Here is a 57,671-nt window from a genome sequence, read left to right as displayed (position 1 = left end):
AAAACCGTAATTTCAATTGTAATTTCATTTATTTTCATCTCAAATTTAACTTTGAGTCAAAAAATGACTTACATTTCTACTTCAAAAGCAATTGAGGATATTGAATTTTTAATCAAAAACATTGAAGAAATTCATTACAATCCTTACTTCATGACTAGCAAGGAGTATTTTAATAGAAATAAAAAAGATTTAATAAATAAATTCGCACCTGACTCTATTCCCTACCGGCAATTTATTCCCGTAGCAATGAAATTAGTGGCACTCATGAGCGGAGGACACACTTCGATGAGTTGGAAGAATGAAAGCATTATTCCCGAATTAAAAAACTTTATTTATATTCCATTCACTGGAAAACTAACTGATAATTTAGAAAGTTTTATCGTAACTAAATCAGCGACATCTGAAATAAAAATAGGAGAGAAAATAGAATCGATTAACGGAATTTCCATTGTAGATTTATACAACGAATGCATGTCATATATTGGAGGAATACCAACATACAAAAATGCAAATACAGAAATAATCTTTCCTTTGCTTCTATTTTATAACCAAAAGATTTCAGCTCCTTATGCTATAGATTTTGTTGATTCAGAAAGAAAGTACATATCCCCTGGACTAGCAATTTCTGAACTTTTGGAGCTTATAAATGAAGGGTCAATTATCGAGAACTATACTTTTGAAATTTTAGGAAACGATATTGGATTAATCACTTACAATAAATGTCAAGACTACAAAGCATTTGAAAAATTCACAAAATCAACTTTCAAAGCATTAAAAGAGAAAAACATCAACAAGCTCATTATTGACATTCGTCAAAATGGTGGAGGAAATTCGGATTTAAATGATCTTTTATTGTCTTACATTACCGAAAAACAATATAGACAATCAAGCGGAAGATATTGGAAAGTAAGTGAACAATCTAAGAAAGCGTACAAAGAAAACAATTACGAAAAATTTCTTGGAGAGGAATTCATGTCAGCGTATTATGCCCTAGAAAACCAATCTATTTTGAACGATTTTTCCGATGAAATGGTTCATCCAGAAAAACCAAAAAACTACTTTTCCGGAAAAACGTGTTTCTTAATTGGTCCCAGTACCTTTTCAAGTGCAAATTTCCTAGCTGATGCCGTAAAAACATATAAGCTAAGTACTTTGGTTGGGACGTCAACAGGAGAATATACAAATGATTTTGGCGAACAATTAACTTTTATTTTACCTCATTCTGGTTCGTCAATTTATGTTAGTTCTACCTACGATATTGGGGCAAATGGAAATCCAGATATTTTTGAACCAGTATCTCCAAATATTGAAGTGAAAGAAAATGTTTTAGAGTATGCCGTTAAATGGTTCGGGAAATAGTTGTTAAACACTGATAAAATCAACTTCTGTTTTCTCACAATCACATTCTTTTTACCTACTTTCAACCACTTCAATATAGGCATGAGCAGAGTAATAGAAAAATATAAGAAAAGCCGCTTTCGAAAGTTCGTTCGAAGGAATAGTAAATATGCACCAGTAATTTTCTTTGTCGGTGGTTTTATTTTTGACACCCTGACTCTCGGAAGAATTGATCGATTGTACGACATAACGGTGTTAAGTTTATATATGTTCTTACTAACCATCTCGCTATATCTCTATAACAGAGTTGGTGACAGAAGATGGAGAAATACCTTTTTCGAACCTTATCAACTTTACTTGCCTTTAGCAATTCAATTTTTCTTTGGAGGACTATCTAGCGCTTATGTAATTTACTTTTCACGGAGCGTTTCTTTGTCGAAAACCATAGCATTCTTTGTTATTCTATTGGTTTTACTTTTCGCCAATGAGTTACTAAAAAAACGTATTTCAAATAAATACCTGCAGTTTAGCGTCTATTTTTTTGTCAGCTTCACCTTTTTCACTTTTATGATTCCCGTTTTCATAAAACAGATGAATACAACTGTTTTTCTAATTTCTGGGTTGGTGAGTTTGATCACTACTTTAACCCTAATCACCATAATTTATAGGAAAAGTCCGAGCACAAGATTGGAAATTCGTATCAGGAAATTGATCACCATAATTCTTGTAATGTATGGAACCATCAATTTGTTTTATTTCACCAACCTCATCCCTCCTGTTCCATTAGCATTAGAAGCGGGTATCGTTGCTCATAATGTAGAACGTAAAAACGGCGATTTTTTGGTGACTTACGAACGAGATGATTGGTTTGTATTTTGGAGAGATCACAGAATAAAATACATCCATCAAGAAAATGAAAGTGTATTTGTATTTACTTCAATTTTTGCACCCACCAAAATATCGAAAGCAATTTTTCACCGTTGGCAATGGTTTAACGAAACTTCTAAGGAATGGGAAGTTGTAGATAACATAAGTTACAGAATAACTGGTGGTCGTGATGATGGTTTCCGAGGTTACACATACAAGAACAATATAAAACCAGGTTTTTGGAGAGTAGATGTGGTCACTAAAGAAAATTTGGTTTTAGGGATCATTGACTTCGAAATCATTATGGATGTAGAAAAGGAACCCAAAAGAATGGTTGAAAGAAGTTTTTAAGCGAACTCTAAAACATTTAATTCTGTTAAAAATTACTTCTATTTAAGATTATCTACATTGTTTAAGTCCTTGCTTTCATAGATTTTGTATTTTTAGATTATTCTAAACTATTAAACAAAAGAAACTCGAATTTCAACATGGTAGCATTATTTGTCTATTTATTCATTGCTTTATTCATTTCATTTTTGTGTTCAATCATGGAATCGGTATTGCTCTCCACTCCTCAATCATTCCTTATTGTGAAACAAAATGAGGGAAAAGTTTGGGCAAAATCTTTTATCGATCTAAAAATGAATATCGACAAACCATTGTCGGCTATTTTGACCCTAAATACTGTAGCACATACTGTAGGTGCAGCAGGTGTTGGAGCCGAGGCGGGAAAAGTATTTGGGGAAGCAGCATTTGGTGTTATCTCTGCAGTCTTAACTTTATTGATTTTGTTTTTAACGGAAATTATTCCAAAAACTGTTGGGGCTCAATATTGGAATAAATTGACAAAACCAGTTTACAAAGTCATTAAAGTAACAATTTTCATTACCTACCCATTTGTGATTATCTCTGCATTAATTACAAAATTATTTTCTAAAAAGGAAATTGAGGGCACTACAAGTAGAGCAGAAATAGCTGCTTTAGCGAGTATTGGAACTGAAGAAGGTTTGTTTTCTAAGAAAGAGAATAAAATAATTCAGAATATCTTAAGGTTGAAAAATATAAAAGTTAAAGAAATTATGACTCCAAGAGTTGTAGTGGCTTTTGCCGATGAAAAAATGAATTTGAAAGAGTTTCTGAAAGACAAGGAATATCTAAAATTCTCAAGAATTCCTGTTTATTCTGAAAACACTGAGGACATCACAGGTTATGTCATGAGACAGGAAGTTTTTGAACATTTGGCTGAAGGAAAGCAAAACTTAAGGCTAAAAGAATTAAAACACCCGATTCTACAAGTTCCAAATTCAACTGTTCTCTTTTCACTTTGGGAAAGTTTGTTGGAGAAAAAAGACCATATCGCACTAATAGTTGATGACTATGGAGGTGTGGATGGTATTGTTTCTATGGAAGATATAATTGAAACTTTGCTCGGTTTGGAAATTATGGACGAAAAAGATACCGTTCCCGATATGCAGAAATATGCACGTGACCGCTGGCAAAACAGGCAAGTAAAATATGAGAAAATTGATGACTTACGCAATGAAGACAATTCAAATGAAAGTCAAGATTGATGTTTTCAATGCCTTTAATTTAGCAACTAATTTTCGGAAATGATCTCTAATACTTTCGATCGATTTCCTAACTTTGTTATACAATAACATAAATTCTACAAATGAAATTTTCCATAGCAATTCACGGAGGTGCTGGTACACTCGTAAAAGGTATGATGACTCCAGAATTAGAGTTAAGATATAAAGCGGATCTAGAAAAGGCACTTGACGCGGGATACTCCGCACTTGAAAACGGAAAATCATCTGTTGATGCTGTAGAAACCGCTGTCAATATTTTAGAAGACTCTCCTCTTTTTAATGCCGGAAAAGGAAGTGTATTCACTGCCGATGAAACACATGAAATGGACGCGTCTATTATGGAAGGTAAAGATTTAAATGCAGGTGCAGTTTCTTTAATTTCTGGAATTAAAAATCCCATTAGCCTTGCGCGTGACATAATGGAAAAAAGCGAACACGTTTTCTTGGCAGGCAATGGAGCTATGACATTTGCCAAAATGAACGGCTACACAACAGAACTTGACTCCTACTTTTATGACGAACTCCGTCACAAACAATGGCTAGAAATAAAAGACACAGATGATTTTCAATTGGATCATTCAAAATCTAAAGATTCAAAATTTGGAACTGTGGGGGCAGTAGCCTGTGATAAAAATGGAAATATCGCTGCTGCCACTAGCACTGGTGGAATGACCAACAAGAAATTTGGTAGAATTGGTGATAGTCCAATGGTGGGTGCCGGAAACTATGCCAACAACGCAACTTGCGCAATTTCCTGCACTGGTAGTGGTGAATTCTTCATTCGTGGAGTTGTTGCGTATGATGTCGCATGTTTAATTGAACACAAGAACTACTCTTTAGAAAAAGCAGCCAACGAAGTCATCAACAATAGAATCCTCAAGATTGGTGGAGATGGTGGATTAATTGCTGTAAATGCAAAAGGCGATATCGCAATGCCTTTCAACACTGAAGGAATGTACAGAGGATGTAGAGATTCAGATGGCAGAAAAGAGGTATTGATTTATGGGTAAGGTTTTGTTTTAGAATTATTTAATTGTTAATGGGATGATATATTTAAGATTCGATGATTTAAATAGTAAAACATAAATCGAAGATATAATGTAGGGACGATTTGCAAATCGTCCTTTCCATTATTAAAGTATTATTTGATTCGTTGATTAATCTCGCCGAAGGCACAAGGTAAAAATCCGAAAACATTACAAAATTACACCAGCTCTAAACAAAAGCTTCATTCATCGGCAAAACCTTAATCGTTCTTGTATCAATTTCGAATCTATCACCGTTAGATAATACATGAGTTTTCATTCCTACAACAGTCATTGGTGTATTAAATTCTAAAATTTCATGGTAATTGTGGGTTGCTTCTCTTAAGTCAAAAACTATTGCCATACCCGAACCAATAACTTGAAATTCGCGTTTATTTCTAATAATAATCCCGGTATCTTCAGCTAAACCAACACCAATTAAATCTGGGAATTTTGCCACCGCTTCAGTCAATCTTCCAAATCTACCGCGACGAATAAAATGGGAGTCAATAATCAATTCAGGAATGAAACCTAATCCTTTCCCCATATCCACTACCCCTTTTCTAAAAGAATCTTTATTTGTTCCACCAGCGATCATTTGATGCGACATAACCATTGCTCCGGCACTTGTCCCAGCGATTACAAATGGCTCATTTATAAATTTATCCAGCATCACACGGTGAATTGTTGTTCCCAACATCTTTTTGGTAATCTTAGATTGATTACCACCAGAAAACATCACTGCGTTGGCAGATTGAATTAACTCAATGTTTATAGGATTCTCAGAATCTTCTTTCTTTAAAATGTGAAGAATATGAATGTTAGTACATCCTAATTTTTCGAAAGCATCAATATAATTCTGAGCAACTTCCTCAGGAATGCTTGATGCAGCGGGAATAACAACTATTTTAGCCTCTAATCCTCCTGCTTGTTTAACAACGTGAGAAAGTATTCCATCACCCACAAAATCAAAACTATAAGCCTCTTCTAGTTCATTTCTACTGCCTTTATCTTCATTTCCACCAATTGGAATAAGAATACCCTTAACGCAACTATCGTCCATTCAAAAAAATATTTTACAAAAGGTCAAAAATAGATGTATTTATTCAATCAAAACCATATATTTAAGAAATACTTAACAAATCTTCGATAAAATACTAAAATTACACTTATGAATATACGCAGTATAAATGCTATGCGCGGACCAAATTATTGGTCAATTCGTCGTCATAAATTAATAGTTATGGTTCTCGACCTAGAAGATATGGAACAAAAACCTACCAACAAAGTAGAAGGTTTTCGTGAAAGGTTAGAATCCATGTTTCCTGACATGTATAGTCATCGTTGTTCTATAGGAACTGCAGGAGGATTCTTTCAACGTGTTGACGAAGGGACTTGGATGGGACACGTTATTGAACATATCGCCCTTGAAATTCAAACTCTTGCAGGGATGAATGTAGGCTTTGGAAGAACACGTGGTTATGGTGAAGAAGGGGTATATAATGTGGTTTTTAATTACATGGAAGAGGAAGTTGGGCGTTTCGCTGCCAAAAGTTCTGTTGCGATTTGCGAAGCATTAATAAGTGGTGAAGCGTATGATTTAGAAGCTGATATTCAAGAAATGCGCGAATTGCGCGAAGCTGTGAGACTTGGACCAAGCACAGGGTCTATTATCGAAGAAGCCGAAGCAAGAAATATTCCTTGGATCAGATTGAACAAATATTCTCTTTGTCAATTGGGTTATGGCGCTAATCAGAAACGAATTCAAGCAACGGTTACCAGCGAAACAAGTAGTATTGGAGTTGAATTGGCTTGCGATAAAGAAGACACAAAGTATATTCTCGAACAAGCTGAAGTTCCCGTTCCAAGAGGTGAAATCATTAGGAAGGAATCATCATTAAAAGAAACATGTGATTATGTAAGGTTTCCTTTAGTAATTAAACCTATTGATGGAAATCATGGAAGAGGAATTACAGTAAATATCCAAAATTATGAAGAAGCTTTAGTAGCCTTTAATGCGGCCAAAGAAGTATCACGGTCAGTAATTGTTGAAAAATTCATTACTGGCGTTGATTATCGTATTCTAGTAATAAATAACAAACTTGTTGCCGCAGCATTGCGTTCACCTGCTCATGTTATCGGAGATGGAAAACAAAACGTACAACAATTAATTGATGAAGTTAATGCTGATCCCCGAAGAGGTTATGGACATGAAAATGTTCTGACCAAAATCACCACAAATGAACTTACAAAAACAATTATAAAAGCAGCAGGTTACACATTAGAAAGTGTAATTCCTGAAGGCGAAATGTTAATTTTAAAGGATACTGCAAACCTTTCGACTGGAGGAACTTCAGAAGATGTAACAGATATTGTTCATCCTGCAAATATTTCAATGTGCGAAAGAATATCTAAATTGATTGATTTAGATATTTGTGGAATTGATATCATGACAACTGATATTTCTCAACCACTTGATGCTACGGGTGGAGCGGTATTAGAAGTAAATGCAGGTCCTGGCTTCAGAATGCACCTAGCTCCTTCCAAAGGTTTAGCACGAAATGTAGCAGCTCCAGTAATCGACAAGTTATTTCCACAAGGAGCAACAGGTCGAATTCCAATTATTGCTATTACAGGAACAAATGGAAAAACAACCACAACCCGTTTAATTGCGCATATTGCAAAAATGAACGGAAAACGTGTAGGATACTCAACCAGTGACGGAGTTTATATTCAAAACAGACTTTTAATGACGGGTGACTGTACTGGTCCTTCCAGCGCAGAATTCGTTCTCAAAGATCCAACCGTAAACTTCGCTGTATTAGAATGTGCACGTGGTGGTTTACTTCGTGCTGGTCTAGGATTCAAGAAGTGTGACATCGGAATTGTAACGAATGTTGCTGCTGACCACCTTGGTTTGAAAGGTATTCATACAATTGAACAATTGGCGAAAGTGAAAGGAGTTATTCCGGAAACTGTCTTACCATCTGGCTACGCTATTTTGAATGCCGATGATCCTTTGGTGTATGATATGCGTAAAAATATCACTTGTAATTTGGCTTTGTTTTCAATGAACGAAAACAATAGTCACATTAAAGCCCTTCAAAAACGTGGTGGAATTACAGCCATTTATGAAAACGGTTATGTTACACTTTGTAGAGGAGAATGGAAAATGCGTATCATGAAGGCTGAAAATATTCCTTTGACTTACGGAGGAAAAGCAGAATTTATGATCATGAATGTTTTACCTGCAATTTTAGCTGCGAATATTCAAGGGTTTAGCATTGAAGATACAAAAGCAGCCTTGGAAACTTTCATTCCTTCGCCAACTCAAACACCAGGTAGATTAAACCTTTTCGAATTTAAGAAATTCAATGTTCTACTTGATTACGCTCACAATCCAGCCGGAATGCGTGCATTAAAACAATTCGTAGATTCATTTGATTCAAGTGAAAAAGTGGGTATTATATCTGGAATTGGTGACAGACGTTTGGAGGACAACAGAGAAATTGGGAGCGTTGCTGCAACGATGTTTGATAAAATCATTATTCGACAAGACAAAAATCTACGTGGAAAAACTGAAAATCAAATTATCGAAATGGTTCTTGAAGGAATTAACCAAGAAAATTCAAATATGGAAACAGCAATTATTCCATCAGAAAAAGATGCTATTATTCACGCTGTGGAAAACGCAAAAGATGGTTCATTAATTGTCATTAGCAGTGATGTGATTCCAGAAGCATTAGAACTTGTTGCGCAGTTGAGAGACAGCGAACTGAAAGGCTAAAATTAATAAGATTATATGCTCAGAATGATATGCGGCAATACTTAATAAGTGTTGCCGTTTTAATGTAGAATTAATTTTTTAAATGCTATTGTAAAACCAAGACTTGATTACTAAAATGAAAACATCAGCACTCACTCTTTTTTTATTCATTTTCTTTTATAATCAATTTTACGCCCAATCATATACTGGTCCATTTTCAGGTACCATTACAAGCAAGGAAAATGCACCATTTCCAAATGTAAAAGTCGTTATCTATGAAAATGATATAGCCATTGACTCAACTTTTACGGATTCATTAGGGAATTATAGTTTCAAAATTGAATTTAAACCTAAATTAGAATATTCCTCCAGTTACCATCACAATGACTTTCACGAAGCTACCTTGGATATATTTCGAGAAGCTACTGATACTACAATTAATGTTGAATACTTCATAGATATTCAACTGACTAGTTATAGATATGATAAATTCGACAATAGCGCCTACTATGAAATGAATGTCATTGATAGCTTTTCGAATATTGAAATAGGATGGTTTAAAGATTTAATGGATGAATATCCTTTAATGTGTTTAAAGTTTACTCAGTCAATTCATCCTAATGAAAGGATAAAAACAGCTGAAGAAAGAATGAAGTTTTTTGAAAATAAACTAAAAGAATTCGGATGTGATATGAATAGAATCTGTTTTTCTTCTGAAATTTTTAAATTAGAATCGCATCAATTAGAATTAAACAATAAATCCCGAATTCAAGGGGAAATCACTAGTATGGATGGGAGTTGTAAGTAAATTAAATGAAAGAAAAAAATATATCCAAAAACTATCCATTTAATGCATGGTCACTTACTGTATGTACTGGACCTTTATTATGGTTAATTTATCATATATTATTCAATGAAGGTTTTGGATGGGTTGATTTCCAATATTTGCCAGTATTCATTTTCTTTGGTGTGCTTTTTTCCCTCCCTTGGCTTGTACTTTACGTTTTGCTTTTTAAATTCTTGACAAAGAAAATAATGTCTTCATATCTTACCAAAGGCATTTTATCAATTGCAGGTGTTCTAGGGATCTTAATAACATTCAAATTAATAAATGGAGCTCTTGCAAACGAATTTACAATGTTTTATTGTTCATCATTCTTAATTTCTACTTGGATTGTTAATTTCACTAAAGGTGAAAAAGAATTTGAAATCAACACATAAGCTAATAACACTCACAAATGTTAAATCAAATATTATCCTTTGTAAGTCAATTGAAAAATTGTAATTTTCTATCCTTCAAACTTGACAATTAAAGCTTTAAATACAAAACATGAAACAGTTTCTAATTATATTCTTATCCGCTTCACTACTGGCTATGACATCTGCTTGCAAGAAAATCTCAACACCAAATGAAGAATCACGCGAATTGTTTGGTTCATGGGAGTATGAATATGATTCTGGAGGTTTTTCCGGTGCCGGAGGAAGTACAAAATACAACAGTGACAGTTGGATAGAATTTACCGAAAGAGGATTCTTCAAAGTTTATGAAGGTTCAAACAAAGAAAGTCAAAAGAAGTATCGCATAAAAATGAAAGAGTCTATTTACTCTAGCGAAGAAAAACCAGCTATCGTTTACTTAAATGGTGATTATGAAATGTTTACGATAGAAGATGATAAACTCTACATAAGCGACAATCACTACGACGGATTTACTTATACCTTTTCGCGTAAATAGTTGAAATTTATGGCAACTTAGGTTTTTTTAAGATTTCTGAAATCTCTTATTCACAAAATCACTTCAATATTAAACAAATCCTAGTTATCTTTATGAATATGGAAATCGACAAGATGAACCCAAAAGAGGTACTCAATAAAATTAATAAAGACTTAGAAAGCTACAAAAATGCTAAAATCAAATGCGGAATCATTGGACGAAGTGGAACGGGTAAATCTTCCTTAATTAATGCCATTGCTGGTGAAGAAATCGCAGAGGTTGGTGAAATAGAAACTACGGTTAACCTCGAAGATCCAATTGAAAGCAATGGACTTTTATTTTATGACCTACCTGGCTGTTCAACATCAAACTTTCCGAAAGAAGATTACATTAAAGAATTCAAAATTGATGAATTTGATTGCGTAATTTTAGTCACCGCAGATCGCTTCTTTGAAGATGATTTGTACTTAATCAAAGAACTCCTTGCCATAAAAAAACCTGTCTTCATAGTGAGAACGAAAATCGACTTTTCCATAGAAAGAGGATTAAAAAGAGGTGTTTTGGGCAGTGCAACCTACAAAAAGATTTTCGAAAATATTGAAGAAAACATCAAAGGATTGGAGGTCAATGGGATTTATTTGACTTCTGCCGACCATCCGAAAAAATTCGATTTCAGTAGATTATTGGAGGATATTTTTTTTTCTCTAAATAGCTTTAAAAAAGAACGATTTATTGCGGACATCAACATTACGAGTCAAAAAATTCTAGACGAAAAAAAAAGAATCGCTGAAAAAACAGTGATGAGACATTCAGCTCTGGCGGCGGCCAACGGATTAAATCCAATTCCAGGACTCGATATTAGTGTTGATTTAGCACTAGTTGTAAAAATGTCAAAAGAAGTTCAATCCATTTACGGTCTTGGCAAAGAACAACAAGCTTTCAATATTCAATTTTTAGATAAGAAAAGCGCCAAGTTTATCGCTTCGATCGTTCTTCAATATTCTACAAAATACGGAGGAAAAGAGGCAATTATGATTTTACTAAAGAAAGTAGGTTCCACATTGGCAACAAAATCTGCATCAAAATGGGTTCCATTTGTTGGTCAGGTCATTGCAGCAGGAATTGGTTTCAAAATGACATCATGGTTAGGAAAAGACATGGTGAAAGATGCTGAGGTGATAGCAATTGAGACTTTTGAGGCGATAAAGGAATCTGTTGATTGACAAGAAGATATTCTTTAGAGACTTCCACAAAACCGCAATACAATAAGAGTCAAACAAAAAATCCGTGAATATCCGCGTTGCCTGCAGTTCTACTGAGCCCGCCGTAGTATCCGTGTCGTCCGCGTCCCATTATGCAAACATAACTACACTACTCCCAATCACTATCCTCCAAAACAAAAATTTCACTTATTTCCACTTCGAAAATTTGTGCTAATCTTAACGCCAAAACTGTCGATGGAACATATTTCCCCAACTCCATTGCATTGATCGTTTGTCGACTTACTTTGGCCAGCTTCGCTAATTCGGCTTGCGTAATATTCTTTTTGGCTCTTTCTACTTTTATACTATTCTTCATAACTAGCCGATTTTTTAAGTTTTAAAAGTTGCCAATTGAAACGAATTACAAAGAAAAGTAAAATCGTAAACATGTTGAAAATCATGACATTTAAAAAGGCCAAATCATAAATAAACAAAATGGACAATAATAGAATTCCATAATTTACATAAACAGCCCAAACCAAAGACTCTAGTCGGATTTTAGCAATGAATTCATCTTCTGTCTTTTCTTTAGAAAATGCTACCATTAGAGAACTTACAATAACGAGAATTAATAAAATTTCGTCCAAAATATTGTTCTTTACCAAACTAAAAAACTTCATTTCTGAAAATAATTCCGATGAAATTATTGAAGGAACGCTAATCGTTAAAAATTCTGGTGCAAATCCTCCATTGATAAAAGAGATTAGACCAAAAATGAATGATGGAATTAGAATAATCCATCCAATCTTCTTGTATTTACTGGGAAACAGGTATTTAACTTTCATAATTATTAATTTAATTCTCGACGAAAGTAAAACAATTATTACAATATGTCAAACAAACTTTACATATGATTCAGTTTTTATCTTTTTTAGTGTAACCAAACCCTTATATTTGGGTTATTGACTACAAAACTACTTTTATGAGATATTTACTCCTGGCCTGCATTTTTTCATTTTCACATTTCGCTTATTCACAATCACAAGGCAAACCACTTGACTTTAAAATTGACTCAAAAGTTTTCGATAAAGAAAGAACCATTTCTATTTTTCATCCAAATGCCTATTTTGAAGAAAAGTCAACCGAGAAATTTTCTGTAGCTTATATTTTCGATGGTCAATTTGAACCTTACTTCACAATGGTGAGTTCAATCATGAGTTATTATGAACAAACAGACGAAGGTGTTCCAATGATTATCGTTGGAATTCACTCAGAAAATCGCTGGGGTGAATTTGTTCCTACGGAAAAAGAATCACGGTCTGATAAAATTGAAAATGCCGACCAACTATCATTGTTTTTAGCATCAGAGGTAATGCCAATGGTCGATTCAATGTACCGAACGAAAGACCTCAATATCGGTATCGGTCATTCCCTTGGTGGCACATTTGTAATCAATGAAGTCATAAAGCAAAACTCAATTTTTGATGCAGTGATAGCGGTTAGTCCAAATTTAAGAATGGAAAATGAGCGAATTCTTAAAGATGCACAGGTGTTTTTTGATGAAAACCCGGAAAATAATCGCTTTATTTATACATCTGTTGGAACTGAAGGAGAAATGGAGCAAAGTTTTCAACACAGTTTAGCCAACCTCAATACTATCGTTGAAAAGGCGAATTTACAAAACATGTATTGGAAATATGATTTACTACAGAAGGCCAATCACATGACGACCTTTGTTCAAACATTTGATGCAGGTTACCTCGCTGTGTCATCCAAATTGGCTTTATTGGATGATAAACTCATAGAATTAGCATCTGACACAAATGTTAATATTGTTGAGAATTTAAATAATTATTACAGGGAATTAGAAGCTTTCACTAAGGAAAAACAAAACATTAACGCAGGATTAATTTTAAATCACGCTTCGACTTTGAGTCGTTATGGAAAATACCAAAGCAGCAATGAATTAAGTAAAAACGCCCTTGAATTGTTAGAAACTGAAGAACTTTCAAAAGGAGAAAAGAAAAAATTAACTGAGAGAATTGAAGATCAAATTTTACGCTCAAAATTTAACGGATTAGCCAACGAAGCAAAAGAATTAGCTAACGAGAAACGTTTTAAAGAAGCCAACGAACTTTATTTAAAAGCCTTTGATTTAGGTTTAATTAGAGCCACTCATAACATTAGAATGAGGTCTGTTCCTATTTTAGTACAAGCAGGAAACAATGAAGAAGCCTTCAAGCAATTAGATTTATTGGCCAATAAATTTAAACTAGGTGGAAATGGTTCTTTTATCAATGACGAAAGGTTAAAACCTTTGCATAGCGACAAAAGATGGGAGGAATATATGTCGAAATTAGAAAAAAACGCAGGGAAATATAGATAGGTCAATTATGATTTACGAATTGTAAATAATTACCAATGTAGGGACGATTTGCAAATCGTCCTTCATCATTGTTAAAAAAGTAATTTAAATATTCTCAAAACTATCCTCCTACTTTTTCATTATCTTCGCTCAGTTAAAATCAATATTCCAAAACAAATCGTTTTATGCACAAAATTGATATTCGCACAGTTGATGTCGTCCAATATATAAGTCCTTTACGAGAAGGTGGTTCAATGCCTGGACTCGTAAAGGCCGATGATGAATTCACTTACATCATTAAATTTCGAGGTGCAGGACAAGGTAAAAAAGCACTAATTGCCGAGTTTCTTGGAGGAGAATTGGCAAGAGCAATTGGTTTAAAAATGCCGGAATTGGTTTTTATGAACCTCGATGATTCATTTTCGATAATGGAACCAGATGAAGAAGTTCAAGATTTACTGAAATTCAGTGTTGGATTAAATCTGGGAATGCATTTCTTACCTGCTGCCATCACTTACGATCCTTTAGCTTCGATAGTTGACGCAATGACTTGTTCTAAAATCGTGATGCTGGACAGTTTGATTTCAAACATTGACAGAACAACTAAAAATCCAAATATATTGATTTGGAAGAAAGAATTATGGGTTATAGATAATGGTGCTAGTTTTTATTTCCACCACAATTGGGAAAATTGGCGAAACCATCTTACCCGCAGTTTCCCAATGATAAAAGACCATGTTTTATTGGAAAAAGCAAGCAAACTTGATGAAGCTGCGAAGGAAATTCTAAAATATTTGAGTGAAGAAAGGATTAAAGAAATTATTCAAGCTATTCCGGAAGAATGGTTAGAAGATGAACAAGACACCTTGAATCCAGATGAAAAACGTGCAGCTTATTTGGAATATATGATGGCAAAATTGGGATTAATTGATGTACTCGTAAAAGAAGCTCAAGATGCAAGATAAATTTATATACGAATATGCCATCATCCGCTTTTCACCACTCGTTGAACGTGGAGAATTCTTCAATATTGGAGCTATTCTTTATTCTAAACCAAAGAAATTTCTTGAACTTCGTTTTCATATAGACGAAGATAAGTTGGCAGCATATAAAAGTGAATATAGTAAAAATGAACTCGAAGAATACTTAAAAGCTTGGGTAGATATTTGCAATGCGAATCCGAAAAAGAATGCCATTGCACAAATGGAAATGCCCGATCGTTTTCGATGGTTAGTTGCCACAAGAAGTACGATTATTCACAGTTCTCCTACTCATACTGGTGTTTGTGTAGATCCTAAAAAAGAATTGGAGGATATTTTTGAAAGGTTTGTTTTGTAAGGTTATCCCCTGAGGAAACAAAGAATTCACTAAGTTTGCTGAGTTCTTTGGTGGTATATAAATCGCTAAGAAAAAACTATAAAAACAATTGATGTTTATTCCCATTGAGTATGAGAACGTTTCGCTAAGATTGTAAAATCTACCGATATCATTTTTGTAGGTAAAATTAAAGATTCAAGAATAAATCAAATTAAAACTAGAGAGCTAAATTTATAAATTGAACTATCATGAAAACATTCCTCAAAATATCATTCATTCTTTTCAACTTTACTACGTACAGCTTCTTTTCTAATTCTCAAACGAAATCAATTTACATTCAAATTGATACTATTGTGACTTTTGATAAGTATGAAACATCTCTAAAATTCAAAGTCGAAGAACTTAATGAATCTCATGATAATTCAACTTCTTCTTACAAGATAAATGACTTTCCAAATTTCACGGGGAATTTATACATTGATTCAGATTCATCACAAGTTAAAATACCTGTTGATAATAAAGGGAGTTATATTGTTCTTGAAAACGTTTATAAGATTGATACGCTCCTTATTCAAAAATTCGAATATTTCAACACTCAACCACCCGATTCAACTTTTGAAACCCGATTATCCTACAAATTGAAAAATGATAAACGAGATTCCATACCGAATAGAATTGAAAGAAAATTGAAAACTAAAAAAATAAAATCTCCACCTAAGAATATTACTTTAACTATCAATAATGAGGAGTATAAATTTAATCTAAAGCTCATTGAGGTTCCTCATTCTATCATTATAAATGGTCATGGTTATAATCGAAACAATCCTTATAAGCGAAATGGCAAATACAAAAATAGACTTACCAGCTTTGATTTAACTGCAAATCAATTGAAATATTACTGGGTCGGCAGAATTCTCCTCGAATAATCCAAACATGATTTATCAATTCCAAATCACCATTATCAATTAACATTCACTATTTTAGAACCACAATAAATTTATCACAAACAAAAATTCAGCTCCTATGAGAACATTTTCATTTCTATTTGTATTCCTTTCATTTTTAAGCGTTAACGCACAAGAAGGATTAACCTATCAAAAGCCATCTAAAGAAATTTTAGATTTAGTCGATGTGTCACTTGCGCCAAGCGTTTTAATGGACGAATCAAAAACATTCATGATTTTAATTTCTCGAAACATGTACGGTTCTATTGAAGAACTTTCTCAAGAGGAATTACGATTGGGAGGTTTACGTATCGACCCAAAAACGAACATTGGAAGTCGTGTAAATTATTACAATAATCTTCAAGTAAAAAAACTAAAGGATAAAAACAGTGAAATCATTCAGGTGAAAAACTTACCTGAGAATGCTAAACTCACAAATTTCAAATGGTCGCCAAATCAAAAGAAAATGGCCTTTACCAACACCACTTCAAATGGAGTTGAAGTTTGGGTTATGGACTTAGTCTCTGCAACTGCTAAGAAACTAACAGAAGACAATGTTAATGCTAATATTGGTGATGTGATCAACTGGTTTGATGACGGAAATTCATTATTAGTAAAACTAGTTTCAGAAAAAAAGCAAGACCTCATCAATACGAAAACAGCGGTTCCTACAGGTCCAACTATTTCAGTAAATGACGGGAAAAAAGCACAAAATAGAACTTACCAAGATTTATTGAGCAATAAAAATGATGAACATAATTTCGAGCAATTGGCGCTATCAACACTTTACAAAATTAGTCTAGATGGAAGCGCAGTAAAATGGCTAGAAAGTAATTTATATTCTTCTGTTGATTTTTCACCAGACGGAAACTACGTAATGATTGAAACAATAGAAAAACCATTCTCCTACTTAGTTCCTTATTACAGATTCCCATCAAAAACAACAATTTACACCAAAGATGGAAAAATGGTGGAAACAGTATTAGAAGTTCCATTAATCGAAGATCTACCTCAAGGATTCATGGCCGTAAGAACAGGAAAAAGAAACTTTTCTTGGAGAGGTGACAAACCAGCTACATTAATTTTCACAAAAGCACTAGATGGAGGAGATCCTGAAAATGAAGTTCCTTTCAGAGATGAAACTTTCGAAATGGATGCCCCTTTTAATGGAAGTGAAAGAAGTTTAATTAAAACAATAAACAGATTGAGCCGTATTCAATGGGCGAGTAATTCTGTAGCCGTAGCAAGTGATTATTGGATTAACACTCGAAATACGAAATCATATGTTTTCAACCCTTCTGATGCATCAGTTGAACCGCGAATTTTATCAGACAGAAGTTACCAAGATAGATATAGCGATCCAGGAAGTTTTGTAACGAAAAGAAACGAATTAGGAAGAAGTGTAATCGCGCTTTCAGGAGATAACGCTTATTTATTAGGTGATGGATACTCTGAAGAAGGTCAATTTCCATTCTTGGACCAACTTAATTTGAAAGATTTTAAAACCAAAAGAGTTTACCAATCTAAATACACAGATAAAATTGAAAACTTACAAGATTATGATTTAGAAAACAATCAACTTTTGGTGAGAATAGAATCTCCAACGGAATACCCAAACTACTCATTTAGAGATGTTAAACGCAACAAATTAAAGCAAATTACTTTCTTCAAAAATCCTTTCGTAAGCATTCAAAACGTTCAAAAAGAAGTAATTGACTACAAACGTGCTGACGGTTTAGATTTATCTGGTACTTTATATTTACCAATTGGTTATGATAAAGAAAGTAAAGAGAAAATGCCTATGATTATTTGGGCTTACCCAACAGAATACAAGGACAAAGCAAATGCTGGACAAAACACCCAAAACCCAAATAAATTCACCTTCCCGTATTATGGATCAATGATTTATTGGGTAACAAAAGGTTATGTTGTTTTGGACAATGCTTCTTTCCCAATTGTTGGTGAAGGAGATGAAGAGCCAAACGATACTTACATCGAACAACTCGTGGCCAATGCAAAAGCTGCAATTGACGCTGTGGACGACATGGGATATATTGACAGAAACAAAGTTGCTGTTGGTGGACATTCTTATGGTGCATTTATGGTAGCCAACTTACTTTCTCACTGTGATTTGTTCGCAGCTGGAATCGCAAGAAGTGGAGCATATAACAGAACATTAACGCCATTTGGATTCCAAAGTGAGGAGAGAAATTATTGGGAAGCTCCAGAAGTTTACAATACAATGTCGCCATTTATGAATGCTGATAAGATGAAATATCCATTGTTATTAATTCATGGTGAAGCAGACAACAATTCAGGAACTTATCCAATGCAAAGTGAGCGTTATTTTAATGCATTAAAAGGTTTAGGAGCAACCGTTAGATTAGTAATTTTACCAAAAGAAAGTCATGGTTATAAATCAAAAGAGAGCATTCTTCACTTGTTGTGGGAACAAGATCAGTGGTTAGAGAAATATGTAAAGAATAATTAATAATTGAATTCTAAAATTAAAAACCTTCAGCTTTAAATAGTTGGAGGTTTTTTATTTTAATTGTTTACTTTTCCTGTAGTATACCAAACTTTAAACGCCCACAGCATTTACTTTATTTATAATTTATACAACGTCATTTTCAAGCCGTTGAAACGGCTAGAAGGCTAGTTCTGGATTCCTTTGAATGCGGGATTCATCCCGCATCAATTGCATTTCTTTTCAAAAAAAATTTGAGAATATTTTATCACTATTTCATAGCATTTAAATTCTAATAATCTATTTATTTTTAAGGACTTCCATTCTTTGCCTAAAATCAATTGGTGAGGGATTCATCCCTCACTAAATTAAACTATGAGCTATCCAAAAGTGGTTTCAACCACTTATTAAATGATTTAAATAGATTGGGAATAATAGTAAGATTGGTGATTTTACCAAAAGAAAGTAGCCTTCATTTATTGTGGGAACAAGATCAATGGCTAGATAAATGCGTTAAGTCAGTAGAGAGTTCTGAGGAGAGAGTATTGAGGAGACAGTTTGAGTTCTTCTTACTCCAAACTCAATACTCAGTACTTTTTTGTTTACCTTTGTAATCAACGATAAAACTAGAAAATGGATTTCATACTAAGTGATACAACAAGCAATTTAATCTTGATCTTTGGAGGATTAATTTATCTTTCATTGCTCATTTTCCTAATAAAAACAGAATTAGAAAGCTCAAGTTCTAAGTTTCAATCATTTCTATGGATTCTCTTTTCATTCGTCTTCCCTTTTCTCCCACTTATTTATTTCATCTTGTTTTTTGCGAACAAAAGAAAAAGACAATTACGATAAACTGAAAGGAATAAGAGCTTTTGACGCTCTAAACTCAAGACAAATTACTCTCTACTGATTACTGTTTTGCAACTTCAAAAATGAAATGACCTTACTATTAAATTCAAGTGGTTGGTCAACATTCACCACGTGTCCACAATTCTGAATAACGTGCAACTGGGCGCTCATGTGTTTTGAAATCACTTCCTTAATTGATGGCAAAAACAAATGATCTTGTTCTCCCATAATGTAAAGTGTTGGAATATTGATGTCTTTCATTCTGAATAATCGCAGCAATGGCGTTAATTCAGTGGTTAATTTATACCATCTTTTAAATTCCTTTTGATATAATTTTCTTGCTTCCTTAACGAATAACGAACGAGATACTTTGTGGTTTTTTCTTGGCATAATCACGAATGCAAAGAGTTTATACAAGAAAATATACGGAACAACTGATTTAAAGACATTACCAAATCCTATCAAGAATTTTGAACGTACATTCAATTTGAGAATCGCACCACCCATCACCATACTTTCAACCCTTTCAGGGTTTCTTTCTGCCAGATCACGAATTAAGATTGTCCCTAAAGAAATTCCTATAAAATGTGATTTTTCAATTTTTAAATGATCCAGTACTTCTAAAACATCATTCGAAATAACCTGAAAAGTATATTTTTCATTACTAATTTGCTTCACTGGAACCTGACTCTCACCATGTCCACGTAAATCAATCAATAAAATATTGAATTCACTTTTGAAAGCCCTAATTTGTCGAAACCAAATAGAACTGCTTCCCCCTGCTCCATGAACAAAAGTCACCCATTTGGTGGTGTTTTCATTTCGATAAATTGAATAACTTAACATAGTTTTGTAAGAGGGTTTTAATGCTGTATTAACACATCGATTGCTCAAAAGTTTTACAATAATACAATAAAGTAAGGATACATCTTTAATTTATTTTTCATTGAAATACAGCGACTTGAATAATTTTCAATGCATACATAAGAGTTTTCAATGTTAACTTCAATAATTATAGGGAGATAAGGAAATTACTGAATTAGATTATGGCTTAAAAACTTTTTATTAAAGCTTTCCAACGAACAATTATTAAGATAAATTTAGTTTGTATTAAAAACTGTAACCAATTAATTAAAGTAGCGTTATTTTAAAAAACACAATCTTATGAAAAAAGCAGTTTTAAGTTTAGTCCTAATTACTTTTTGCATTTTCCAAACCTTTTCACAGAAAGCAACTTTTCGCGAAGTTCAATGTGATTCAAAAGAAATCACTTTTTATAATGAAGTTGATTTTATGTATAACCCTAGAACCTATGATAGAATTCCCAAAAGAGAAGGTGTAAATTCATATGAAGATTTAACGGAAAAAGAAATCAAAATGCTAAGAAAAACTGCTAAAAAGAGCCGTTCCTGTTTTGTGGTATGCGATTTTGATTACCAAACACCAAAAGCATTAAAGAGTTTTGATCAAGCCGAAGAAGATGAAAAGAAAAATTACTTCTATTTTTATAGTGGCAGAAGAACAGTTCCAATTGAATAATACCTTTTAAAACAAACCCAATATTTATCAAAGTCTTTCATTTAATGAAAGCACATTTCAAAACCATTTATGTTCAACTTCATGAACATGAGCTAAACTATTAATGTATGAAAACTAATTGTTTTTTATTCTGTATTGCAGTGTTAACCTTCACTAGTTGTGTTCAAGAAAATGAAAAGGAACTTGTAGTAGTTTCCGAAACTGAAATCAAACGTTTTGTTCAGCCACCATTCCCTAATGCAGATGTGCCATTTTCAAAATTTGCTGTAGACGCATTTAAAGGAGATACAGTATTTCATGAATCTGGAAGTATTTTAATTTTTCCGTCAAACTCATTTGTTGATGAAAACGGCAACGTAATCGAAGGAGAAGTAGACATTAAATATCGCGAATTTTCGAATCCAATGGACTTTTATTTATCTGGAATTCCCCTCGAATATGACTCTGCAGGTGTATCATATGATTTCGAATCATCTGGAATGTGCGAAGTATTGGCTTTCCAAGATGAAAATCCTGTATTTGTGAATCCCAACAGTAATCCTCAAATCAATCTTGCGAGTAAGAATTCATCAAACAAACATGGCATCTACTTTTTAGACACCGTTAAGAGAAACTGGGAATTCAAAGAAATGAGTACCGCTACTGTTTTGAACTCTCCTATTCAAGAAGATGTTAAAAATTTAGTAAAACCTTTAAAACCTGAAAAAGCCAACAATAAAAGTCCAATTATAGAAATCGAAATTGATCCTAATTCTTTTGAGGAACTAATGATTTTTAACAATTTAAAGTTTCAACTGGATCACAACGAAACAGCTTTCAACCCAAGTGATGCCAATGAACTTTGGCATAAAGTCGAATTAGTAAAAAGAAATAAGAATGGATTATACACTGTGAATTTCAAAAATATAAATAAAAGTGTTTCCTACTCCGCAAGACCCGTTTTAGAAGGAGATGACTATGAAAAAGCGCTTTTGGTCTTTGAAAGAAAAAATGCAGAATACAAAAGAAAACTTAAAAACAGGGTTGAAAGAGGCCGTTTAGCGAAAGAAGAATATGACAGAATACTAAGGTTGAACACTCTAGTCGAAGCAAGAAATAAAGCTTTCGAAAAAGAGAACCGAAAATTAGAAATGAGAAACATCGCAACCAACAAAGAAATTGAGGAAGAGAATAAAAGATTAAGTGATTTAAATGACGAAAAGATCAAAGAAATCAACGAATTAATCGAAAGTAGAATAGCAGCGAATGATGAAATAAGAAGAGATATTGAAAAACAAATTCAATTGAACGAAGAACAACAAATTCAGTATCAAGAAAGGTTAGCGCAAAGAGTTGAAGATAATGAACTAACCGATGAAGTAATGAGAAGTTTCAATATTCAAAGTTTTGGTACTTGGAACTGCGACAGACCTTTTGGAAGAAATCCGCAATGGATAGTGGCAAAATTTATTGACGTAAACGGAGATCATCTTGAACTCACCAATGTTGCTGTTGCAGCCAGGCAACTTAATGGACTTCGAAGATTCCCTAAAACTAAAATTCAAATTGCACAAGGGCTAGAAAACATGATTTTTGCTGTAAATGATGGGAAATTAGCCTACCTCTCATTTAAAGAATTCGCTAAATTAGATGTTGATCCTAATGCCGTAAAACATACTTTCACAATGCAAATAATTCCAAAAGAAAATATCACTTATGAATATTTGCAAGGACTTCAATAAGCTTGAGAACAACACCTAATAAATCAATTATTATAGGGTCGAATGCGAACACATATCACATTGAATGCGAAGTTGCTAAAAAAGGATTGGACTAGACGAGAAACCTTAGTTAAAGTCTTAGGATTAGTTTAAATGAAAGTAATTATTTATTTTTATCTCAATTAAGTATTTGTATTTGAGAATGAAGTACTTATTTTGAACTACACATTATGAGATCGTTTCTAACATTTTTAGTCAGCTTCTTATATATAGGTTTTACCTATGCGCAACCAAACCCTGACTTTTCAGCATCACCTTTAGAAGTTTGTGTTGGTGAACAAATTCAATTTACAGACTTATCCACCTCATCAAATACTATTACAGCTTGGACATGGGATTTTGGAGATGGTTCAACTTCTACTGTACAAAATCCAACACATGCATATACAAATTCAGGAAATTTCACCATCATTTTAACAGCAGTGGACGCCAACGGAGCCGCTCCAGAAGTAAAGATAAATTACATTACTATAAATCCACTTCCGAATACCGGATTTGACACCAATATTTTAGGTGGTTGCACATTGCCAAACGATGTTTCATTTACAAATGTTCAACCTAGTTCTGGTGTCACATATAATTGGGATTTTGGAAATGGTACAAATTCTACGAGTGGAAATCCTCCAAATGTAACATATACCAATCAAGGAACTTACGACATTACCCTTTCAAATACTAATACTGTTACAGGTTGTCAAAATTCAGTGACTCAAACTATTGATATTTACGATTATCAAGCTGATTTTAACATTACATCAGGAAATGCTTGTGAAGGAAATCAAGTTGTTTTTTCAGATAATTCATCACCCGGGACAGATAGTTGGAATTGGAGCTTTGGTGATGGAACAATATCTACTGTTCCCAATCCATCCCATACTTATACATCAACTGGGACTTTTACTATTACATTGACAGTTTCAAATAGTGTGAATGGTTGTTCCGACACTTACACAGAAACAATTACTGTCTTCCCTACTCCAAACCCATCATTTACTTTCAATCCATCTTCTGGCTGTGCTCCTCTTCCTGTCACTTTTACAAATACAAGTAGTGGTAGCGGAACTTTTGATTGGAATTTTGGAGATGGAACGCAAATTACAAACACAAATCCACCCCCACATTCCTACACGAATAATGGTGTATACTCTGTTACATTAACCCAAACAGATGCAAATGGTTGCTCAGGTTCTACGGCACAATATAACATCATCAGTGTTTCTTCAATCACTGCGGAATTTGAAGCAAATATACGCGAAGGATGTGAAGATCTTGATGTAGATTTCACAGATTTATCTACATCTCCAAATACAAATGATCCTATTACAGGTTGGAATTGGGATTTCGGTAATGGTTCTACTTTTAACGGTCAAAATCCACCTACACAAACCTATTCCGAAGGAGTGTATGATGTAGAGTTAACAGTCACTACCAATGCAGGCTGTAGTCAAACTTTTACCCTCACAGAATATATTAAAGTAGGAATTCCACCAAATGCCAATTTCACTTGGACACCTTCATCTGGTTGTGCAAAATCACCATTCAACTTTACAAACACATCAACAGTTTCAATACCTAGCAATCCAAATGACTTTACTTATTTGTGGAGTTTTGGTGATGGAGGAACTTCAGATTTTGTTGACCCAGTATACGATTACCCGTTAGATACGGGTTTTTTTGATGTTCAACTTATCACTAGCTTCAGAGGCTGTCCGGATACAATTTCTTACACGGATGCAGTTTATATAATTGCTCCAATTGCCAATTTCAGTGTGACCGAGGTTTATTGCTCTCCAACTTTACCATTAGTTGTCACTTTTAACGATTTGGCAATAATCGGTGAAGTAACAGATAATTCGAAGATGATTTGGGATTGGGGTGATGGTACTAATGAAGAATATTTCTCACCCAATGTTTACGCTAATAACCCGGGTCAAATTACCCACACTTTTGATAATTTAGGTTCTTATAATGTAAAGCAAGTGGTTCATAATTACACCACCGGATGTTCTGACAGTATCACTACCATTATTCATTTATCAGAACTCGAAGGTGTAATCACCGCTTCTAATGATTCTGTTTGTAATAATGATTATGTTACATTTTCGAACAATAATATCGTCTCAACTCATGGGGTTTTCAGTAGTAACTTCAACATTAATAATGATACCATCATATTCTTAAATAATTTCACTTATCCCTTTGATAATCCTGGAACTTCTGAGATTATTTTAACCGTTGTCAATAATGTTGGTTGTACAGATACGGTTGAATTCTTGTTGGATGTCTTAGCATTACCAACCGCTAGTATTAATCCATCAGAAAACGTCGGATGCAGCCCATTGACAGTTACATTCACCAATAATTCTGTAAGTCAAAGTGGAGTTCCTATTTCTAATTTTGATTGGACTTTTGAAAACGGAACTACGCAAACAACTACGGGTGTCAATCAAACTACAAATTACACTTTCATAAACGAAGGAATTTTCGAAACACAGCTGAATATTATTGACGATTTTGGATGCGTTTCTCCCACTGCTTCTGTTCAAACAGAAATCACCAAACCAATCGCAGATTTTGACTTCCCTCCTGTGGTTTGTAATGATGAAACTTTTACAGCAAATAACACTTCCGTTGATTTCACATCATCTGAATGGTTAATAAACAATGTTCAAGAATCTACAAGTGAAAGTTTAACCACAAGTTTTAACCACTTTGGATCACCAACCGAATTATCTTTTGTAGACAGCATTACTCTTATTGTTACTGATATCAATGGTTGTAAAGACACTTTGAAACAAGAAATCATCACTTCAACTCCTAATGCTAACTTCGAATTTGAGTTTAGCGGAGCAAACATAAATGAAAATGGTAATTTTATTTGTCCGCCAGTTTTCACAGACCTCACTGATTCATCAGAATCTTATGGGAATATCACTGATTGGAATTGGGATTTCAGTGATGGAAAATTCTCAACACTTCAAAATCCAAATAATACTTATGTTTTTGCCGGAACTTATTCAGGAACATTAGTTATTACTGACGAATTTGGTTGCACTGATTCGATAACCTACGTTGATTATTTAACAATTGGAGGTCCGGTTGGTGAAGTTGAATGGACCCTCTTTGACAAATGCGCAAATGAATACAAATTTTCACCATACAATCTTGAAGGTGTTTCAGATATAGTATGGGATTTAGGAAATGGTGAAATTATAAATTCACTTGATGAATTCAATTACATTTATGAAACGGCTGGAACATTTTATCCAACAGCAACTTTAATCAATGAAGACGATTGCAATATTCTTTATATCCTTGACACCATTGAAGTAAAAGTCAGTCCAATTACACCCTATTTTGAAATCAATCCATTGACAATGAATTGGGGAGAACAGGCAACAATTACGGATTATTCCACAGGTGGTTTTGGAGGAATTGTAGATTGGTATTGGGATACTGGCGGAGAGCAATTCCACAACAATGGAACTCCATTTGATTACTTGTTTAATTCCGCGGGAGAACTCGTTGTGACTTTAATTGTTACAGATTCCGAAGGTTGTCAGGCATCATATGAAGTCATCGTAAATGTAACGACCAATTTAACGATACCCAACATTTTAACACCAAACGGAGATAATGCAAATGACGTTTTCCGTTTGATTGATAATCCTTTCAAAAACTATACGGTCACTATTCTAAACAGGTGGGGAAATATTGTGAATGAGTCAATCGTGATTGAAGACGATTTCTTGTGGGACGGCACAAAAAGAAACGGAGATTACTGTGTTGATGGTGTCTACTTCTATATTATTAATGGAATTCAAAGAGATGGTTCTGAAAGAACGGAACATGGATTTGTGCATTTGGAGAGGTAAAATGGTTGAGGAAAATATATCTATTTTTTAAAAATGAACCCTTTCCATCTTGGAATGTACTGACATAAAACAAATACATTTCATCATGAAGAAATTACTTTTTCTACTTCCGATTTTGCTTATATTCCAAAACTTACACGCCCAATCCATCCAAGGGAAATGGGGAATAAACCAACTCATTACGGATTCAGAAACCAAGGAATATCGTCTCTTTCAAACTGAAGCAGATAGATTCCACTATGGAAATAATATCGTTTTCAAAGAAGATGGAACATTTGAAAGTTACTACACCGCTCCCTGCGGAAATGATTGTTTCACCAATACTTCTGGAACATATAAAATCATAAATACAACTCACCTCACCCTATTTTTACAAACTATAACTAAAAATGGAATGTGTGAAGGCAATTCTAAACCCAACAAAAGTCTGGGAGTTTATTCTATTCATCATATGAATGGAGGAATACAATTGATAAAAAGCAGTAGTTTAATTCTGAATGAGGAAAAGGAAAAATAGAACTTAAATTCACACATATTAAAACATTAATTCTAATGAAAAATTACATCATTTTCTTATTTCTATTATTTCAATTTACCGCTTTTGGTCAAGAAGACACTTTAAACAAAGAGAAAATTGTTCATCAAGAAATTCAAATTATTGATTGCGCACATAGTCATATATGTTGTCAGGTAGGTTGCTCATGCTGTCCGAACAGGCAAGCCAAACTTCATGATTTCCTGCCATCTGTAGATGAAAGAACCAATTATCCAAAAAATGATGGTTTAACCTATAATCAATATGTTGGTGAAACCATAGCAGGTTATCATCTTGCCGATGGCTGGAGAAAAGATACAATCAACGGTGGCTTTAACAAAGAAATATATGATAATCCATTTATTGAATCAACTCGATTCGATAAACAAATGTCGAGCAATCTAAAGGCCTTTAAATATGTAAATGGTAAACCTTACACGGGAAGAGTCGAAGATACAATATTAATCAGCTTTACTCCCGATAAAATCCGAGGATACCTTAATGGGAAACCTTATTACGAATCAAAAGAACTCACTGTAATTTTAAGAGGCGACTGCGTAAATGGAATGATGCAAGGAAGGGGAATTCTTGCAGGACAACTCGTTGGATTTGGAATGTATAACAATCTAAAACTGGCAGAATGCATTTTTGAAGATGGAGAGATTGTTGGAATTGTCCAAAATTGGGATTTAAACTCTATTGAGTTCGAAATTAACGACAGAAAAATTCACAGTAGAGAAACCACCAAAGATTATTTTGAATTCATTAAATTATTAGAATTAACAGAAGTCACTTACGAAAAAGGGAATTCTGATTGGATTGAAAGAGTGACTTATAATGGGAGTGATAGCAAGAATAAGGTAATTTCACGCAGAAAAAATGGATAATGAATTTTTAATTTCATCACATAATCCCGTATTTCAATTATTTTTATCCTAAAAATAAAAATGAATAATTTGAAACCTATTGATAAAATTAGTGCGCGTGTATTAAAAAACGAATACCTATTCATTTCTCTCACTGTAGTTGCTTTTGCACTAAAGCCCTTAAACATTCAATACTCCAATCTAATAACAATTGTCCTACTGTCCACTGTATCATTAGCCTATGTTTTGGCTGCTCAGAAAAGTTTCCCTGAGGAAGAAGCCAAAGAAATGAACTCCTTTTTTTTCAAATTAGGAGGAATTGCTTCTGGAATTGCAATCATCGGAATTCTATTTAATATTTTGGATTTTCCAAATTCCAAAATGTTAGTTATTGTTGGTAGTACTACTGTAATGATCATTTTAGGAATTATAGCGATTAATAAGGATAATAAAATTAATATGAGCCTATTTAGTCCAACTTTAAAACTGCGCTTTCTGTTTATATCTTTAATCTCAATTGTCTTTTTACTTGATGAATATGAAATAATTGCCATTTAAGTATATGATTTTTATGTGTTCTTTATCTGCTATTATAATGTCATGATTTGCATTTCTTTATTTAAAATCAATTTCTAAAGATGAAAAAACTATTTTTTATTTTGACGTTTATCCTACCTTTACTCGGGAGTTCGCAAGAACTTCGGTTGTTTAATATCCAACTTTTTTCTTTTGACTCTGTTCAGAAGGGCGCTTTTATTCCACTTACAGACATGAACCTTTGGAATGAAGAAACGTGGCCATTTGCCGAAGTTTTTTACGAGAAAAATGAATTAAAAAAGGATGAAATTCAAACTTTACCCCAAAATATTAAGTCCGATTTTTTAAATTTTGTAAAAATAAAGGAAACTGATTCTATTTTTATTTACAATATGCTTCTTGATACTGTTTTTAAATTTCAAGTTGACAAAACAGAATTAATTCGTAAACAAAATCCTTATTTTGGAGAAGTTGTAGCTTTAAAAATTCTGGATCTTGATCTTGAATCGATGGGAACATTTTATTGGAATTCATTTGTATTTATTGGTTCGTCAAATCCATTTCAAACTGGAAATATTCATCAAATAAAATGGCAAAAGGTTCATAAGTCTGAATTTCCTTCAGGAATTGAAATTCCAATCAATAAAAATTGGGAAGATACTTATTCTCCCGGCGAAACTTATAAATATTTAACTAATGAACACGAGTATCTTATTCAGAATTTAGAAGTTCTAAAAGGAATGACTGAAGGTAGGCACCTTATTATAAGGCACAAAGAGACTAAAGAAATTGTCCATAATTCAGCATTTATGTATACAGAAGGCACAGATCTTTCACCGTTATTTTCAGAATCCGAAAACAATCAATGGACGGGAAAAATATTTAAAAATAAACCTACAATTCTATACGGATTTTTATGGCTTTCTTTCGGTTGTCCAAGTATAGATTTTATAGGAAATAAAGAGCCTTCTCTAATTATCTATTGCGATAATCGACATTGAAAAATAAAAGCTAATTCCAGAAGAAACACCCACAAATGGCTCAAAATATTTGACTACGAAATTGATAATAAATAAATCACTTTTGATTATGTAACCTAACAACTACAAAACGTTCTATTTTTATGAGGCTTTTTTCAACATTAATATGCATTCTAATTTCATTTGGAATTTCAGCACAAGTTCAAATGAAAAACATGAGTTTGGTATCACCCGACTCAGCTGTGGCTTATGCTCACACTTATAATCGCCTAGAAATTACTGGAATTAATCAAGAAAAAACGCACACTCTACTTTGTAGTGGGGATACGATTTCTAAAAATTCGACAAACTCTTTCGGTTACTCGCCAAAAACGCAAGGAGTGCAAACATTGCAATTGTTTGAAGGAAAAAAGATTATTAAAGAATTTCAAATCCGAGTTGAAACTCTAAATCCTATTCAAGTGTACTTAGCAGGTCTTCGAGACTCTGTTGTTTCGTCACTAGAACTGTTCAACAACCCTTATTTTGAAGTTACTTATACACCTCAACTATTAAATCCTTGTACTTCCGTGCAGAGTTGCTACATAATTATTGAAAAGGCTAATGGCGATAGCCTTCATTATTCAAATATTTACAGTCTTCGAAATCTAGAAAAAAGAATCAATCTAGAAAATGGTGATGTGTTTATTGTTCACACCGTTACTTTAAAATGTCCATCCTGTAAATCTAGCAGGAAATATTTGGGCTTGAGGTTCACAATTAAAAACGACTAAGAAATTTTAATTCAATTTTCGTCGATTCAACCACTCCTAGTTAGAACAAATAGCAAATCGTCCGTAAGTAAAAACCACCCTACTCCCTCAAAAATCACTACTTTCGCAATTCCAAAACGAATAAAATGAAAATCCCCACATTAGCAATAAAACTGAATAAAGCCGGAGAGAGAGCCGTAAAACAAGGTCATCCTTGGATATTTGAAAACAGTATTGAAAAAGCTCCAGATAAAAACGCTGAGGCTGGTAGTTTGTGTGTGATATTCGACCAACGTTACAACAAACCAATGGCTTTTGGATTGTGGGATCCTAAAGAAATCATTAGAATTAAAATTATTTTTCAGGGAAATAGCTTACAGTTGAATACTGAATTTTGGAAAGCTCAATTGAAAAAAGCGTATTCGAAAAGAGAAAAGCTAATCAATAAAGGCATCACAGGTTTTAGAGGAATTCATGGTGAAAATGATAGTTTTCCAGGTTTAATATTGGATGTATATGCGAAAGCTGGTGTATTAAAAGTATATTCTGAGATATGGAAACCTTACTTAGAAATCTTAATGGAAGAAATCCAAAGTTTATACGGATTAGATTCTCTTATCATCAGATTCAGTAGAAAAATTGGTCAGAAAAACACTTTTCCTTATGAAGAAGGTCACGTTATTGGTGAGCCTTTAGAAGATGAAAAAGTAGAATTTGAAGAATATGGTGTGAAATTTTACGCCTACACACAGTCTGGACACAAAACTGGATTCTTTTTAGACCAACGTCCAAACAGATTATGGGTTCAAGAAAATGCCAAAAACAAAAAAGTACTCGATGTATTTAGTTATGTTGGCGGATTTGGAATTCATGCTTTAAAAGGAGGTGCAGAATCCTTAACATCAATCGACATTAGTCAACAAGCGATGGATGTAGCTGCAGAAAACATCAAACTTAACAAGCTCGACAAATCTAAATGGACTCCAGTTGCAGAAGATGCATTTTTGGCCATGAAAGAATTAATCGACAAAAACCAAGAATTCGATATTGTAATTATTGATCCGCCATCATTTGCAAAACAAGCAAGTGAAGTAAATAGTGCATCTAACCAATATGAAAGACTAGCAAGACTGGGTAGAGATTTAACCAAGAAACATGGAACTTTAATTCTAGGCTCATGTTCTAGTCGCATCAGTCTAGAAGAATTTGAAGAAATTCATAAAAGCGCGAGCATAACAGCAGGAAATGGTTGGAAATATCTACACTTCAAATTACACGATGACGATCACCCAATTGGTTTTCCGCAGAGCAATTATTTGAAGACAATTTTTTATGAGAAAAGGGTTTAGGTAATTGATAATTAAAAAAATTATAGAAATAAACTAAGTTGATTAGAGTTAAAGTTTCAAACATGAAAAGCCCAGAAGAAATTCTTGAACTTAAAAATGTAAAGTGCACTTCGATAAGAATTGTCGTTTTACAGCATCTTTTAAGTCAAGAAAAGGCGGTTTCATTAAAAGACATTGAAGCCGAATTAACATACACAGATAGAAGTTCTATTTTCAGAACTTTAAAGACTTTTGAAAAAAACAAAGTTATTCATAGTATTGAAGATGGTTCGGGCATGATTAAATATGCAATTTGCTCGGAAGATTGTAATTGCGATCCAGAAGATTTACACTTTCATTTCTATTGCTCCAATTGCGGCAAAACTTTCTGTCTTTTAGACACTCCAATTCCTAATATCCAACTCCCTGAAAACTTCAAATTACAGCAAGCTAATTTTGTTATAAAAGGACTATGCAATCATTGCAACCAATAATCTTTGCAATCGAGTTGCACTGAAACTGTGCTATTATTGTTCTATTCATAAATATAGAATAGACAAATGCAAAAGACAATTTTTGAAATTTCTAAAATGGATTGCCCATCCGAGGAAAGTCTGATCAGAATGAAGTTAGCTGAATTCTCCGGTATAGCACATTTAGAATTCAATATTGCTGACCGAAAATTAACCGTTTTCCACACAGGTCATTCAGATAAAATAGAAGATTCCATTAACTCGCTTAATCTAGGCAGTAAGATAATTTCGAATGAAAAATCAAATCAAACCTGTTTTCAAGAACACAATAGCCAGCGTAAATTACTTTGGGTAGTACTTTGGATCAATTTCTTATTTTTCACCATAGAAATATCTACTGGTATTTTATCAAAATCCATGGGACTTATTGCAGATAGTTTAGATATGCTTGCAGACAGCTTCGTTTATGGTATAAGTTTATTGGCCGTTAGAGGATCAATAATCAAAAAGAAAAAAATAGCCAAACTAGCTGGATATTTTCAAATACTACTCGCGCTAATCGGTTTTATAGAAGTCCTAAGAAGAACTTTAGGAACAGAAAAGCTCCCCGACTTCCAGACAATGATAATTGTTTCAATTTTTGCATTAGTTGCAAATGCAGCTTGTTTAATAATATTACAAACTTCAAAAAGCAAAGAAGAAGCTCACATGAAAGCCAGCATGATCTTCACGTCTAACGATATAATCATAAACTCAGGAGTAATAATCGCTGGAATTTTAGTGAATTGGATGAATTCTAGCAAACCTGATTTGATTATAGGGACAATCGTTTTCATTTTAGTAATTCAAGGAGCGTTTAGAATTTTAAAATTGAGTAAATAATTAAAAAATAATTTCAGAAAAAACCAGTCACTAAAAAACCACTCCCTACCAAAATAGAAAGTGGCTTTCTTAATTAAAACATAAACCAATAATTAGCTACGCTGAGGTCTAAAGCCGTTCGTAATTCGTAATTATCTAATTCGTAATTAGTTCACCGAAACTGCGTCCAAAACTTTAACTTTTGTCAAAGCGATATCCAAAACTTCTTTCATGTTACTCACAAAATGGAAAGTTAAACCATTCAAATAATCTTCTTTTATTTCTTCAATATCTTGCTTGTTTTGATCACTTAGAATGATTTCCTTTATATCTGCACGTTTTGCAGCTAAAATCTTCTCTTTGATTCCTCCAACTGGCAAAACATCACCTCTTAAAGTAATTTCTCCTGTCATCGCAAGATTCTTCTTCACCTTCCTTTGCGTGAACAAAGAAGCCAAAGACGTCAACATTGTAATTCCTGCTGATGGACCATCTTTTGGTGTTGCTCCTTCTGGAACGTGCATGTGGACATCATAATTATTGAAAACATCTGCCTCTAATCCTATCCATTCTGGATGTGCTTTCAAAAATTGCAAAGCAATCGTTGCAGATTCTTTCATTACATCTCCTAGGTTTCCAGTCAACGTTAATTTACCTTTTCCTTTAGCCAAAGAAGATTCGATAAATAAAATATCACCACCCATTGAAGTCCAAGCCAATCCTGTAACAACTCCAGCAACATCATTGTTTGCATACATTGTTTTCTTTCTTCCAGGCCCCATAATATCAACTAGATTCTCAGCTGAAATGGTTTTCTTAAAATCTTCTTCCATTGCAATTTGACGGGCACGATTTCTTACCAATTTGGCAACGGCCTTGTCTAATCCCCTCACTCCTGATTCTCTTGTATATTCTTCAATTAGTTTTTCAAGAGTGGCTTTTCCAATAGAAATATCAGATTTTTTTATTCCATGCTCCTTAATTTGGTCTGGAAGTAAGTGTCTTTTAGCTATTTCGACTTTCTCTTCAACAGTATATCCAGAAACCTCGATCATTTCCATACGGTCACGTAATGGACCCTGAATTGTTGATAAATCATTCGCTGTTGCAATAAACAACACTTTCGATAAATCATATTCTGTTTCTAAATAATTATCATAAAATTCATTGTTTTGTTCAGGATCTAAAACCTCTAACATTGCACTGGAAGGGTCTCCATGGTTAGAACGTGCTATTTTATCAATCTCATCCAATACAAAAACTGGATTCGATGTTCCTGCTTTTTTGATGTTCTTAATTACACGTCCTGGCATTGCACCAATGTAAGTTTTTCTATGTCCACGAATTTCACTTTCATCGTGAATTCCACCCAATGACATTCTTACATATTTTCTTCCCAATGCTTCTGCAACTGACTTTCCTAATGAAGTTTTACCAACTCCCGGAGGTCCGTAAAAACAAAGAATCGGAGATTTCATATCTTTTTTCAACTTCAATACAGCCAAATATTCCAGAATACGCTTCTTTACCTTTTCTAAACCATAATGATCTCTTTCTAAAATTTTCTCTGCACGTTTAAGGTCAAGATTATCACTTGTATAATCATCCCAAGGTAAATCTAAAAGCATTTCCAAATAGTTCAATTGAACTGTGTATTCAGCTCCTTGTGGATTAGAACGCTGCAAACGATTCAGTTCTTTTTCGAACATCTCCTCCACTTTCTTCGACCATTTTTTCTTTTTGGCTCGTTCACGCATTCTTTCCACATCTTGTTCTTGTGGATTTCCACCTAACTCTTCTTGAATCGTTTTTATTTGTTGATTTAAGAAATACTCACGTTGCTGTTTATCCAAATCAACCTTTACCCGTGTTTGAATTTCGTTACGCATTTCAAGTTGCTGCGCTTCAATAGTTAAATGTTGAAGAACAGACATTGCTCTTTTCTTCAAATCCATTTCATCCAGCATCTTTTGCTTTGTAGCAACATCAGCGTTCATATTTGATGAAATAAAATTGATTAAGAAACTTGGACTATCAATATTTTTAATTGCAAATTGAGCTTCAGATGGAATGCTGGGAGATTCTTTGATGATTTTCAATGACAATTCTTTCATTGATTGAATTATCGCTGTAAATTCTTTACTGCGTTTCGGTGCTTTAGCTTCTTTACACAATTTAATTTTACCGCGTAAAAACGGTTTTTCTTGTGTAATTTCTTCTAATTCAAATCTTCTCTTCCCTTGAATGATTACTGTTGAAGTTCCGTCAGGCATTTTTAACAAACGAAGAATCGTTGCCACAGTACCTATCTTATGAAGGTCTTTTCCTTCTGGATCCTCTACTTCCGGATTCTTTTGTGAAACAACTCCAACTACTTTATCACTCCCATTGGCGTGCTTAATTAAATCAATGGATTTATCCCTTCCAACCGTAATTGGAATTACAACTCCAGGAAACAATACATTATTTCTTAAGGGTAAAATCGGAATATCCGATGGAAATTCTGCATTGTTCATATCTTCCTCCTCTTCTTGTGTGATTAAAGGGATGAATTCTGCATCTTGATCATCTGGTGATCCAACTCTTATTATGCTTTTATCAAAAATATCATTCATATCTTATATGCGCTTTTGCGTCAATGTGTCAGTTAGTACTTATTATTAAGTTAAAGAAATTTATTAAATCCCCAACAATAATTGCAGGTTGATATTGTTCAATCCTTGTGCCATAATAAAAAACTGTCAGTTTTGACAGTTTTTTATTATGGCACAAGGGAGAGGATATCGATAAAAATCGAAAAGGAGAGAATTAGTAGGGAGAGGGCAAGAATTTCAGGGAGATGAAATTTAGAAAAAACATGATTTGAGCTAAATTAGAATATTCGAAGAAGAACCTTTTATGCAAAAACAACTCTTTTTCTCACTGCTTTCAATTTGTAAAATTTAAATATTCATTTATTTCATCCGTAATCCAACCGTAGACTTCACCTTTTCTCTTGGTTCGGTAGAACAAATTAAAACTCCCCCTGATTATTTTCCCATCAATTGGATTTTCAAGTATCGCATTAAAATATAATGTATTAGCTCTTACAAATTTGAATTCTACATTTTTAATAATCGCTAAATCTAGGTAGTCATAGTTAACTGTATCTTTTAAAAGTAAATTTTCATTAGAGTCAATTATCACAGCTTTATCTATTTTCTTGGATATCGAAAAGTTTGGTATGTTAACAAGCGAAATAAGGAAATCACTCTTGATTAACTTTTGATCTTTATATGTCCCAACACCAAATACTTTTACAAACCCTTTATTGTTACCAATCTGCAATGGATAGGTAGAATTGATTGTGTCGAGGTAAATTCCATTTGACTCAATAGAATTCAACTCCAAAGCTTCGGAATTGATCAACGTATTTTCTGATTTCTCGGAGCAAGAAAACAGATAGAATAACAAAAATATTATGACACTTAATTTCATAGGTAATATATTTTGAAAACAATAGCAACTGAACTGAAGCCAATACATCGATTTTCAATTTTTACAACTTCATCTATAAAAGTTCGGAATCTTATAAATAAAGAGCAAATTAACTTCTATAGATTAAATTGGTTGGTATACCTTCTCCCTGAAAATTTATAATTTTATTTCTTCGGGAATAAATAATTTAATATTTTCAAGTCTCCCTCGGTAATTTTCTTCTTTCTTCGAATCATCATTTGGTTTCCAGCATCTATTGCTCTATCTAAATCATAAACTGAAGAATTTTCTTCACCTCCCCATGAGAAATTAGGAACATACTTTGGAGGAAAACCAGATGTAAAAATATTGGCGCAAACACCTATCACAGTTGCAGTATTTAACATGGTATTAATGCTCGTTTTGGAATGATCTCCCATAGAAACTCCCATAAACATCAATTCCGTTTGCTCCATTCCTTCCGATAAATAACTAAAGGTTTTCACATTACCATAGTTATTTTTGAGGTTAGAACAATTCGTATCAGCTCCAAGATTGCACCATTCTCCAATCACTGAATTTCCTAAAAAACCATCGTGACCTTTATTAGAATATGCTTGAAAGATCACATTATTCACTTCTCCTCCAACTTTACAGTGTGGTCCTAAAGAAGTAGCCCCATACACTTTAGTTGATAATTTCAAAGCACTGCTTTCTGCCATGGCTAAACCACCTCGAACAACACTACCTTCCATTATTTCGGCATTCTTTCCTATATAGATTGGTCCCGATTTAACGTTAAGAATTGCACATTCTACAGTTGCTCCTTCTTCAATAAAAAGTTGACTTGCATCTCCAATCAAAGTATTCGTTGTTGAAAGTTGGGCACTTTCTTTTCCTTCAGTATAAGCTTTATAGTCAGCTGCAAGTGCAATATCATTCTTTTGAAATAAATCCCAGCGGTTTTCTAAGACAACTAAATCTTCAATCGTTTTTGAAACACTGTTTTTAGGTTCAAAAAATTCTCCTCTGTGCGCCAAAAAAACGCCCTGCATATACAAACTTTGATTCACCTCTAATTTTTGAACCAACTCCACTAATTCAGCGTTAGGAATCACAGCAGAATTAATCCAAATATTATCCTTTGATTGCTTCATCGGAAACTTATCAGATAAATAGTCTTCCGTTTTAAATGAAACTGAAGCTTCTGGTAAATAAAATTGCCAACGCTCATCATTTGTCCACATTCCAATACGAAGATTCCCTACCGGTCGTGTGAGTGTCAGTGGTGCAAATGTTAAATGATTCGATAAATCGTGGAGGATAATATTCATGATTCTACTTTTTACATTCTATTTGGTACGTTAATTCCCAACAAACGCATTGCTGTTTGAATAACTTTACCTGTATTTTGACTAATTAATATTCTCGCATTTTTCAATGCTATATTTTCTTCTTTCATCACACTAAATGCCTGATAAAATGAATTATAATTCTTTACTAAATCGAAGGTGTAATTGGCAATTAAAGCTGGACTATAATTTTGACCTGCTTCTTTAACCACCAATGGAAATTCACTCAATTGTTTAATTAATTCTTTTTCTGCCTGATCAATGTCCATGTCTTTTTCAGGATTCACCAATTCAACTTTCGTCATTAATGAATTGATTCTTGCATATGCATATTGAATGAAAGGTCCAGTGTTTCCGTTTAATTCAATAGATTCATCCGGATTAAACTTCATGCGTTTTTGTGGATCAACTTTCAGTAAATAATACTTCAAACCTCCCATTCCAATCAATTCATAAAGATTGTCACGCTCCGCTTCTGTCATTCCATCAATGTGCCCACGTTCTTTCGTACTCTCTTTAGCCATTGAAACAACTTCTTCCATCAAGTCATCGGCATCCACTACTTTACCTTCACGAGATTTCATTTTACCATCTGGTAAATCGACCATTCCATAAGATAAATGGTAACAATTTTTGGCCCAATCGTAGCCTAATTTCTTCAGAATCAAAAATAAAACCTGAAAATGATAATCCTGCTCATTTCCAACAGTATAAATAACTCCATTTAATTTTGGATAATCTTTAAATCGATCAATTGCTGTTCCGATGTCTTGCGTCATGTAAACAGCTGTTCCATCCGCTCGCAGTACCAATTTCTCATCTAAACCTTCTTCCGTCAAATCCACCCAAACAGAACCATCATCTTTTTTAAAGAAAACACCTTTATCCAAGCCTTCTGTAACATGGTCTTTACCAATCAAGAAAGTTTCAGATTCATAATAAATTTTATCAAAATCAACTTCCATTCGGTTGTATGTCTTGTCAAAACCAACATAAACCCAGTTATTCATCATTCCCCAAAGTTTTCTTGCCTCAGGATCATTTGACTCCCATTTCAACAACATTTCACTTGCATCCTTGGTCAACTGTGTGAAAGGCACACCAAAAGCAGCAATTTTACGATAAATTCCAGTTTTTTTCTTGTCATCATCTGCTGCTTCAAAGGCTGCAAACAATCCAGGTAATTTTTCTTTTGCTTCTTCTGGAATAGCACTATCTGAATAGTCATTTGCTTTCCATTCAGTAACCAATTCAAATCCTTGAAGAGTTACTTGCTTGTCGAATTCAATATAGTATTTCCCAACAAAATGATCTCCTTTTAATCCTGTAGAATTAGGGGTTTCTCTTTCTCCATTTTCATCTTTAGCAGCAAATTGCTCCCAAGCCACCATACTTTTACAAATATGGATACCACGGTCGTTAATGATTTGTGTTTTCACCACTTCGTGTCCATTTGCTTTCAAAATTTCAGAAACACTGTATCCCAAAAAGATGTTACGCATATGTCCTAAATGCAAAGGTTTATTTGTATTCGGTGAAGAATATTCAACCATATACATTTCTCCTGAAGGCGATGGTGCACATCCGAAGTTTTCATCTTCAGTCATATTGAAAAGTTCATTTTTCCAAAAATCGTTTGTTAAATTCAGATTTAAGAACCCACTCACCACATTGTAGCCTTCAACTTCGTCCATTTCATCAGTCAAGAAACGACCAATATCCTCTCCTACTTTAATTGGAGAAGATTTTAATATTTTCACAAATGGAAAAACAACCAAAGTCATATCCCCTTCCACATCTTTTCTTGTCTTCTGAAACTGAATTAATTTCTCTTCAATTTCAACTCCAAAAATCGACAAACTATTTTCAAGCAATAATGCTTTAATTTTATTTTCCATTCTAAATTTTATACTTGATTTAACCTGTTACATTCCTACGTAAGAACAACATTGTTTTCAATTTTATGCTTTTCTTTCAGCAACATGAATTACCTCAGTAATCAATCCATATGCTACTTCAGCCATGCGATTAGTTTTTTCGTCCAAACAAGGGTTAATTTCAACAAACTCTATACATTTTACCTTTGGGTGCTTAGCAAAATGCCTCAAAATAATTCCTGCTTCTTCAATTGATATTCCATGAGGAACTGGAGTTCCTGTCCCGTGAGATGTCAATTTAGGATCCATAGAATCCACATCAAAAGAAAGGTATATCTCGTCACAATCAGCATATTTCTCATCCAAACGTTGTAGAATTGGACGAACCCCTACTTCACGTAATTCATAAACAGAAATATTCTTAATTCCTAAACGCTCCATCAATTCAACTTCTGGGGTTTCTAGATCCCGAAGTCCTATAAAACCAAGATCTTCTGCATTAATTTTTGGTGTAATTCCACCAGTATTTTTCATTTCATTCCAAAACTTGATGGTATCGGGGTGAGGATCATTTATTTTTGATTCTAAATTATCTTCATTTAATGCTGTTGCCAAAGGCATTCCATGCATATTTCCTGTTGGTGTAGTATAAGGTGTATGTAAATCTCCATGCGCATCAACCCATAAAACACCTAATCTATTCTTTGGATTCGCAACTTTTAGCCCTGCAATTGTACCACCAGCAGAGCCATGGTCTCCAGCAATAACAACAATAAAGTCGTTCTTTTTTCTTTCCCTGCTTACAACTTCAGCCACATTTTTATAAACTGTTGCTAAACCATCAGCTCTTTTCCCCCATTGATATTTCGTAGGTTGATCCAACATGTGATTCATGGTTACCACATAATGAATTGGATACTTTGAAAACAAGAAATTCCCTGCATTGTCATCTGCAACGCGTAAAGCTCCCGGCCCAAGGCTTGCACCTCGTGTTCCTGCAGAAATTTCTGAATCGTTAATTATATATGCTATAGATTTTCCCATCACAATAGATTTCTTTAAATATTAATTGAGCAAAGATAAAAAATCATACTTAATATTCATAAAAGTAAAAACAGAACAATATCTCTTTTATGAATTCATTCTAAGGAGAAAATTTGTCTTAATTTTGTAACGGAATTTTGAACTTCAGTCTTTAATGAAAAATACTTTTACATATTTATTTTTATCCCTCTTTCTATTTGCGTGCTCAAACCAGAAAGAGGTTGTTGAATCCTTTGAGGGAAAATTAGTCTATTCCGTATCTTCAGCTCTAAACAACCCTGATAAAAGTGACAGTATCAACTACCAAGTTGTCTACGCGAAAGATTCGATGTTGAGAATTGATAGTTTTACGGCAATTGGAAAACAAATTTACATTAAGCATATCCCTAAAAACAAGGCCTATATCTTGATGGATATCGGTATTAAAAAGATAGCAATTCAAACGGTAGAAGATACAACAAAAAACGAAACCAGATATATTTTCAAAAAGAAAATGGGTAAAGAAATCCTTGCAGGACGCAAAGCAAAAAACATTAAAGTCACCGATGTAATTTACGACACCACAATGGTGATGAATTATTTGCCTGAAATCCCTTCAAAATATTCAACCGCTATAGATGGAATACCTGGCCTACCTGTAAATTACTCATTGAACGTGAGTGGAATGTGGGTTACTTATAAACTTTACTCGATTGAAGAAAGACCATTAAGCATTGATTTATTTGGAATTCCTTCCGACTATGAAATCATTACTTTAGATGAGTTTATTGAACTAATCGAGAACTAACAGTTAGTTGTGAATAGCCTTCTAGATTTTCTTTAAAACCAACGGAAGCATTCCTTATATTAGCAGAATTAATCCGTAGCAAACGAATGGCAAAAGGGAATACTTTAAAACAGAAAGACAAAAAGAAGAAAAAAGATATCAAAACCAAATCAGGTAAAAGTAAATCTTTCTCAACTTTATACGCAAAAATTGACCGCAGAAAAGCCAAGTCGATTAGTGGCGCTATACTCCTTTTACTTTCAATCTATCTATTCATTGCCTTTACTTCCTATCTTTTTAGTTGGAGAGAAGACCAAGATTTAATCGTTTCAACTACGTTTTTTGAATTCATTTTCAGCAGCCCTGATATTGAAGTAACTAATTGGTTAGGGAAATTTGGTGCATGGACTGCCCATGTTTTCATGTTTAAATGGTTCGGTTTAGCTTCGTTCGCATTCAGCTTTTTACTCATGCTATCTGGCGTTAGACTATTGCTAAACATTAGACTACTTCCATTGAGGAGAACATTCCTTGTAACATTTATTGCTATCATCTGGTTTTCAGCATTCTTAGGATTAATGACATCCAGAGTCAACTATCTTGGTGGATCATTCGGTTATGCAATAAAGGAATGGCTAAGCGCTGTCCTAGGAATTTTCGGAGCTGTACTTTTAATTCTAGTTTTGCTCTTTGTGGCTATTGTAGCACTATTTAACCCTGATTTTAAAGAGATTTTCCAAAGATATTTCCCTAAGAAAGACAGCTCCAAATCAGCCGTATCAGATCAAAATAACAACGCTTTCTTAAAAGAAGATGAAGAAGAGTTGTTGACAGATGAGGAACTCACTGTATCAGAAAATGAAGATGATTCTGATGATATCAATCTCGAAGAGGATGAAAAAAGCGAGGAAGAGGAAGAATTTCAAGTAACTTTCAAAGATGACAACCACCCTTCGGATTCTGTTGGCGAGCAGGAAGAAGCCGAAAGTGACGATGATTTCGAAGTAGTAAAACCAAATGCAGAACCTGAACCAACTTTAGTTACTCCCAAAAGTGTTATCTCAGAAAACAATGATGAAGACGACTTTTTAGTTGAAGTACCTAAAAGCGAAAAGGAGATTTCTGACACTGATTTAAATAAAATGGTAGAGGATTTTGGACCATATGATCCAAAACTTGATTTATCAAGTTACACTCCCCCAACGATTGACTTACTAAGAAAGTTTGAAAGTACGCAAGGCGGTGTAACTAAAGAAGAATTAGAACAAAATAAAGACAATATAGTCAACACTTTAGCCAACTATAAAATTGATATTGCTAAAATCAAGGCGACAATTGGACCAACGGTAACTTTGTATGAAATAGTTCCTGCGCCAGGTGTTAGAATTTCCAAAATTAAAAACTTGGAAGATGACATCGCTTTAAGTTTAGCCGCTTTAGGAATACGAATTATTGCACCTATTCCAGGAAAAGGAACGATTGGAATTGAAGTACCGAATAGTAATCCCGAAATAGTGAGCATGCGCTCTTTAATCGCATCCGAAAAATTTCAAAACTCCAAAGCTGAACTACCTATTGTTTTAGGTAAGACAATAACAAACGAAACATTTGCTTTTGACCTTGCTAAAATGCCCCACTTATTAGTCGCCGGAGCTACCGGTCAAGGTAAATCTGTAGGATTAAATGCGATATTGGTTTCCTTATTATATAAGAAACATCCATCTCAAGTGAAATTCGTTTTAATTGACCCTAAAAAGGTTGAACTTACACTCTTCAATAAAATAGAGCGTCATTTCTTAGCTAAATTACCAGACGAGGAAGAAGCGATTATTACGGACACTTCAAAAGTGGTAAATACATTGAACTCCTTATGTATTGAAATGGATGACCGTTACGACTTATTGAAATTGGCACAAACAAGAAACATTAAAGAATACAATGAAAAATTTGTCAATCGTAAATTGAATCCTGAGAACGGGCACAGATACATGCCATATATCGTGGTATTAATTGATGAGTTTGCCGATCTAATCATGACTGCTGGAAAAGAAGTAGAACACCCTATAGCACGACTCGCTCAGTTAGCTCGTGCAATTGGAATACATTTAATTGTCGCTACTCAAAGGCCATCAGTAAACGTAATTACAGGGATGATAAAAGCCAATTTCCCTGCCAGAATAGCTTTCCGAGTTTTATCAAAAATCGATTCACGTACAATTCTAGACACCTCTGGAGCTGATCAGTTAATTGGAAAAGGAGATATGTTGATTTCTACAGGTAATGAAGTCATTCGTTTACAATGTGGGTTTGTTGACACCCCTGAAGTAGAAGCAATATGTGATTTCATTGGTGAACAAAGAGGCTATCCTGACGCCATGATGCTACCTGAATATACAGGTGAAACTTCAGAAGGAAATTCTTTAGATGTTGACGATGAGTTAGACGGTAAATTCTTTGAAGCAGCACAAGTGATTGTTACACACCAGCAAGGTTCAGCCAGCTTGTTACAACGAAAATTAAAATTAGGGTACAACCGCGCAGGTAGAATTGTGGATCAACTTGAAGCCCATGGTATAATTGGACCATTTCAAGGAAGTAAAGCAAGAGATGTCCTCATCCCAACAGACGAAGCACTAAACGAACATTTGAACTCCAAAGGATTAAGATAAGCTTAAAATAAACAATATAAATCATTACATTTGCAAAATATATATTGGCACGTTTTGTGCAAATACATATTCAAAAATATAACAGATGAAATATTTAATTATCGGAATTTTATTTATAGCGACTAATTTGTTTGCACAATCAGACCAAAAGTCAGAGAAAATCTTGAATCAGATGTCTGCTGAAATTAAAAGCATGAGCTCTTTCTATATTGAGTTCACCATGAATGTTAAAAATTCGGCTACAGGCGAAGATTCTAATCAAAAAGGAGAAGGTTTTGTTAAGGGTAATAAATACTATGCTTCATTAGGTCAAAACATATTGATCTCTAATGCTGTTAAAAACTGGACAGTTGTCAAAGAAGAGAAAGTAGTTTACCAAAGTGATGTTGACCTTGACGATGATGAGGGAATGAACCCAAAAAAATTGATGACTATTTGGGAGGATGGATTTAAAAATAAGTACGACAAGGAAACTCAAATAAATGGCAAAAAAGTTCATCAAATAAGTTTATACCCAACTAATCCAAACGAAGTTAATTATCACACAATTATGCTTTATGTAGCTACCGACAACAACGAATTACAAAAAGCCATTATGAAAACCAAAGATGGCAGTACCATGACATACTCCATAGATGTTTTTGAAAAAAACAAGTCGGTTCCTGACAGTAAATTTGTTTACAACCCTCAAAACAACCCTGGTTATCAAATCATCAGAGATTAAATTTAAAATCAAAATTCAAGTGAGCTTAATCTCAGTTCGAAATAATTTAGAAGACTCTTATATAAATCAAATAAAAACATAAGAAAATAAATAAGATTTATTCAACTTTTATTAAGTATATTTGCCCACTTATATATATACTATGTTAAAAATACCCTCTATATTAATCTTCCTTGGCTTTGCTATCCTGCTTGGATCTTGTGGTACACGTGAAAAAATGATATACTTCCAAACAAGTAATCAAGACAGTCTTGCACAAGACAGTGTAAAACAAAACATGCAATTTACCCCAACTCTAAAACCTGATGACTTCTTATCTGTTGTAATAACAGCTAACGATCCTGAAAGTGTTATTCCTTTTAATTACCCTGAATCAGGTGGAGGAAGACCTCTAAATCAAGGTTACATGACTGGTAATGCAGCAAAATCCGGATACCTAATAGACCCTGATGGAATCGTTAACCTACCTGTTTTAGGAAAAATCAAACTAGGAGGTTTAAGTAGAACTGTTGCAACAGATATTTTAGAAAAGAGATATGCACTTTATCTTAAAAACCCTGTTGTAAACATTCAAATTCAGAATTATAAAATTACAGTTCTTGGAGATGTTAATAGACCAGGTACTTACAATATTCCTAATGAGCGAATTACATTACTAGAAGCTATAGGTTTATCTGGAGATTTAGATATAACAGGAGAACGTGAAAACGTTTTAGTTATAAGAGAAGAAAATGGTAAAAGAGCGCAGTACAGAATTAATTTAAAAACCGATGAAGTTTTTAGCTCACCAGTGTACTACTTACAACAAAATGATGTTGTATATATAGAGCCTAACACAGCAAAAAGGACTCAAGGAACGGTATGGAGAACATCAGGTGGTATATTTATATCATTAGTAGCTCTAATACTAACAACGTACACAATAGTATTTAATTAATAAGATTTTATCTAATTAGCAACTTAATATAATGCAACAGCAAATTTTTGAACAACAAACTGATGACAATGTCAATTTTCAGGAAACAGTAGGTAAATATCTACAACATTGGAAATGGATCGTAGCAATTACAATATTATTTGTTGGTATTGCCTTTTTATACCTAAAAGGTGAACCCTCTATCTACCAAAGTACTTCAACAGTTTTGGTAAAGGATGATAAAAGAGGTGGATTAGTTACAGATATTGACTTATTTGCAGAGCTTGGCGGATCAAGAGGATATTCAAATCTTTATAATGAAATTGAAGTCTTTAAATCTAGAGACTTGGTGAAGAAAGTAGTCCAATCACTACAATTAAACACACAAATCACAAAGACTGGAGGACCCTTAAGTGCTAATACATATTACTATACTGATGACTCTCCTTTCAAATTTAATTTTATTGATTCTACTGTAGATCATTATACTCGAAATTATTCTATAGATATATCACAAGTTAATAATGAAACATTTGTTGCTCACCAGAATTTCAACGAGAACGGATCGCTAGTAAATAAACTCTTAGGAGAATTCAAGTTTAATCAAGCATTTGAAACCATAGGAGGGAAAATAAACGTTAGTAAAACGGAAAATTTCGGTGATATCCATAAAGGAGAGCACTTCAATTTTAAGGTTTCAACTTTAGAATCAGCTACCAATAGATGGAAGTCTAAATTCGAAGTTACACCTTCCATAAGTAAAGAAGCTTCTGTATTAACCTTATCGGCACAGGGTTTAATGAAACAAGCAAACAATGATTTCCTTAATCAGATTATTGTTATACATGAACAAAATGCTATTGCTGACAAAAACGAAATCACTAAAAATACAAGTGAATTTATTGCTGAAAGAATGATAATTCTGTCAGAAGAGTTATCAAAAGTAGAAGGTGTAAATGAGAAATTCAAAACAGATAATCAACTCGTAGACGTTGAGAAAAACGCTTCTATTATATTACAACAAGAGAGTATTATAGAGGACAGGATTATACAATCAAACATACAATTAAGTATGTCTGAATATTTAAAAGAATATCTTGAAAAGAATTCTGACAATACAACTTTACTTCCTTCCAATTTAGGATTTAGTGACTTGTCCATTAACCAAATGTCATCTGATTATAACAAGCTTATTTTAGATCGAAATAAAATAATTACAAATTCAAGTAAAAACAATCCAATTGCCATTCAACTTGAAAGCCAAATTAATTCTGTTAAGAACAGTTTGACTCAAAGTTTAAACAATTCCAAAAGAAGCCTTCAGTTAGAATTAAAAGAACTAAAGAAGGAGTCTAGAAAATATAATAGCAGGTTGTCTGACATTCCAGAAATGGAAAGAAGATATAGAGAAATTCTACGTCAACAAAATCTTAAGGAAACCTTATATTTATATCTTTTGGAAAAAAGAGAGGAAAATGAGATTGCAATGGCTTCTACAATTGGTAATGTAAAAACTATTGATGTTGCTTATGCGAATTCGAAACCTGTAGGACCTAAAAGAGAAATCATTTTCATTTCTGCCTTAATATTAGGTTTGCTAGTACCTATCTTATTTATTTACATTAGAGACTTAATCGACAATAAAATTAGAAGTGTTGAAGAATTGGAAGCCACAGAAATTTCAGTTGTTGGAGATATACCACTTAATAAAACCAAGGATAACTTAGTTACAAAAAAAGGAGAAAGAACGATCATTTCAGAAGCCTATCGAATGGTAAGAACGAATATGAAGTTTCTTTTGGAAAACAAGGCTGATATAGGAAATGTTATTTTTCTTAGTTCAACATTACCGAGTGAAGGTAAATCATTCACTTCTATAAACTTAGCTAACTCTTTATCACTAACAAACAAGAAGGTTGTTCTAGTTGGTTTAGACCTTCGTGCTCCTAAGTTATCTGAATATTTAAACCACGAAGAGACCCTTTTAGGAGTTTCTAACTATTTAGCAAATTCAGACATTGATCTTGATTCAATAATTTACCCGGGAAGTGGTGATATTAATTTTGATTATATTTTCTCGGGAGATATTCCTCCTAACCCAAGTGAGTTATTGACTAGACCAAGATTAACAGATCTTTTTGCTGAATTAAAAACAAAATACGATTACATTATTGTTGATACCTCTCCTATGGCTCTAGTAGTCGATACAATATCTATTCTTGATCATGCCGACTTATTGTTATATGTTGTAAAGGCTGACTTTGCCCATAAAAATTCTTTAAATCTTCCTTTGAATCTTAAAAGAGAAAAAAAGGTAGGAAATATCGCGTTTATCTTCAATGGAAGTAATCGCAAAAAGGCAGGGTACGGCTATGGTAAATATGGGTATGGATATGGACAAACTTATGGATCCAATCAGGAAGAGAAAAAATGGTATCAATTTTTCAAACGTTAATACCTCTTACTATCAATTGATTATAAAATAATTGAAATATTTATTCAATTATTTTGATGTATCAGCTTTGACAACTAGGTTTATTAACATATATTTGTAAGGAATAAAGAATAATACTATAGTATTAGGTAGTACAAAGAAAAAAATACTAATTTTGCGCAGTATAAAAGCTATAATTACAAAGCTCGTTATACCAAAAAGTTTAAAAAACAATATTAATTAAAAAAACCATGAAGAAAATTTCTATTCTATTATTGCTTTCAATCTTCGTATTTACAGCAAAGGCACAAACGGGTCCTCAAATGGCTATGGGTAACCTAAAAGTAAATTGGTATAAAATTGGATGGTTCCTTGACGCCAATGCAGGAGGAAGATTTTTAGGTCAAACATCTGATATCGCAGATATGTCTGCAGGTCCAAGTTTCAATGCTGGTTTAGGGTATTTCTTCAATGATAAAATCGCACTTAAAGGAAGGTTAGATTACAACCAATTTTCAGCCTCCTATGGAAATGTAACAGACCGTTCAGGATCTATTGCAGGATCTGCTGAAGTTATGGTAAGATTATTACAAGTATTTGCAAATAAAAGAGCTCGTGATTTCTCTTTAAACCTTCATGCTGGAGCTGGTTTAACTGCTCTACGTAATCCATCATACAAAGATTTCCTTGAATCAAAATATGATGACTATAAAGGTAAATTATTCCCTGCGGATAACATGGGGCACATTATTGTTGGTATTACACCTCAGTATCATTTTAATTCAAGATTATCTATTAACCTGGATATAAGCCAATTCTCTCAATTCAAACAACATAAAACTTATGATAAACATAACTATGTTGATACTAAGAGTGTAACTGGAATAGTTTCTACAACAATAGGACTGACATTCAGACCATAATATAATTGAGATCTTCAAAAGAAGATTTACAACAATAAAATCGATATTAGAACGACAAATTAATTTGAAGTTCTGATATCGATTTTTTTATTTGATCTATTTACAAGTAATTAAATGAAGGAATGGATCATGACAGTCTATAAAAAGTATTACTCAAAATAGCTGCATAACACATTAGAAGAAGGACAACCTTTCATAAGTAAGGTAAGAAATACGGTTAATATAGGGTAGGAATTTTATTGTCAAGTTAACCAAAGTCAATTTAACACTTGAAGCTTACAACTATTCAAAGGCAAATGTCTTTTTAGAATGTAATGAAACCAAACTATATCTTTAGCACAATTAGCACAGTAGATGGTAAAATAATAAGATGTAATTGCAATTACTTTCTAATTCATATATTCTAAACGTATATATATCAGAAAAATACATTACATTTAATCCCGAATTTTTTTACTTAATATTGATCTAATAATCGCTAGTTGTTCTTAATAGCACCTTTAGAAAAAATCTATTTAACATGCTTTTTAACTCGTTAGACTTTGCAATATTTTTACCAATAGTTTTTATACTTTATTGGTTTGTAACCAACAATAATTTGAGGTTACAAAATTTATTGATTGTAGTTTCGAGCTATGTATTTTACGGCTGGTGGGATTGGAGGTTTTTATCCCTAATTATTTTCAGTACTCTGATTGACTACCTAATAGGTCGTAAACTAATAATAGAAGAACGAATTCCTCAAAGAAAACTGCTCTTATGGATTAGTATTATTGTAAATCTAGGATTCTTAGGTTTCTTTAAATACTACAATTTCTTTGTAGATAATTTCATCACTGCTTTTTCATTATTCGGAACAGAAATAAAGGCGAATACACTGAATATTATCTTACCAGTAGGAATCAGTTTTTATACTTTTCAAACATTGAGCTACACAATAGATGTTTACAAGAGAAAGCTGGAACCAACAAAAGATTTCATTGCTTTTTCGGCCTTTGTAAGCTTCTTCCCTCAACTCGTTGCTGGACCAATCGAAAGAGCTACGAATTTGCTACCACAATTTTATATCAAACGAATCTTTAATAGTTCTTTTGCATTAGAAGGGATAAGGCAAATTATGTGGGGACTTCTAAAAAAGATGGTTATTGCTGACAATTGTGCCGTAATAGCGAATTCCGTATTTTCCAATTATAATGATGTAAGTGCTTCTACATTATTTTTCGGTGCCATCATGTTTACATTTCAAATATATGGTGATTTTTCTGGATATTCTGACATCGCAATAGGAACAGGGAAATTATTTGGATTTGACTTAAAGAAAAACTTTGCTTATCCATATTTATCAAGAGATATAGCAGAATTCTGGAGACGCTGGCACATCTCACTATCAACATGGTTTAGAGATTATGTATATATACCATTAGGTGGTTCAAGGGATGGTAAGAATAAAGCCTTCCGAAATACAATAATTATCTTTTTGGTAAGTGGGTTTTGGCATGGAGCAAATTGGACTTTTATCGTATGGGGTGCATATCATGCAATTCTATTTTTACCTCTAGTACTCCTAAATAAAAACCGTAAATTTTTAACCCCTGTAGCCGAAAATAAAACTTTTCCAACGCTCAAGGAATTAATGCAGATATTATGTACTTTCCTATTAGTTGTTATTGGTTGGATAATTTTTAGATCAGAATCAATTAACGATGCATACATGTATATATCTAGAATGTTTTCTAGTAGTATTCTTTCAATTCCAACCTTTGTCGGACCAAACAATACTACAGCTATGATTTCACTATTCTATATTTTAATCATGATCTTGTTTGAATGGAAATACCGTAAAGATCATTTCGTTTTTGAATCTTCTAAATCACAAGTTTCTATGATGTTCAGCACTATATTTATTGTAGTTTCAATCTATTACTTTAGTGGCAGTTCTTCTGATTTTATTTATTTCCAATTTTAATAAAATGAAAAACTTAATTTTACAAATAGGATATATCGTTTTAGGATTAATAATTAGTTATTTTATTACTACTTTAATAATCCCCATAGTTACAGATGATACTAAACGTTTAACATTGATTAATAAATGGTCAAATGATGATGATTTAATTCCTGAAATTGTAATATTTGGAGACAGTAAGGCAATGACAGGAATTGATGGATATTTAATTTCTAAAAAATTCAATAATGCATCTGTGGCATCATTTACAAGCCTTGGACAGTCCCTTTCCGAATCAGCACTATTCTATCCAAAACTTAAGGAAGGAACTAAAGTTGTAATACAATGTCTTGACGTTAATAAAATTTCAAAGTCTCTCAAACTAAATAATAAAAAAGCGAGTCGTCTAATTCTAACTGGTTTTGAATACGATCCAAATGATAGCAGCCTACTATCTGAAAAAGCACAAAACACGATAAGCGCAAACAAATTATTAGCTACTTACAATTCAAAAAGTTTTTTGAAACAAGGTATCCACACCTATTTACGAACGATTTTGGAACCCAATGCACTTTCTGAAAATATTTATGATTTAACTTATCCATATTTGTACAACTATGAACGAGCTCCCCAAAAAGAGTATGATAAATTTCTGAGGAATTATTCAAATCGTAAAATTAAAGACACTTTAAAAATAAACAAAGAGGTTATTGAAAAACTAATACTCGCCTCCCAATATTTTAGGTCCAAGAACGTGGAGTTCGTAATTGTCTTTATGCCTTTTTCCCCAATAGGTTTTGACTATCTACCTAAAGATTACAGTAAGAAAATAAAGGAATTCCAAAAAGAAATTGGTGTAAAGGTTTTGGACTATACTAATTTGCTTCAGGATGAATATTTTGTGGATCCAACACATCCCAATAGAGCTGGAGCAAAGATTATTACCGAAAAAATGGTCCATGCTATAAAAGATAACCAAAATAATTGAAATCTAAGATATTAAAGGTTATTTCTCATTTTTCTACAAAAAAGAATATTAACTTTACAAAAATGTTAAACAAGAAAACCAATAACTTTAAATAAAACACATCAAATTTTTTTAATCATGAAAAAAACAGCTATTCTACTACTTCTATCTGTCATTGCATTCTCTGCTGTAGCGCAGTCAGGCCGAGAAAATTCAAACAGTAATAATTCTGTTAATTGGCACAAAACTGGCCTGTTCCTAGATTTAAATGCTGGAGCAAGATACTTAGGAGAAACGTCAGCAATCGCAGAAATGTCAGCAGGACAAAGCTTTAACGCAGGACTTGGTTACTACTTCAATGACATAATAGGTGTTAAAGGTAGATTAGATTACAACCAGTTTAAAGCCACTTACAATGGCGTTATTGACAGATCGTTTTCTGTAGGAGCTTCCGCAGAAGTAATGCTGAGACTTATACAATTGCTAGGAGAAAAGAAATCGAGAAAGTTCTCTTTGAATTTTCATGCAGGTGCGGGGTTAACTACCTTGCGTAATCCATCATTTATAGACTTTAGAAAGGAAAATGGTATTGCAGATTCTGAAAAATTCATTACAAACCAAGATGATATTGGACACATAATTCTAGGTTTGACTCCACAATTTCATTTAAACCAAAAATGGTCAATTAATTTAGATGTTAGTCACTTCACACAATTCAGTCAAGGTGTTACTTATGATACTGATAACTTAATAAGTTCAAAAAATGTAACTGGGATAATTAGTACTACAGTTGGTTTGACATTTAGACCATAAAAATGTACCAACAATTCTGAATACCTTTTTATTTGAAAATCGATATATATGTTAAGGAAATACTAACATGTATATCGATTTTTTAGTTTACACATTGAAGGTTCTAAGCCATATTGATAGACATTATAAAGAAAAGTACAATTCAGAAAATTCAGGTACATTTACGTAAGATACGTAATAATGTACCTCTTTCGTGAGCTGTTCAATTCAATTAGGCTCTAAGTTTTGAATTAATTACACAATTAAGCATTGCTTTCATAACATCCTTTCACCCGTCTAAAGATCCTTCAATAACATTCTGCATACAATAAAGGAAACCAACAATGAATTTCATAATGACGATTTGGTCTACCAAAAAGTTCAGATAATATACAATTCAAGTAATAGCAACTCTCGGGAATTAGAAATTATAGTTTTAGGAACAACAGTAGCTATTTAGAAGCCAAATTAAGCCAATCAACATCCTTTTTCAACCAATTTAGGGTTTCTTGTTCTTTAGAGCCTTTCTCAGCTTTAAAATCATAAAACCAAGATGCATTTTTAGGTAAACTCATCAGAATAGATTCAATTCTACCACCTGTTTTTAATCCGAACTTTGTTCCTCTATCATGAACTAAATTAAATTCAACATAACGTCCTCTTCGCAGGTTTCGCCATTCTTCATTTTCAGTTGTAAAAGAAGGTGAGCGGTCAAATTCAATTTGATCAGCATAAACCTTAGGAAATAATTCTCCTAGATCTATTGCAAAATCTAAAAGCCCTTCTTTCGATAAACCATCTTTATCAGTTAAATGGTCGTAAAAGATACCTCCTACTCCTCTTGTTTCGTTTCTGTGTGGAATGTAAAAATAATCATCTGCCAAAGTTTTGAATTTTGAGTAGAATTCTGAATTATATTTATCACATACTTTTTTCAGCTCTTGATGGAACATTTGAGCTTTGGGAAAGTCAATATAGTGCGGCGTCATATCTATACCACCTCCAAACCAATAAACACCAGTATCCATTTCAAAATAACGAACATTCATATGCATTATTGGGTGAAAAGGATTCTTTGGGTGAATAACAATTGAGACTCCTGTAGCAAGAAAATCATTACCATCGAGCCCAAGTTGATTCTTCATTACTTCAGAGACCGGTCCATGTACAGCCGAGAAATTTACTCCGCCTTTTTCAATGATAGCTCCATCGGAAAGGATTCGTGTTCTTCCGCCACCACCTTCTTCACGGACCCAATTGTCTTCATGAAATTTCGCTACACCATCTAGTTCTTCAAGTTTTTTACAAATATAATCTTGAACTGACTTTAACCTATTAATTACCTCCTCTTTGTTTAACATCAAACTTATTGGTATTTGAAATGATTTCTAACAATATAATTTCAAAATCACTTTGTTTTGAAATGAATACGCTTGAATTTTCACTACCGTGATTTCCTCCGAGAGACTGAACATCAAAACTATCCATTAATCCATTATCTCTGCTATATCCAAGTAACAGTGAAGACCCTTGTGATAACATCACATCAAAACCATGAAAGGCATACTTAGATGGATCAGATTTATATTTTAAACGGTACTCTCTCGTGAATTCCTTTACTTCTGGAGAATCATAATTCAAATAATTGGCAGCAGGAAAATGGAACTCAAAACGGTTTCTATAGTAACTATTTAAGGCCGGAATTTCTAACCAATTATTTAAACCAACCATAGTAACAGATGCTCGTCCGTAACTACCACTGTAGTTTTTCGCAGCATTAAGTGTATTCACAAACTTCATTACTTGTTGTACATCATTAGAAAGGCAAATAATAAAGTTATTACCATCTGTTTGAATAAGGTTCACTAAAGTTCTACCTGAGGCATCACCCATTCCTGAAGACTTTAGTGATTTTCTACCTACCAAAGGTTGACTCTTCTCAAACGCATCCTTAAAATATTGAACTCTTTCTCTTACTTCTGTATTTTCACCATCAATAATTACAATATTGTCATTTACATGATTTTTAGCTAAATATCTTGCCATTGCACTGATCATAGTTAATTCTGAAGGAACCATAGAAAGAACGTAAGGGTTATTTTCTAAGACTTTAGTTGGTATTTTGGTAACGGCCACAATTGGAACCTTATTATTCATTCCCCACTGCGCCGCATAGTCTAAAAGCTGAGGATAAAATGGCCCAATCACTACATCAATATCGTTTGCATTTCTACTGTCCAACTTTTCTTTTAACTTATCTAAATCCCCATAAGTATCAAAAAACTCAACATCAGCATTCAAACCTAATTTTTCTAGTGAATCTAAGGCTAATTGAGCGCCCATTAAAAATTCAACTGATAAATTGGTTAGCGTATTTAGCGAAGTAGTCTCAGTAAACATTCCAGATATAGCTTGAGAATTTGAACCCAACTTCATCGGCAAAGCAACCAGTACTTTATATTTATTTTTTTTCTTCACCAAGTGGACATTGGATTTTTTGATTGTATTCAAATTCACCAATTCTCGAACCTCAACTTCTTCAATTCTCTCCTGTTTTAATTTAATTGTTAATATTTGTCCTGGACTTATTGAACTACCAGACAAATTATTTTGTTCAACTAATTGCTCAACAGGAACCATAAATCTTCTAGAAATCGAATATAGCGTCTCCCCTTGTTGAACCTTATAGTTTACGATACTGTCCTTGAAGTCAACTTTGTAATCGATCACGGTAACTGAATCCTTTTTGAACGGATTGTGTGGTTCAAAATCTTTTGGTTTAGTTTTTTCTTCTGAAGTTTTTTCTTCCTTAGTTTCCTTGATTTTATCTTCTGCAATTAATGGTTTTTCTTCTTCCTTAGATGGAAAAGGAATTTTAAGCTCTTGTTTAATATCTAGACCTTGATCAGAACCTGGGTTCAATCGAATTATCTCAGCCACAGTTACTCCATATTCACGAGAAATACCGTAAAGTGTTTCTTTTCGCTTTACCGTATGAATTCTGAATTTATCTTGAGTTTCCGTCTTTGCGGAGCTACCGTCTGTTGGAATATAAAGAATTTGTCCTACCTGCAAACCTTCTTTTGCAGTAGGATTAAATTTAATAATAGACTCTATAGTTACATCATATTTAATATGTAATCCATATAAAGTATTCCCTGCTTCAACAGCATGAACCTTAAATAATTTACCATCTCTAGTTTCTTGTCCAATTTCTTGAGACAAAGCAGCAAAAGAGGCGCTTAAAAATATAACTAATACTATTAAAATTCTCATTATTCCCATTCAATTGTTGCAGGTGGTTTAGAACTGATATCGTATGTTACACGATTAATTCCTTTGACCTGATTAATTATTTTATTTGATATTTTACCTAATACTTCATAAGGTAAATGACACCAATCTGCAGTCATTCCATCAGTTGAAGTCACAGCACGAAGCGCAACAGCATTTTCGTAAGTTCTTTCATCTCCCATTACACCAACTGTGTTTACAGGTAAGAAAATTGCTCCAGCTTGCCAAACATCATCATATAAGCCAGCGGCTTTTAATTCGCCAATAAAAACTGAATCTACTTCCTGAAGAATCGCAACCTTATCTGGGGTTACTTCTCCTAAAATTCTAATTCCTAAACCAGGACCAGGAAAAGGATGTCTTCCCAAAATTGTTGGAGAAATACCTAATGATTTTCCTACTCTTCTAACCTCATCTTTAAATAAAGATTTTAAAGGTTCAACAACTTTTAATTTCATATAATCTGGCAATCCCCCCACATTATGGTGAGATTTAATAGTTTGCGACGGTCCTCCTGTTACACTTACAGACTCAATAACATCTGGGTATATTGTTCCTTGTCCTAACCATTTTGCGTTTTCAACTAATTTAGATTCTTGGTCAAAGACATCTACAAACACCTTGCCGATTGCTTTTCTTTTTTCTTCAGGATCTGTTAATCCTTTCAAAGCAGAGTAGAATTCCTCTGAGGCATCAACTCCTTTAACATTAAGTCCCATCCCTTTATAGCTTTCTAAAACTTCAGAATATTCGTTTTTACGTAATAAACCGTTATTTACAAAAATACAATGAAGGTTGGTTCCTATTGCATGGTGAAGTAATGTTGCAGCTACAGATGAATCAACCCCACCTGACAAACCTAAAATCACTCTATCATCACCTAATTGTTCTTTCAGTGCTTCAACAGTAGAATCTACAAATGCATCTGGAGTCCAATCCTGGTTACAACCTGCGATTGTTACTACAAAATTAAAAATCATTGTTGCTCCATCAGTTGAATGATAAACCTCTGGATGGAATTGAATTCCGTATGTTTTTTCTCCTTGAATTGAGTATGCCGCATTTTTCACATCTGCTGTACTCGCAATCACGTCAAAATCTGAAGGCAATAGTTTAATAGAATCTCCGTGCGACATCCACACCTGTGAATTTTCAGAAATTCCTTTCAATAAATCACTTGTGTTGTCATGAGAAACAATATTCGCTCTACCATACTCTCTTGTATCTGAAGCTGCTACTTCTCCCCCAAAATTGTGGGCCATAAATTGAGCACCAAAACAAACTCCCAAAAGTGGAACTTTACCTTTGATTTTTGATAAATCGATCTTCGGTGATTTTTCATCTCTCACAGAAAACGGGCTTCCTGAAAGGATTACACCTTTAATATTACTTGTGATTTCTGGGCATTTATCCCATGGGTGAATCTCACTATAAACATTCAGTTCTCGCACTCTTCTTGCTATGAGTTGCGTATATTGTGAACCAAAATCTAGAATTAAAATCGTGTCTTGCATGGCGCAAAGATAATAAACCGTTCAATCGACACCTAAGTAATTTTTA

The 57,671-nt window shown here is 33.4% G+C and carries 46 protein-coding genes (1 of these 46 cut by a window edge); 34 read left to right on the top strand and 12 right to left on the bottom strand.

The genetic code is table 11. The features are described from left to right. The 4 genes from C6368_RS08240 to C6368_RS08225 form a co-directional block, all read left to right on the top strand. On the top strand, positions 1-1,359 hold the 3' portion of the coding sequence (locus C6368_RS08240) for a S41 family peptidase (protein ID WP_107038711.1). Its footprint begins 3 nt before the window's first position; the window shows 1,359 of its 1,362 coding nt (coding positions 4-1,362); the start codon falls outside the window, past its left edge; it ends in the stop codon at positions 1,357-1,359. A gap of 81 nt (positions 1,360-1,440) precedes the next feature. Next, positions 1,441-2,556: a DUF2914 domain-containing protein gene (locus C6368_RS08235; protein ID WP_107038710.1), complete on the top strand. Its 1,116-nt coding sequence runs from the start codon at positions 1,441-1,443 to the stop codon at positions 2,554-2,556. A 137-nt stretch (positions 2,557-2,693) separates the two neighbouring features. Further along, positions 2,694-3,776, top strand: coding sequence for a CNNM domain-containing protein (locus C6368_RS08230; RefSeq protein WP_107038709.1), 1,083 nt, complete (start codon positions 2,694-2,696; stop codon positions 3,774-3,776). A gap of 101 nt (positions 3,777-3,877) precedes the next feature. Next, positions 3,878-4,804, top strand: a complete 927-nt coding sequence (locus C6368_RS08225; protein ID WP_107038708.1) for an isoaspartyl peptidase/L-asparaginase family protein — start codon at positions 3,878-3,880, stop codon at positions 4,802-4,804. 205 nt (positions 4,805-5,009) lie between these two features. On the opposite strand, the gene C6368_RS08220 is transcribed toward C6368_RS08225, so the two are convergent. Next, on the bottom strand, positions 5,010-5,882 hold the full coding sequence (locus C6368_RS08220; RefSeq protein WP_107038707.1) for a cyanophycinase: 873 nt from the start codon (positions 5,880-5,882) through the stop codon (positions 5,010-5,012). A 108-nt stretch (positions 5,883-5,990) separates the two neighbouring features. Between C6368_RS08220 and cphA the strand changes: the two genes are divergently transcribed. The 5 genes from cphA to C6368_RS08195 all read left to right on the top strand — a co-directional run bounded on the left by cphA (position 5,991) and on the right by C6368_RS08195 (position 11,522). Continuing rightward, entirely contained in the window at positions 5,991-8,606 is a 2,616-nt protein-coding gene (cphA, locus tag C6368_RS08215; RefSeq protein WP_107038706.1) for a cyanophycin synthetase, read from the top strand. A 115-nt stretch (positions 8,607-8,721) separates the two neighbouring features. Continuing rightward, the gene (locus C6368_RS08210; protein WP_107038705.1) at positions 8,722-9,393 is read left to right on the top strand and encodes a carboxypeptidase-like regulatory domain-containing protein; all 672 of its coding nucleotides are present in this window, start codon (positions 8,722-8,724) and stop codon (positions 9,391-9,393) included. Between the two features lie 5 nt (positions 9,394-9,398). Further along, on the top strand, positions 9,399-9,806 hold the full coding sequence (locus C6368_RS08205) for a hypothetical protein (protein WP_107038704.1): 408 nt from the start codon (positions 9,399-9,401) through the stop codon (positions 9,804-9,806). Between the two features lie 109 nt (positions 9,807-9,915). Further along, positions 9,916-10,320 (top strand): hypothetical protein, encoded by a 405-nt coding sequence (locus tag C6368_RS08200; RefSeq protein ID WP_159038513.1) that lies wholly within the window; start codon positions 9,916-9,918, stop codon positions 10,318-10,320. A 98-nt stretch (positions 10,321-10,418) separates the two neighbouring features. Further along, the gene (locus tag C6368_RS08195) at positions 10,419-11,522 is read left to right on the top strand and encodes a GTPase (protein WP_159038512.1); all 1,104 of its coding nucleotides are present in this window, start codon (positions 10,419-10,421) and stop codon (positions 11,520-11,522) included. 148 nt (positions 11,523-11,670) lie between these two features. On the opposite strand, the gene C6368_RS08190 is transcribed toward C6368_RS08195, so the two are convergent. Both C6368_RS08190 and C6368_RS08185 read right to left on the bottom strand, forming a co-directional pair. Then, positions 11,671-11,877 carry a helix-turn-helix transcriptional regulator gene (locus C6368_RS08190; protein WP_107038701.1) on the bottom strand — a complete coding sequence of 69 codons (207 nt, stop codon included), beginning with the start codon at positions 11,875-11,877 and terminating at the stop codon, positions 11,671-11,673. Beyond that, positions 11,867-12,346 (bottom strand): hypothetical protein, encoded by a 480-nt coding sequence (locus C6368_RS08185; RefSeq protein WP_107038700.1) that lies wholly within the window; start codon positions 12,344-12,346, stop codon positions 11,867-11,869. Before C6368_RS08185 ends, C6368_RS08190 begins: the two co-directional genes overlap by 11 nt. 137 nt (positions 12,347-12,483) lie before the next feature. Between C6368_RS08185 and C6368_RS08180 the strand changes: the two genes are divergently transcribed. From C6368_RS08180 to C6368_RS08160, 5 genes are all read left to right on the top strand, one after another. Further along, positions 12,484-13,887 carry an alpha/beta hydrolase gene (locus tag C6368_RS08180; RefSeq protein WP_107038699.1) on the top strand — a complete coding sequence of 468 codons (1,404 nt, stop codon included), beginning with the start codon at positions 12,484-12,486 and terminating at the stop codon, positions 13,885-13,887. Between the two features lie 164 nt (positions 13,888-14,051). Next, on the top strand, positions 14,052-14,831 hold the full coding sequence (locus C6368_RS08175) for a HipA family kinase (protein ID WP_107038698.1): 780 nt from the start codon (positions 14,052-14,054) through the stop codon (positions 14,829-14,831). Next, complete coding sequence (locus C6368_RS08170) at positions 14,821-15,204, top strand: DUF3037 domain-containing protein (RefSeq protein WP_107038697.1); 384 nt, start codon at positions 14,821-14,823, stop codon at positions 15,202-15,204. The genes C6368_RS08175 and C6368_RS08170 overlap by 11 nt, the downstream gene beginning before the upstream one ends. 227 nt (positions 15,205-15,431) lie before the next feature. After that, positions 15,432-16,109: a hypothetical protein gene (locus tag C6368_RS08165; RefSeq protein ID WP_107038696.1), complete on the top strand. Its 678-nt coding sequence runs from the start codon at positions 15,432-15,434 to the stop codon at positions 16,107-16,109. Positions 16,110-16,206: 97 nt separating this feature from the next. Beyond that, on the top strand, positions 16,207-18,618 hold the full coding sequence (locus tag C6368_RS08160; RefSeq protein ID WP_107038695.1) for a S9 family peptidase: 2,412 nt from the start codon (positions 16,207-16,209) through the stop codon (positions 18,616-18,618). A gap of 882 nt (positions 18,619-19,500) precedes the next feature. Here C6368_RS08160 and C6368_RS08155 read toward each other — a convergent pair. Next, entirely contained in the window at positions 19,501-20,292 is a 792-nt protein-coding gene (locus C6368_RS08155) for an alpha/beta fold hydrolase (RefSeq protein WP_107038694.1), read from the bottom strand. Between the two features lie 318 nt (positions 20,293-20,610). On the opposite strand from C6368_RS08155, the gene C6368_RS08150 reads away from it, so the two are divergent. From C6368_RS08150 to C6368_RS08100, 11 genes are all read left to right on the top strand, one after another. Next, positions 20,611-20,985: a hypothetical protein gene (locus C6368_RS08150; RefSeq protein ID WP_107038693.1), complete on the top strand. Its 375-nt coding sequence runs from the start codon at positions 20,611-20,613 to the stop codon at positions 20,983-20,985. 107 nt (positions 20,986-21,092) lie between these two features. Beyond that, complete coding sequence (locus C6368_RS08145; RefSeq protein WP_107038692.1) at positions 21,093-22,706, top strand: hypothetical protein; 1,614 nt, start codon at positions 21,093-21,095, stop codon at positions 22,704-22,706. Between the two features lie 209 nt (positions 22,707-22,915). Further along, positions 22,916-26,620: a PKD domain-containing protein gene (locus C6368_RS08140; protein ID WP_107038691.1), complete on the top strand. Its 3,705-nt coding sequence runs from the start codon at positions 22,916-22,918 to the stop codon at positions 26,618-26,620. Between the two features lie 85 nt (positions 26,621-26,705). Beyond that, positions 26,706-27,137 (top strand): lipocalin family protein, encoded by a 432-nt coding sequence (locus C6368_RS08135; protein WP_107038690.1) that lies wholly within the window; start codon positions 26,706-26,708, stop codon positions 27,135-27,137. Positions 27,138-27,172: 35 nt separating this feature from the next. After that, entirely contained in the window at positions 27,173-28,042 is an 870-nt protein-coding gene (locus C6368_RS08130) for a hypothetical protein (protein ID WP_107038689.1), read from the top strand. Between the two features lie 60 nt (positions 28,043-28,102). Continuing rightward, on the top strand, positions 28,103-28,579 hold the full coding sequence (locus tag C6368_RS08125) for a hypothetical protein (RefSeq protein ID WP_107038688.1): 477 nt from the start codon (positions 28,103-28,105) through the stop codon (positions 28,577-28,579). Between the two features lie 80 nt (positions 28,580-28,659). Beyond that, the gene (locus C6368_RS08120) at positions 28,660-29,559 is read left to right on the top strand and encodes a hypothetical protein (protein WP_107038687.1); all 900 of its coding nucleotides are present in this window, start codon (positions 28,660-28,662) and stop codon (positions 29,557-29,559) included. Between the two features lie 194 nt (positions 29,560-29,753). After that, on the top strand, positions 29,754-30,311 hold the full coding sequence (locus tag C6368_RS08115) for a hypothetical protein (protein WP_159038511.1): 558 nt from the start codon (positions 29,754-29,756) through the stop codon (positions 30,309-30,311). Between the two features lie 125 nt (positions 30,312-30,436). Continuing rightward, a complete protein-coding gene (locus C6368_RS08110; RefSeq protein WP_107038685.1) occupies positions 30,437-31,639 on the top strand; it encodes a class I SAM-dependent rRNA methyltransferase in 1,203 nt (400 codons plus the stop codon). 62 nt (positions 31,640-31,701) lie between these two features. After that, entirely contained in the window at positions 31,702-32,112 is a 411-nt protein-coding gene (locus C6368_RS08105; protein WP_107038684.1) for a Fur family transcriptional regulator, read from the top strand. Positions 32,113-32,178: 66 nt separating this feature from the next. Further along, a complete protein-coding gene (locus C6368_RS08100) occupies positions 32,179-32,973 on the top strand; it encodes a cation transporter (protein WP_107038683.1) in 795 nt (264 codons plus the stop codon). A gap of 146 nt (positions 32,974-33,119) precedes the next feature. Here C6368_RS08100 and lon read toward each other — a convergent pair whose 3' ends face one another. The 5 genes from lon to C6368_RS08075 form a co-directional block, all read right to left on the bottom strand. Beyond that, on the bottom strand, positions 33,120-35,567 hold the full coding sequence (gene lon, locus C6368_RS08095; protein WP_107038682.1) for an endopeptidase La: 2,448 nt from the start codon (positions 35,565-35,567) through the stop codon (positions 33,120-33,122). Positions 35,568-35,880: 313 nt separating this feature from the next. Then, positions 35,881-36,429: a hypothetical protein gene (locus tag C6368_RS08090; protein ID WP_159038510.1), complete on the bottom strand. Its 549-nt coding sequence runs from the start codon at positions 36,427-36,429 to the stop codon at positions 35,881-35,883. 164 nt (positions 36,430-36,593) lie between these two features. Then, positions 36,594-37,742 (bottom strand): putative sugar nucleotidyl transferase, encoded by a 1,149-nt coding sequence (locus C6368_RS08085; protein WP_107038680.1) that lies wholly within the window; start codon positions 37,740-37,742, stop codon positions 36,594-36,596. Between the two features lie 11 nt (positions 37,743-37,753). Further along, the gene (gene argS, locus C6368_RS08080) at positions 37,754-39,658 is read right to left on the bottom strand and encodes an arginine--tRNA ligase (protein WP_107038679.1); all 1,905 of its coding nucleotides are present in this window, start codon (positions 39,656-39,658) and stop codon (positions 37,754-37,756) included. Positions 39,659-39,721: 63 nt separating this feature from the next. Further along, complete coding sequence (locus C6368_RS08075; protein WP_107038678.1) at positions 39,722-40,681, bottom strand: arginase; 960 nt, start codon at positions 40,679-40,681, stop codon at positions 39,722-39,724. Between the two features lie 154 nt (positions 40,682-40,835). Between C6368_RS08075 and C6368_RS08070 the strand changes: the two genes are divergently transcribed. From C6368_RS08070 to C6368_RS08030, 9 genes are all read left to right on the top strand, one after another. After that, positions 40,836-41,468: a hypothetical protein gene (locus tag C6368_RS08070; protein WP_107038677.1), complete on the top strand. Its 633-nt coding sequence runs from the start codon at positions 40,836-40,838 to the stop codon at positions 41,466-41,468. Between the two features lie 86 nt (positions 41,469-41,554). Continuing rightward, positions 41,555-44,116, top strand: a complete 2,562-nt coding sequence (locus C6368_RS08065; protein ID WP_107038676.1) for an FtsK/SpoIIIE family DNA translocase — start codon at positions 41,555-41,557, stop codon at positions 44,114-44,116. Between the two features lie 85 nt (positions 44,117-44,201). Further along, complete coding sequence (locus C6368_RS08060) at positions 44,202-44,840, top strand: LolA family protein (protein WP_107038675.1); 639 nt, start codon at positions 44,202-44,204, stop codon at positions 44,838-44,840. 217 nt (positions 44,841-45,057) lie between these two features. Next, positions 45,058-45,777 (top strand): polysaccharide biosynthesis/export family protein, encoded by a 720-nt coding sequence (locus C6368_RS08055; RefSeq protein WP_159038509.1) that lies wholly within the window; start codon positions 45,058-45,060, stop codon positions 45,775-45,777. Between the two features lie 31 nt (positions 45,778-45,808). Then, the gene (locus tag C6368_RS08050; RefSeq protein ID WP_107038673.1) at positions 45,809-48,211 is read left to right on the top strand and encodes a GumC family protein; all 2,403 of its coding nucleotides are present in this window, start codon (positions 45,809-45,811) and stop codon (positions 48,209-48,211) included. A gap of 230 nt (positions 48,212-48,441) precedes the next feature. Continuing rightward, positions 48,442-49,113, top strand: a complete 672-nt coding sequence (locus tag C6368_RS08045; protein ID WP_107038672.1) for an outer membrane beta-barrel protein — start codon at positions 48,442-48,444, stop codon at positions 49,111-49,113. A gap of 520 nt (positions 49,114-49,633) precedes the next feature. Then, positions 49,634-51,079, top strand: coding sequence for an MBOAT family O-acyltransferase (locus C6368_RS08040; protein ID WP_107038671.1), 1,446 nt, complete (start codon positions 49,634-49,636; stop codon positions 51,077-51,079). A gap of 4 nt (positions 51,080-51,083) precedes the next feature. After that, on the top strand, positions 51,084-52,046 hold the full coding sequence (locus C6368_RS08035) for an SGNH/GDSL hydrolase family protein (protein WP_159038508.1): 963 nt from the start codon (positions 51,084-51,086) through the stop codon (positions 52,044-52,046). A gap of 117 nt (positions 52,047-52,163) precedes the next feature. Then, entirely contained in the window at positions 52,164-52,838 is a 675-nt protein-coding gene (locus C6368_RS08030) for an outer membrane beta-barrel protein (RefSeq protein ID WP_107038669.1), read from the top strand. A gap of 431 nt (positions 52,839-53,269) precedes the next feature. On the opposite strand, the gene hemF is transcribed toward C6368_RS08030, so the two are convergent. From hemF to guaA, 3 genes are read right to left on the bottom strand one after another with little or no spacing between them, the layout of a single operon-like run. After that, the gene (gene hemF / locus C6368_RS08025; RefSeq protein WP_107038668.1) at positions 53,270-54,178 is read right to left on the bottom strand and encodes an oxygen-dependent coproporphyrinogen oxidase; all 909 of its coding nucleotides are present in this window, start codon (positions 54,176-54,178) and stop codon (positions 53,270-53,272) included. Beyond that, the gene (locus C6368_RS08020) at positions 54,153-56,093 is read right to left on the bottom strand and encodes a PBP1 and LysM peptidoglycan-binding domain-containing protein (protein ID WP_159038507.1); all 1,941 of its coding nucleotides are present in this window, start codon (positions 56,091-56,093) and stop codon (positions 54,153-54,155) included. The genes hemF and C6368_RS08020 overlap by 26 nt, the downstream gene beginning before the upstream one ends. Next, entirely contained in the window at positions 56,093-57,625 is a 1,533-nt protein-coding gene (gene guaA / locus C6368_RS08015; protein WP_107038666.1) for a glutamine-hydrolyzing GMP synthase, read from the bottom strand. The genes C6368_RS08020 and guaA overlap by 1 nt, the downstream gene beginning before the upstream one ends. Positions 57,626-57,671: the final 46 nt, after the last annotated feature.

It is taken from the genome of Brumimicrobium mesophilum (genome assembly GCF_003025005.1).
GTDB classification, from domain to species: Bacteria; Bacteroidota; Bacteroidia; order Flavobacteriales_D; family Crocinitomicaceae; genus Brumimicrobium; species Brumimicrobium mesophilum.
This window is presented reverse-complemented; position numbering and strand designations above follow the sequence as displayed.

Excerpts from the sequence above, each read along its gene's own strand:
- C6368_RS08235 (WP_107038710.1), top strand. The coding sequence starts at position 1,441 with ATGAGCAGAGTAATAGAAAAATATAAGAAAAGCCGCTTTCGAAAGTTC.
- C6368_RS08230 (WP_107038709.1), top strand. The coding sequence starts at position 2,694 with ATGGTAGCATTATTTGTCTATTTATTCATTGCTTTATTCATTTCATTT.
- C6368_RS08225 (WP_107038708.1), top strand. The coding sequence starts at position 3,878 with ATGAAATTTTCCATAGCAATTCACGGAGGTGCTGGTACACTCGTAAAA.
- C6368_RS08220 (WP_107038707.1), bottom strand. The coding sequence starts at position 5,882 with ATGGACGATAGTTGCGTTAAGGGTATTCTTATTCCAATTGGTGGAAAT.
- cphA (WP_107038706.1), top strand. The coding sequence starts at position 5,991 with ATGAATATACGCAGTATAAATGCTATGCGCGGACCAAATTATTGGTCA.
- C6368_RS08210 (WP_107038705.1), top strand. The coding sequence starts at position 8,722 with ATGAAAACATCAGCACTCACTCTTTTTTTATTCATTTTCTTTTATAAT.
- C6368_RS08205 (WP_107038704.1), top strand. The coding sequence starts at position 9,399 with ATGAAAGAAAAAAATATATCCAAAAACTATCCATTTAATGCATGGTCA.
- C6368_RS08200 (WP_159038513.1), top strand. The coding sequence starts at position 9,916 with ATGAAACAGTTTCTAATTATATTCTTATCCGCTTCACTACTGGCTATG.
- C6368_RS08195 (WP_159038512.1), top strand. The coding sequence starts at position 10,419 with ATGGAAATCGACAAGATGAACCCAAAAGAGGTACTCAATAAAATTAAT.
- C6368_RS08190 (WP_107038701.1), bottom strand. The coding sequence starts at position 11,877 with ATGAAGAATAGTATAAAAGTAGAAAGAGCCAAAAAGAATATTACGCAA.
- C6368_RS08185 (WP_107038700.1), bottom strand. The coding sequence starts at position 12,346 with ATGAAAGTTAAATACCTGTTTCCCAGTAAATACAAGAAGATTGGATGG.
- C6368_RS08180 (WP_107038699.1), top strand. The coding sequence starts at position 12,484 with ATGAGATATTTACTCCTGGCCTGCATTTTTTCATTTTCACATTTCGCT.
- C6368_RS08175 (WP_107038698.1), top strand. The coding sequence starts at position 14,052 with ATGCACAAAATTGATATTCGCACAGTTGATGTCGTCCAATATATAAGT.
- C6368_RS08170 (WP_107038697.1), top strand. The coding sequence starts at position 14,821 with ATGCAAGATAAATTTATATACGAATATGCCATCATCCGCTTTTCACCA.
- C6368_RS08165 (WP_107038696.1), top strand. The coding sequence starts at position 15,432 with ATGAAAACATTCCTCAAAATATCATTCATTCTTTTCAACTTTACTACG.
- C6368_RS08160 (WP_107038695.1), top strand. The coding sequence starts at position 16,207 with ATGAGAACATTTTCATTTCTATTTGTATTCCTTTCATTTTTAAGCGTT.
- C6368_RS08155 (WP_107038694.1), bottom strand. The coding sequence starts at position 20,292 with ATGTTAAGTTATTCAATTTATCGAAATGAAAACACCACCAAATGGGTG.
- C6368_RS08150 (WP_107038693.1), top strand. The coding sequence starts at position 20,611 with ATGAAAAAAGCAGTTTTAAGTTTAGTCCTAATTACTTTTTGCATTTTC.
- C6368_RS08145 (WP_107038692.1), top strand. The coding sequence starts at position 21,093 with ATGAAAACTAATTGTTTTTTATTCTGTATTGCAGTGTTAACCTTCACT.
- C6368_RS08140 (WP_107038691.1), top strand. The coding sequence starts at position 22,916 with ATGAGATCGTTTCTAACATTTTTAGTCAGCTTCTTATATATAGGTTTT.
- C6368_RS08135 (WP_107038690.1), top strand. The coding sequence starts at position 26,706 with ATGAAGAAATTACTTTTTCTACTTCCGATTTTGCTTATATTCCAAAAC.
- C6368_RS08130 (WP_107038689.1), top strand. The coding sequence starts at position 27,173 with ATGAAAAATTACATCATTTTCTTATTTCTATTATTTCAATTTACCGCT.
- C6368_RS08125 (WP_107038688.1), top strand. The coding sequence starts at position 28,103 with ATGAATAATTTGAAACCTATTGATAAAATTAGTGCGCGTGTATTAAAA.
- C6368_RS08120 (WP_107038687.1), top strand. The coding sequence starts at position 28,660 with ATGAAAAAACTATTTTTTATTTTGACGTTTATCCTACCTTTACTCGGG.
- C6368_RS08115 (WP_159038511.1), top strand. The coding sequence starts at position 29,754 with ATGAGTTTGGTATCACCCGACTCAGCTGTGGCTTATGCTCACACTTAT.
- C6368_RS08110 (WP_107038685.1), top strand. The coding sequence starts at position 30,437 with ATGAAAATCCCCACATTAGCAATAAAACTGAATAAAGCCGGAGAGAGA.
- C6368_RS08105 (WP_107038684.1), top strand. The coding sequence starts at position 31,702 with ATGAAAAGCCCAGAAGAAATTCTTGAACTTAAAAATGTAAAGTGCACT.
- C6368_RS08100 (WP_107038683.1), top strand. The coding sequence starts at position 32,179 with ATGCAAAAGACAATTTTTGAAATTTCTAAAATGGATTGCCCATCCGAG.
- lon (WP_107038682.1), bottom strand. The coding sequence starts at position 35,567 with ATGAATGATATTTTTGATAAAAGCATAATAAGAGTTGGATCACCAGAT.
- C6368_RS08090 (WP_159038510.1), bottom strand. The coding sequence starts at position 36,429 with ATGAAATTAAGTGTCATAATATTTTTGTTATTCTATCTGTTTTCTTGC.
- C6368_RS08085 (WP_107038680.1), bottom strand. The coding sequence starts at position 37,742 with ATGAATATTATCCTCCACGATTTATCGAATCATTTAACATTTGCACCA.
- argS (WP_107038679.1), bottom strand. The coding sequence starts at position 39,658 with ATGGAAAATAAAATTAAAGCATTATTGCTTGAAAATAGTTTGTCGATT.
- C6368_RS08075 (WP_107038678.1), bottom strand. The coding sequence starts at position 40,681 with ATGGGAAAATCTATAGCATATATAATTAACGATTCAGAAATTTCTGCA.
- C6368_RS08070 (WP_107038677.1), top strand. The coding sequence starts at position 40,836 with ATGAAAAATACTTTTACATATTTATTTTTATCCCTCTTTCTATTTGCG.
- C6368_RS08065 (WP_107038676.1), top strand. The coding sequence starts at position 41,555 with ATGGCAAAAGGGAATACTTTAAAACAGAAAGACAAAAAGAAGAAAAAA.
- C6368_RS08060 (WP_107038675.1), top strand. The coding sequence starts at position 44,202 with ATGAAATATTTAATTATCGGAATTTTATTTATAGCGACTAATTTGTTT.
- C6368_RS08055 (WP_159038509.1), top strand. The coding sequence starts at position 45,058 with ATGATATACTTCCAAACAAGTAATCAAGACAGTCTTGCACAAGACAGT.
- C6368_RS08050 (WP_107038673.1), top strand. The coding sequence starts at position 45,809 with ATGCAACAGCAAATTTTTGAACAACAAACTGATGACAATGTCAATTTT.
- C6368_RS08045 (WP_107038672.1), top strand. The coding sequence starts at position 48,442 with ATGAAGAAAATTTCTATTCTATTATTGCTTTCAATCTTCGTATTTACA.
- C6368_RS08040 (WP_107038671.1), top strand. The coding sequence starts at position 49,634 with ATGCTTTTTAACTCGTTAGACTTTGCAATATTTTTACCAATAGTTTTT.
- C6368_RS08035 (WP_159038508.1), top strand. The coding sequence starts at position 51,084 with ATGAAAAACTTAATTTTACAAATAGGATATATCGTTTTAGGATTAATA.
- C6368_RS08030 (WP_107038669.1), top strand. The coding sequence starts at position 52,164 with ATGAAAAAAACAGCTATTCTACTACTTCTATCTGTCATTGCATTCTCT.
- hemF (WP_107038668.1), bottom strand. The coding sequence starts at position 54,178 with ATGTTAAACAAAGAGGAGGTAATTAATAGGTTAAAGTCAGTTCAAGAT.
- C6368_RS08020 (WP_159038507.1), bottom strand. The coding sequence starts at position 56,093 with ATGAGAATTTTAATAGTATTAGTTATATTTTTAAGCGCCTCTTTTGCT.
- guaA (WP_107038666.1), bottom strand. The coding sequence starts at position 57,625 with ATGCAAGACACGATTTTAATTCTAGATTTTGGTTCACAATATACGCAA.